The organism is Fundidesulfovibrio terrae, assembly GCF_022808915.1.
Lineage (GTDB): Bacteria > Desulfobacterota > Desulfovibrionia > Desulfovibrionales > Desulfovibrionaceae > Fundidesulfovibrio > Fundidesulfovibrio terrae.
This window is the reverse complement of the sequence record NZ_JAKZFS010000003.1, coordinates 344767-402437: the sequence shown is the minus strand read 5'-3', so window position 1 is coordinate 402437 and position 57671 is coordinate 344767. Positions and strand designations below refer to the sequence as shown.

The 57671-nt window shown below is 59.9% G+C and carries 49 protein-coding genes and 1 tRNA gene (2 of these 50 only partly in view); 13 read left to right on the top strand and 37 right to left on the bottom strand.

What is annotated here, in order from left to right:
- Positions 1–551, bottom strand: the 5' portion of a protein-coding gene (locus tag ML540_RS12595) for a ParB/RepB/Spo0J family partition protein (protein ID WP_243361596.1). 499 nt of this gene lie to the left of the window's left edge; only the first 551 of its 1050 coding nucleotides appear in the window; it begins with the start codon at positions 549–551; its stop codon lies beyond the left edge, outside the window.
- A 323-nt stretch (positions 552–874) separates the two neighbouring features.
- Here ML540_RS12595 and ML540_RS12590 point away from each other — a divergent pair, with 323 nt between their 5' ends.
- Positions 875–1519, top strand: coding sequence for a hypothetical protein (locus ML540_RS12590; protein ID WP_243361594.1), 645 nt, complete (start codon positions 875–877; stop codon positions 1517–1519).
- A gap of 125 nt (positions 1520–1644) precedes the next feature.
- On the opposite strand, the gene ML540_RS12585 is transcribed toward ML540_RS12590, so the two are convergent.
- Positions 1645–1980 (bottom strand): hypothetical protein, encoded by a 336-nt coding sequence (locus ML540_RS12585; protein ID WP_243361591.1) that lies wholly within the window; start codon positions 1978–1980, stop codon positions 1645–1647.
- Positions 1981–2199: 219 nt separating this feature from the next.
- Between ML540_RS12585 and ML540_RS12580 the strand changes: the two genes are divergently transcribed.
- Together ML540_RS12580 and ML540_RS12575 are read left to right on the top strand one after the other, a co-directional pair.
- On the top strand, positions 2200–2394 hold the full coding sequence (locus ML540_RS12580) for a hypothetical protein (RefSeq protein ID WP_243361588.1): 195 nt from the start codon (positions 2200–2202) through the stop codon (positions 2392–2394).
- A 3-nt stretch (positions 2395–2397) separates the two neighbouring features.
- Positions 2398–2679: a GIY-YIG nuclease family protein gene (locus ML540_RS12575; RefSeq protein WP_243361585.1), complete on the top strand. Its 282-nt coding sequence runs from the start codon at positions 2398–2400 to the stop codon at positions 2677–2679.
- Between the two features lie 258 nt (positions 2680–2937).
- Here ML540_RS12575 and ML540_RS12570 read toward each other — a convergent pair whose 3' ends face one another.
- A complete protein-coding gene (locus ML540_RS12570; RefSeq protein ID WP_243361584.1) occupies positions 2938–3444 on the bottom strand; it encodes a hypothetical protein in 507 nt (168 codons plus the stop codon).
- A gap of 366 nt (positions 3445–3810) precedes the next feature.
- On the opposite strand from ML540_RS12570, the gene ML540_RS12565 reads away from it, so the two are divergent.
- The 7 genes from ML540_RS12565 (at position 3811) to der (ending at position 10337) form a co-directional block, all read left to right on the top strand.
- Positions 3811–4626 (top strand): hypothetical protein, encoded by an 816-nt coding sequence (locus ML540_RS12565; protein WP_243361582.1) that lies wholly within the window; start codon positions 3811–3813, stop codon positions 4624–4626.
- A 323-nt stretch (positions 4627–4949) separates the two neighbouring features.
- Positions 4950–6065, top strand: coding sequence for a tyrosine-type recombinase/integrase (locus tag ML540_RS12560; RefSeq protein WP_243361580.1), 1116 nt, complete (start codon positions 4950–4952; stop codon positions 6063–6065).
- A 124-nt stretch (positions 6066–6189) separates the two neighbouring features.
- Positions 6190–6804, top strand: coding sequence for a sulfur carrier protein ThiS adenylyltransferase ThiF (thiF, locus tag ML540_RS12555; protein WP_243361579.1), 615 nt, complete (start codon positions 6190–6192; stop codon positions 6802–6804).
- Between the two features lie 8 nt (positions 6805–6812).
- Positions 6813–7445 (top strand): thiamine phosphate synthase, encoded by a 633-nt coding sequence (gene thiE / locus ML540_RS12550; RefSeq protein ID WP_243361751.1) that lies wholly within the window; start codon positions 6813–6815, stop codon positions 7443–7445.
- Between the two features lie 62 nt (positions 7446–7507).
- Positions 7508–7858: a cupin domain-containing protein gene (locus ML540_RS12545; protein WP_243361577.1), complete on the top strand. Its 351-nt coding sequence runs from the start codon at positions 7508–7510 to the stop codon at positions 7856–7858.
- Between the two features lie 96 nt (positions 7859–7954).
- Positions 7955–8506: a cysteine hydrolase family protein gene (locus tag ML540_RS12540; protein WP_243361575.1), complete on the top strand. Its 552-nt coding sequence runs from the start codon at positions 7955–7957 to the stop codon at positions 8504–8506.
- A 184-nt stretch (positions 8507–8690) separates the two neighbouring features.
- Complete coding sequence (gene der, locus ML540_RS12535; RefSeq protein ID WP_341482658.1) at positions 8691–10337, top strand: ribosome biogenesis GTPase Der; 1647 nt, start codon at positions 8691–8693, stop codon at positions 10335–10337.
- A gap of 90 nt (positions 10338–10427) precedes the next feature.
- Here the strand turns inward: der and ML540_RS12530 are convergent, their stop codons facing one another.
- Genes ML540_RS12530 through ML540_RS12520 form a run of 3 tightly spaced genes read right to left on the bottom strand, consistent with a single transcriptional unit; the run spans position 10428 to position 14900 of the window.
- Positions 10428–11816, bottom strand: coding sequence for an MFS transporter (locus ML540_RS12530; protein ID WP_243361573.1), 1389 nt, complete (start codon positions 11814–11816; stop codon positions 10428–10430).
- A 22-nt stretch (positions 11817–11838) separates the two neighbouring features.
- Positions 11839–13788, bottom strand: a complete 1950-nt coding sequence (metG, locus tag ML540_RS12525; RefSeq protein ID WP_243361571.1) for a methionine--tRNA ligase — start codon at positions 13786–13788, stop codon at positions 11839–11841.
- Positions 13789–13790: 2 nt separating this feature from the next.
- Positions 13791–14900 carry a PSP1 domain-containing protein gene (locus ML540_RS12520; protein ID WP_243361569.1) on the bottom strand — a complete coding sequence of 370 codons (1110 nt, stop codon included), beginning with the start codon at positions 14898–14900 and terminating at the stop codon, positions 13791–13793.
- Between the two features lie 294 nt (positions 14901–15194).
- Here ML540_RS12520 and ML540_RS12515 point away from each other — a divergent pair.
- Positions 15195–15270, top strand: a tRNA-Lys gene (locus ML540_RS12515).
- A gap of 100 nt (positions 15271–15370) precedes the next feature.
- On the opposite strand, the gene ML540_RS12510 is transcribed toward ML540_RS12515, so the two are convergent.
- The 31 genes from ML540_RS12510 to ML540_RS12360 form a co-directional block, all read right to left on the bottom strand.
- Positions 15371–16345 carry a glycosyltransferase family 2 protein gene (locus ML540_RS12510; RefSeq protein WP_243361567.1) on the bottom strand — a complete coding sequence of 325 codons (975 nt, stop codon included), beginning with the start codon at positions 16343–16345 and terminating at the stop codon, positions 15371–15373.
- Positions 16335–18161: a hypothetical protein gene (locus ML540_RS12505; protein WP_243361565.1), complete on the bottom strand. Its 1827-nt coding sequence runs from the start codon at positions 18159–18161 to the stop codon at positions 16335–16337. Before ML540_RS12505 ends, ML540_RS12510 begins: the two co-directional genes overlap by 11 nt.
- Positions 18162–18280: 119 nt before the next feature.
- Positions 18281–19654, bottom strand: a complete 1374-nt coding sequence (gene prsR, locus ML540_RS12500) for a PEP-CTERM-box response regulator transcription factor (RefSeq protein ID WP_243361563.1) — start codon at positions 19652–19654, stop codon at positions 18281–18283.
- Complete coding sequence (gene prsK, locus ML540_RS12495) at positions 19651–21732, bottom strand: XrtA/PEP-CTERM system histidine kinase PrsK (RefSeq protein ID WP_243361560.1); 2082 nt, start codon at positions 21730–21732, stop codon at positions 19651–19653. Before prsK ends, prsR begins: the two co-directional genes overlap by 4 nt.
- Before the next feature lie 8 nt (positions 21733–21740).
- Entirely contained in the window at positions 21741–22373 is a 633-nt protein-coding gene (locus tag ML540_RS12490) for an exosortase C-terminal domain/associated protein EpsI (protein WP_243361558.1), read from the bottom strand.
- Complete coding sequence (locus tag ML540_RS12485) at positions 22370–23266, bottom strand: exosortase/archaeosortase family protein (protein ID WP_243361555.1); 897 nt, start codon at positions 23264–23266, stop codon at positions 22370–22372. The genes ML540_RS12490 and ML540_RS12485 overlap by 4 nt, the downstream gene beginning before the upstream one ends.
- Before the next feature lies 1 nt (position 23267).
- Positions 23268–24263, bottom strand: coding sequence for an NAD-dependent epimerase/dehydratase family protein (locus ML540_RS12480; RefSeq protein ID WP_243361553.1), 996 nt, complete (start codon positions 24261–24263; stop codon positions 23268–23270).
- The gene (locus ML540_RS12475; protein ID WP_243361552.1) at positions 24254–25402 is read right to left on the bottom strand and encodes an NAD-dependent epimerase/dehydratase family protein; all 1149 of its coding nucleotides are present in this window, start codon (positions 25400–25402) and stop codon (positions 24254–24256) included. The genes ML540_RS12480 and ML540_RS12475 overlap by 10 nt, the downstream gene beginning before the upstream one ends.
- 35 nt (positions 25403–25437) lie before the next feature.
- Positions 25438–26520 (bottom strand): polysaccharide biosynthesis protein, encoded by a 1083-nt coding sequence (locus ML540_RS12470; RefSeq protein ID WP_243361549.1) that lies wholly within the window; start codon positions 26518–26520, stop codon positions 25438–25440.
- A complete protein-coding gene (locus ML540_RS12465; RefSeq protein ID WP_243361547.1) occupies positions 26521–27138 on the bottom strand; it encodes an acyltransferase in 618 nt (205 codons plus the stop codon).
- A complete protein-coding gene (locus ML540_RS12460) occupies positions 27135–29795 on the bottom strand; it encodes a hypothetical protein (RefSeq protein ID WP_243361545.1) in 2661 nt (886 codons plus the stop codon). The genes ML540_RS12465 and ML540_RS12460 overlap by 4 nt, the downstream gene beginning before the upstream one ends.
- Positions 29796–30000: 205 nt before the next feature.
- Positions 30001–31959 (bottom strand): asparagine synthase (glutamine-hydrolyzing), encoded by a 1959-nt coding sequence (gene asnB / locus ML540_RS12455; RefSeq protein ID WP_243361543.1) that lies wholly within the window; start codon positions 31957–31959, stop codon positions 30001–30003.
- A complete protein-coding gene (locus ML540_RS12450) occupies positions 31959–33068 on the bottom strand; it encodes a glycosyltransferase (RefSeq protein ID WP_243361540.1) in 1110 nt (369 codons plus the stop codon). Before ML540_RS12450 ends, asnB begins: the two co-directional genes overlap by 1 nt.
- A 13-nt stretch (positions 33069–33081) precedes the next feature.
- The gene (locus tag ML540_RS12445) at positions 33082–34191 is read right to left on the bottom strand and encodes a glycosyltransferase family 4 protein (RefSeq protein WP_243361538.1); all 1110 of its coding nucleotides are present in this window, start codon (positions 34189–34191) and stop codon (positions 33082–33084) included.
- On the bottom strand, positions 34188–35327 hold the full coding sequence (locus ML540_RS12440) for a glycosyltransferase family 4 protein (protein WP_243361536.1): 1140 nt from the start codon (positions 35325–35327) through the stop codon (positions 34188–34190). The genes ML540_RS12445 and ML540_RS12440 overlap by 4 nt, the downstream gene beginning before the upstream one ends.
- Positions 35324–36532, bottom strand: coding sequence for a glycosyltransferase family 4 protein (locus ML540_RS12435; RefSeq protein WP_243361534.1), 1209 nt, complete (start codon positions 36530–36532; stop codon positions 35324–35326). Before ML540_RS12435 ends, ML540_RS12440 begins: the two co-directional genes overlap by 4 nt.
- Positions 36529–37170 (bottom strand): GNAT family N-acetyltransferase, encoded by a 642-nt coding sequence (locus ML540_RS17970; protein WP_243361531.1) that lies wholly within the window; start codon positions 37168–37170, stop codon positions 36529–36531. The genes ML540_RS12435 and ML540_RS17970 overlap by 4 nt, the downstream gene beginning before the upstream one ends.
- Entirely contained in the window at positions 37148–38437 is a 1290-nt protein-coding gene (locus ML540_RS12425) for an O-antigen ligase family protein (RefSeq protein ID WP_243361530.1), read from the bottom strand. The genes ML540_RS17970 and ML540_RS12425 overlap by 23 nt, the downstream gene beginning before the upstream one ends.
- A gap of 32 nt (positions 38438–38469) precedes the next feature.
- Positions 38470–39516 (bottom strand): glycosyltransferase family 2 protein, encoded by a 1047-nt coding sequence (locus tag ML540_RS12420; protein WP_243361528.1) that lies wholly within the window; start codon positions 39514–39516, stop codon positions 38470–38472.
- Between the two features lie 39 nt (positions 39517–39555).
- Complete coding sequence (locus ML540_RS12415; RefSeq protein ID WP_243361526.1) at positions 39556–41391, bottom strand: ABC transporter ATP-binding protein; 1836 nt, start codon at positions 41389–41391, stop codon at positions 39556–39558.
- Positions 41392–41478: 87 nt separating this feature from the next.
- Positions 41479–42609: a glycosyltransferase family 2 protein gene (locus tag ML540_RS12410; protein WP_243361524.1), complete on the bottom strand. Its 1131-nt coding sequence runs from the start codon at positions 42607–42609 to the stop codon at positions 41479–41481.
- Entirely contained in the window at positions 42606–43805 is a 1200-nt protein-coding gene (locus tag ML540_RS12405) for a DegT/DnrJ/EryC1/StrS family aminotransferase (protein WP_243361522.1), read from the bottom strand. The genes ML540_RS12410 and ML540_RS12405 overlap by 4 nt, the downstream gene beginning before the upstream one ends.
- On the bottom strand, positions 43802–44857 hold the full coding sequence (locus tag ML540_RS12400) for a FemAB family XrtA/PEP-CTERM system-associated protein (RefSeq protein WP_243361520.1): 1056 nt from the start codon (positions 44855–44857) through the stop codon (positions 43802–43804). Before ML540_RS12400 ends, ML540_RS12405 begins: the two co-directional genes overlap by 4 nt.
- Positions 44854–45726 (bottom strand): XrtA system polysaccharide deacetylase, encoded by an 873-nt coding sequence (locus ML540_RS12395; RefSeq protein ID WP_243361517.1) that lies wholly within the window; start codon positions 45724–45726, stop codon positions 44854–44856. Before ML540_RS12395 ends, ML540_RS12400 begins: the two co-directional genes overlap by 4 nt.
- Before the next feature lie 11 nt (positions 45727–45737).
- A complete protein-coding gene (locus ML540_RS12390) occupies positions 45738–46952 on the bottom strand; it encodes a porin family protein (RefSeq protein ID WP_243361515.1) in 1215 nt (404 codons plus the stop codon).
- Between the two features lie 10 nt (positions 46953–46962).
- Positions 46963–48225, bottom strand: coding sequence for an XrtA/PEP-CTERM system-associated ATPase (locus ML540_RS12385; RefSeq protein ID WP_243361511.1), 1263 nt, complete (start codon positions 48223–48225; stop codon positions 46963–46965).
- A 38-nt stretch (positions 48226–48263) separates the two neighbouring features.
- Positions 48264–49082 (bottom strand): XrtA-associated tyrosine autokinase, encoded by an 819-nt coding sequence (locus tag ML540_RS12380; protein WP_243361508.1) that lies wholly within the window; start codon positions 49080–49082, stop codon positions 48264–48266.
- A 19-nt stretch (positions 49083–49101) separates the two neighbouring features.
- Positions 49102–50592, bottom strand: a complete 1491-nt coding sequence (locus ML540_RS12375; RefSeq protein WP_243361506.1) for an XrtA system polysaccharide chain length determinant — start codon at positions 50590–50592, stop codon at positions 49102–49104.
- A 22-nt stretch (positions 50593–50614) separates the two neighbouring features.
- Positions 50615–51538 (bottom strand): polysaccharide biosynthesis/export family protein, encoded by a 924-nt coding sequence (locus tag ML540_RS12370; protein WP_243361504.1) that lies wholly within the window; start codon positions 51536–51538, stop codon positions 50615–50617.
- Positions 51535–52917, bottom strand: a complete 1383-nt coding sequence (locus ML540_RS12365; RefSeq protein WP_243361502.1) for a TIGR03013 family XrtA/PEP-CTERM system glycosyltransferase — start codon at positions 52915–52917, stop codon at positions 51535–51537. The genes ML540_RS12370 and ML540_RS12365 overlap by 4 nt, the downstream gene beginning before the upstream one ends.
- A gap of 59 nt (positions 52918–52976) precedes the next feature.
- Positions 52977–55466 (bottom strand): tetratricopeptide repeat protein, encoded by a 2490-nt coding sequence (locus ML540_RS12360; RefSeq protein ID WP_243361500.1) that lies wholly within the window; start codon positions 55464–55466, stop codon positions 52977–52979.
- Positions 55467–56017: 551 nt separating this feature from the next.
- On the opposite strand from ML540_RS12360, the gene ML540_RS12355 reads away from it, so the two are divergent.
- Together ML540_RS12355 and ML540_RS12350 are read left to right on the top strand one after the other, a co-directional pair.
- On the top strand, positions 56018–57043 hold the full coding sequence (locus ML540_RS12355; RefSeq protein ID WP_243361499.1) for an SDR family oxidoreductase: 1026 nt from the start codon (positions 56018–56020) through the stop codon (positions 57041–57043).
- Between the two features lie 191 nt (positions 57044–57234).
- Positions 57235–57671: the 5' portion of a PEP-CTERM sorting domain-containing protein gene (locus ML540_RS12350; protein WP_243361497.1), read on the top strand. 328 nt of this gene lie beyond the right edge of the window; the window shows 437 of its 765 coding nt (coding positions 1–437); it begins with the start codon at positions 57235–57237; its stop codon lies off the right edge, out of view.

Genomic DNA, 57671 nt, shown 5'->3' with positions numbered 1-57671 from the left:
GTTTTGCCAATGTCTTTGAATTTTAAGCCATGTCTGTAGTATAGTTCATGAATTAACATTGCCTGCTGGTAGGGACCCCACTGCCTAACTCCGGAGACATGTCTAATCCCCTGAAGAATCCATTTTTTAAGGTCTGCATCGCCTTTGTTAGAAGATATTTTGAGGACTTCAAACTCTGTAATTGAACGCAAAACATCATCATTTGCCAAGACATCTTTCCGTTGAATATTGCCATGAATCGTTTTTATTGCAGTAACCCTGCGATTTCCTTCGACTACTATATATTTGTCTCCAACCGCTTCGACTACGACTAGGTCAACAGGGACAAAGCCGACTTCAAGTATCGAATCTACAATTTCAGATGCCGCATACTTTTTTAAGATGTACTGTCGAATAATCTCTTGGTTGCGTAGGTCAAAAATATCATCCGTTTCAATCAATTCCAGGTCGGTCTCCCCATGGAAACGCGGATTCCTGACATCGAGGAATAAATCTTCAATTTTTACAGATACTTTTTCAACATCAGAAAGACAAAAGCCAGTCGCGTTCACATTTCCTCCACGATTGCAGCGTTAGGAGTTGGCTAACCTAAAGTGCCCTTAGATTCAAGCCCTCTGTGTGACTCATTTTTAGTGACTCATGGCAAGTCTTATTCTTTTTTCGGTAATATCGGCATGTTAGCCGATTTGGCACTAGTTAATTCACTGAGCTGCCGTCGGCTGCTGCTCGTTGGAAGAAATTTTATACAATTTTGTTTATATCCGAGATGTTCCACGGCATCTATCCTTAGTCGGTCCGTTGACTGTCGGTCTTATTTGTGAGTATCATTTGAAAATTGCATTTTACTGCCCAAGGTTAGGTGGAGAATTCGGATATGGAAATTAACAAGCCTGACATTGTTTCCCCTGAAAAGAATAAGGACGAGAGATTTGAAGATTTTTTGCTGGCAGAGTACAACAACATTGCAAGCGCGCATTTCAATGCAAAGACTCAAATATCTAATTTTTTCAGATACTATCTTCTATTGATTGCATTGCCATTGCCCGTAATTGGCGCCTTTAAAGTGTTCGGCTCCGACAAATACGCTTCCAATTTAGGTGGCTTGTCTTTGGATTTTGTTCATTATGGAGGCGTTTTGAGTTTTTGCTTGTTTGCAGTTGGCTTCCTGGTTATGGTTTATATCATAAACTTGAATGTGTCTTCAATACTATATGCACGCACTGTAAATGGAATTCGCCACTATTATTATGAATTATATGCGGAAAATTTGTCAGAAATACAGGTTTTATCTGACTCAATCGACAGGCCACGTCTTTCTGGACGTCATTCCATGTACTGGATTTGTGCTACTTTTTCAATTATCGATGGCTTTTATTGCTATTTATGGCTAAAACTGATTTTTAATTGTCCTCCTGGTGCGCTTACAATTTTTATGCTTTCTTTGTTTCTTCATTTGTTTTGTTGCTATATTGTTTTTAAAAATGCTGAAATCCGCATTGATAAATCAAGGTCAAAGTGATTTAGAGCTCGGTTGCATTGAGCAAGTGATTCATTATGTCAAATGATTTTAAGGCGCTGCGGAAGTAATTAAAAGGACCGAGGCGATTAGCCCCGGCCCCGTAAGCATCGTCGTTTACCGAAATCTTAAGCCATCTTCAGCTTCAATCCATCCTCGGTCTTTTTCACCACGAACTTCTGTCCTTCCTCGAACTCGATACCTGTGAGCATATTCGCGCTGAGAACAATCCTGCCCTTCTTGTAGACAGGCGAGGTCGACCTGGTCCTAGTGCTGGCACCGGCAATTTCCAGGAATTCCTTCTTCTCGTTCATGAGTTTCATGAGGTGGTTCATGAGCGTGGGCTTCGACTTCACGTTCAAAGCCACCATGATCTCAGGAATGGTTTTGCCTTCTTTGATCAGAGCGTAAAGCTTTTCACCGTCATACTTGGCTTCGATCTTCTCACCTTTCTTCGCGGGCATATTTTGAGCCTCCATTTTGTTTAAAAACAAGAAGCCTATTCATACGATATGGCATGAATCAGTCAAGTGTTATTCCTGGGATTTCAATTGAAATATCAGCAACTATACATATGATCACATGCTGATTGTCGAGTTTGGCAAAATATTTGACTTTCAGTTATGTTTTGGTTTTCCTGAGGTCCCACTCGTATTCACCGAACAAGACTCGAAGGATGTTCCATGAGTTCTAAACCACCTGGCCTACAAAATCTTGATCGCGAAGTTGTTGGTCCTTTGCTCGCCCACTTTGCCCGCAAAGGGGAATTGGTTCGGGAGAGAACACGGATAGAACGAGAGATTTCAATGATTGATGAAAGGATCAAGGCTCTTCTTGAACATGATCAGAATAATTGTTTCAAGCTTAATAGTATTTAGCCAATGACTTGGTATGTTTACATTGTAACTTGCTCAGACGATACGCTGTATTGTGGGGTTACGAGTGACATTACGCGAAGACTGAACGAGCATAATGGGATGCTTCCTGGAGGCGCTAAATACACGCGAACTCGTCGTCCTATTCGGCTGGCAGTCAGCATTGAAGTGCAATCTAGGTCAGAAGCTTGCAAGATTGAGTGGTTGGTGAAACGCATGCCACGGGAAAAGAAGATTGAGCATTTAAGTATACTAGAGTTAGAGTATAGTAGCGCGATAATTTACTAGGCAACAAAGTGTTTAATGCAACTGTCACCGCATGATCCATCAGGGCGAGGAGAGCGTTCTGCGTTGAAGAACTGAGAGGGTGGTTCAAGCGAGGTGTCCCGATTGGCAGGTTGTGTTGTCCAAGGGCGAATAGGTCGCCCATATGCTCAGGATGCTTTCCGTGGCCACGAGGATGGGTACAATGATATTTCAACGGAAACAATTGAGCCCCGTGGCAATCTAGCCACAGGGCTCTATTTTTATGTAGGTAATGGCTTACTACTCTGCCGGGATGGGTGCACTAGCCTCGGGACCATTTTTCCCTTTGATGGCCAGTTCGGCCTTCATGGCAGCCATTTCGGCCAGCAGGGTCTTCGTGTCCGGGTTGTTGGCCTTGATTGTCTTGGCGATGCGTTTTCCCTCGGCTTTCAGGGCAGCTTTCGCATCAACCTTGGTCCCTCCATGCTCATCCATGTAGGCTGCAATAAGGGCCACCCAGAGCCCATTCGGGTCAACTTTTCCGTACTTACTGGCAACCCACTTCTTGAAGCCTTTCACCGCAGATTCGCTCTCGCCAAAGCCAGCCAGAGCGACCAAGCCTGCAATTAACACCTCGCGGCCAGTCATGCGTGGGGTGATGCCAAAGCGGGCGTTCAACGCATGTACTTGCACCATGCCGGGCTTGGAGGTGAATGCCTTCAGTTCCTCGTGGGCCTTTTTGACACCCTTTACGATCTGGAAGGCCTCGGAAATCTTCTGACTAAAATCGTCGTTTTGCGAGTTCATTTTGCCCCTCCTAGGGGTATTAGGTTTGATCTCGGTGCCTCCGTTGTTCAGGTTAGGACCCTAGGTTAGTTCTGTTTTCATCGGAGAACTCCTTGATGCCCGGCCAACGCGCGACCGGGGCAAAAGTTAGTTCGTCCTCCTTGTGTGCAAAAAGTTAATCACGCGCAGTTTGTCTGTCAACGCACAGACAAAATATTTTTTTTGACAATTTATCTTGCCAAACCTAGGTGGGGGCGTTATGTAATTTTCGGAGATTATGGTTTGCTTGCGGTCTCTGTCGTTTGAGAAGGGGAATTTAATTGCAAGTTTTTTTTCTGACTGACAAGTATTTGGTGACAAAGGGATGGGTAGCGCGCGGGTACCAATATGTCTGACGAGAGTATGCAGGATTTCTATTCAGAGAGGGGTATTAAGTATAATTTGCTTTTGGTGTTTAACAAGGTAAAAGACAAGATACCTCAAGATCAGCATGAAACTATAATTTCCAGAATAGAGAATGATAAAATTTTATATACTAAATTACGATACATTATCATGGCATATCTGTCGGATGAACCGTTTACTATGCATGACGTTGTGTCAATTAACACAGAATGTTTTGCCAGTTTAGTGGAGTTGGGTTTGCCGGTACCTATGATTTCTGGGTTGTTGAGGTCAAAAGATTTTGTGACAATATTTAGGTCTAGATTTTTAAACACTGTTAGCGGGCTTTTGAAATCAATATCGAATGAGAACGTTAATTTGCTTGAGCTGGTAAGAGTTGAATTTGACAGTGATGGCTTGCCGTTAGATGCGGTTTCTCGGTTGGGCAAGAACATGCCGGTTGTTTTGAGGGATAGGCTTCTACGTGACGGTATTTCTCCGGATATTATTGATGACATAGATCAGGGCAATGATGTGTCGATGGCTTTTGGCAATATAAATATTAAGACTCTTTCTATTCTAATCTCGATGTATCTTGATTTTGGTAAGTTTTATACTGTCAAGCAAATGTCAGAGAAATGGGAACTCGACAGGAATAATTTGTATGGAACACTTAATAGTCTGGAAAAAAGGCGAGTGTTAGTGGTTTCGAATGATCCTGATAGGCCAAAAATAAAACAATACACTTTGACGCATTATGGGAGATTGTGTCTGGGGTTTGTCTTTGAAAGGTTTGTTAGATGCACAGAATACTTATAGGGCGTCGAGGGGTATTTGTTAATATGTAGATGTTGTGGGGGGGGCGCTCACTTCGTTGTTTTATGTGTGTGTGATGCGTTAGATGTGGGTTTCCTTGTTGGCTGTCATGTGCGGCAATGTTGCTTTTGTCGGCGTAAGTGGTTGTCGCTATTTGCGCATATTAGCCTGTCAATGCGTGGTGTTGGGTGATTTTCTTAACTGCAAGGGCGGAAAGTGACTTGAGCGATTGCTTTGCTAGCTAAACAGAGTGGGTTTGTGGCTGTCGTGCTGGCTATATTGATTAAAAATGGCAATTGGTTCTTGCTGGGATGTGAGGAAGTGACATGTCTTTGTCAACAAGAACGAACGGCTACTATTGCCAGCTTTTAATCTATGGCAATAGATTTAACTTCCTGATTCACACTCAGGACGCTACGGCTGCGTCCATTGTCGAGAAGACAGTTAAGCACCATGCTAGGCAGATGCTGGAGCAAGGAGCTTCCGTCGAGTCGGTGGAGCTGTACATTAAGTCGGTAGTTGCGGAGTTCGTTAAGCCAAAGAAGATGGCTGAGCCGAAAACCGTATCCATCAAGACGAAAGGCCTCACGTTCAAAGAAGCTGCTGACAAGGCATTCAATAAGCATTTCAGTCGTCTTGGGACACCGTATCACTACCGGACTCACCTGAATTATTTGGAGGAGGCCGCGCGAAAAGTACTGAAGAATAACACACCGTATCTGAGCGATATGACTGCTCCGGTCATTAGCGACATGCGTGATCAGTTGGTCAAGGATCGCGGGATATCACAAATGACCGCCAACAGATATATGGCCACCCTTCGGAAGATGCTCAATATCATGCATAGGGAGTTGAATGCCATTTCCTCGGTGCCTTATGTAAAGATGGCTTCCGAGGTTGGTGGTAGGTTGCGTGTGATTTCCAAGGAGGAAGAGCAAGCTTTTGTTGCTCATGCTCTCAGTAAAGGTACTGAAACGTACAGGATTGTTTCAGAATTGTTTCTATTCTTGTTGGATACTGGTCTTCGTCTCGGCGAGGCCCTTTATCTCACTTACTCCGACAACATCGACTATGGTGGAAATGCGATTATTTTACGTGACCCTTCAAAAATTAAGAATAAGAAGCCTCGCAATATTCCATTGACGAAACGCGTTAGGGAAATTCTTCAAAGACGTCAGGGGGAATATCCTGACAGGCCATTTCCTCTTACACATCACCGCGCAGAAATGTATATGCGCTATATTAAGCGTGATTTAAAAATTGATGATATCGAGTTTTGCTACCATGCATGTAGGCATACCTTTGCTTCCCGCCTTGTGGATAAGGGGGTTGATCTTTACAGAATACAAAAGCTGTTGGGTCATAAGTCAATAAAGACTACCGAAAAATACGCTCACTTGAATACAGACGTGTTGCAATCTGCTGTTGATGCGTTAAACTAACCATCCGAGGCTAGCGGGATTCCACACATGGGCGGAATTCCACATTGGGTGAAATGAAAAAAAATACGTCATTTCAGCGATATGCGCTCGTGAAATGCATTGGCAGTACCTGTAGGATGGACGCATGAATCCGTTCGGACAGGGACTGTGCCGCTATCTTGGGCCGGACGACCTTGAGAGGATACGCTCGGTGCGCGTGGGCATCGCCGGGGCTGGCGGGCTTGGCTCCAACTGCGCCTGGATGCTCGTGCGCTCGGGCTTTGCCGATTTCGTCGTGGTGGACAACGACACGGTGGATGCGAGCAACCTGAACCGTCAGTTCTTCTTTGCCCGGCAGGTGGGGAGCCCCAAGGTGGAGGCGCTTCGCGAGAACCTGCTGGCCATCAACCCGGAGGCGAACGTCCGGGCGGTGCAGGCCGAGGTGACGCCGGACAACGTGCGCGAACTCTTCGAAGACCGCGACGTGGTGGTCGAAGCCTTCGACGCGGCCCACGCCAAACGCATGATCGTGGAGGCGTTTCTCGGGTCGGGCAAGTTCCTGGTGGCGGCCTCGGGCCTTGCCGGCTGCGGCGACGCGGACCGCATCAAGACCCACCGGATGAAGGACGATTTCTACGTGGTGGGCGACCTGGTCTCGCAGGTCTCCCCAACGTGTCCGCCCCTGTCGCCCTGCGTCACCATCGCGGCGGCCAAGCAGGCGGACCTTGTGCTTGAACACGCCCTCGGGAGGCGGCAGTGAACCATTCCATGCGAAATTTTCTGGCCGGAGGCATCTACGCCATCCTCTCGGAGGAGCACTCCCTGGGCCGCTCCAATCCGGATGTCTGTCGCGAACTGCTGGACGCCGGGATCAAGGTGGTCCAGTACCGCGAGAAGGACAAGAAATCCGGCGCGATGTATGGTGAATGCCAGCTCATCCGGGAGATGACCCGGCAGGCGGGCGCCACCTTCATCATAAACGACCATGTGGACCTGGCCATGATGGTGGACGCCGACGGCGTGCACATCGGCCAGGAAGACCTGCCGCCCGCGGCGGTGCGCAGGCTCCTGGGGCCGGGTAGGATCATCGGGCTCTCGACGCACGGCCCCACCCAGGCGCGCGCGGCCCAGACCTCGGGCGTGGTGGACTACTTGGGCGTGGGCCCCATCTTCGCCACCAAGACCAAAAAGGACGTGTGCGACCCGGTGGGCTTCGAATACCTCGATTACGTGGTTGAGCATATCCCCATGCCCTTCGTGGCCATCGGCGGCATCAAGGAGCACAATCTGGCCGAGGTGCGCGGGCGCGGGGCGCACATGGCCTGCCTGGTCACGGAAATCGTGGGCGCGCAGGACATCGCAGGCAAGGTGCGTTCGCTTTTGTCCATCATGAAGGGCTAGGCCCGCCGGTTTCACCTGCAACGCAGCGCCGGGTGTGAGGCCCGCCGCCATTCGGAGGACCCGTGGAGATCAAGATCGCAAGCGACGTGGAGGCCAGGCATTTCGAGAGCGACGCCGTCAAGGGTGTGGCCGGGAGGATTCTCATCGGCAAGGATGACGGTGCCCCCAACTTCTGCATGCGCATGTTCGAGATCGCGCCCGGCGGGCACACCCCCAGGCACACCCACGCCTGGGAGCACGAGATGTTCTACCACAGCGGCAAGGGCGAGGTGTTCGGCGGCGGCACGTGGAATCCGGTGGGCCCCGGCAGCGTGGTGCTGGTTGCGCCGAACGAGGAACATCAGATCAAAAACACCGGCAGCGAGCCGCTGGTGCTCATCTGCCTGGTCCCCTCCGGCGCGCCGGAACTGTAGCGGCGTTGCGCCGCGGGGCATCCCCGGTTCCGGGCAGCGCCGGGGCCGGGCTGCGGCCGTGGCCCGTGTTATTTTAGCGACAGCAGGAGTGAATGCGTGAACACCGCTCTCGTCGTCATCGACATCCAGATGGACTATTTCCCCGGCGGGGCCATGGAGCTCTCGGGCTCCGAGGCGGCCGCGGCCAAGGCCGGGCGCGCGCTCGGGTGGTTTCGCGAAAAGGGCTGGCCGGTGATCCACGTGCAGCACCTCGCGGCCCGGTCCGGAGCTGCGTTCCTCGTCCCCGGCACGCCGGGCGTGGAGTTCCATCCGTTCGTGGCCCCAAAGGATGGCGAAACGGTCATCCAGAAACATTTCCCCAATTCGTTCCGGGGCACCGCGCTCCAGGACAAACTGGACGAGTTCAACGTGAAGCGGTTGTGCATCGTGGGCATGATGACCCATATGTGCGTGGACGCCACCACGCGGGCGGCCTTCGACCTGGGCTACCAGTGCGTGGTGCTGGCCGACGCCTGCGCCACGCGCGAGCTGGAGTTCGGGCACGTGAAGGTGCATGCGGCGCACGTGCAGGCTTCGTTCATGGCCGCGCTTGCGGCCGTGTACGCGGACGTGACCGGTGTGAAGGACATGGCCGCGTCACTGGGGTAAGGGCTCATTCCGGTTGACTCTTACCCCCCCATGAGGCAAAGAACGCGTCCCCGGTAAAATCCCCCGGCGAGGGGAATCCAGAGGGCAAAGCCCTTTGCCCGCCGGAAGCTCCAAACATCCAGCGTCCTTAAGACGCGCACCGGGGGCGTAGGCACGTCCGCCGCACGCAAGAAGGCCAACCATCATGCCAGCCACCCTCGCCATCATCGGCCGCCCCAACGTGGGCAAGTCCACGCTCTTCAACCGTCTGCTGCGCAAACGCAAGGCCATCACCCACGACCGCCCCGGCGTCACCCGCGACCGCCTGGAGGGCCAGGCCGTGCTGGCGGGCGTGCCGGTGAACTTGATCGACACAGGCGGCCTCACCCTGGAAGACCCCCAGGGCCTGGAAGTGGACGTCCTCGAGCAGGCCCGGCGCGCCGTGGAGTCCGCCCATCTGGTGCTTCTGGTGGTGGACGGGCGCGAGGGCATCACCAGCGAGGACGAGCGCGTGGCGCAGCTTCTGCGCCAGTCCGGCAAGCCGGTGCTGGTGGCCGTGAACAAGGTGGACGGCGGCGAGAAGGAAGCGCTCTACACGGCGGACTTCCACTCCCTGGGCCTGGACCTGGCCCCGGTTTCGGCCGAGCATGGCTTCGGCATGCGTACCATGGTGGACGACATCATCGCCCGCTTGCCGGAAATCGAAGAACCCGAGGCCAAGCTCGAAGCGGAGCTGACCTTCTCCATGCTGGGCCGCCCCAATGCGGGCAAGAGCTCCATCATCAACTCCCTGGTGGGTGACCACCGCCTCATCGTCAGCGACGTGGCCGGAACCACCCGCGACGCCGTGGACGTGCGCTTCGAGAAGGACGGCAAGCGCTACGTGTTCGTGGACACCGCCGGAGTGAGGCGCAAGACCAGGATCGAGGACCAGCTTGAGCGCATCGCCAGCCTCACTGCGCTGGGCAGCGGCAAGCGCGCCGACGTGACCATCCTGGTGATCGACGGCCCCGGCGGACTGGCCATGCAGGACAAGCGCCTCATTGCTTATCTCGACAAGGAGAAGGTCCCCTTCCTCATCGCCATCAACAAGATCGACCTCGTTGATGCCAAGGGCCTGGCCGCCCTCAAGCAGGAGATGAGCCAGGAACTGCGCATCTGCCCCCACGTGCCGGTGCTGTTTCTCTCGGCCGAAACCGGCAAAGGGCTCAGGGACGTGCTGCCCACGGCCCAGGCCATCCGCACCGAATGCCACATCCGCGTGGGCACCGGCGCGCTCAACAGGCTCCTGCGCGAGGCCGTGGAGCGCCACCAGCCGCCCCTGGTCAAGGGCAAGCGCCCCAAATTCTACTACCTCACCCAGACCGACACGGTGCCGGCCACTTTCGTCTTTTTCGTCAACGATCCCGAAAAGATAAAGGCCAGCTACGCCCGGTTCCTGGAGAACCAGCTGCGCAAGCTCTTCGGCATCCGGCACGCGCCGGTGAAGCTCCTGTTCAGGGGCAGCCGCCAGCGGGGCGAGGATGGGGAGATCATCGAGAGGCCCAGGCCCGGATCCACCAGGCCGGGCGCCAAGCCGCGCACGCCCAGGTCGCAGATCATGAAGCCCCAGGCGGAAAAAACGCAGGCGGGCAAACCCGAGGCCGCGAAGCCCAGGACGGTCAAGCCCAAGGCCGATCAGCCCCGGTCGGACGCGCCCCAGGCCGACGCGCCGCAGACCCGCAAACCCAGGTCCGGCAAGCCTCAGTCCGACAGGCCCCGCTCCGATAAGCCTCGCTCGGACAAACCCCGGTCGTCCGGAAAGGCGCGCTCGCCCAAGCCCCGGGCCGGAAGGCCCGGCCGCAAGGGATAGCGGAACAATCCCCGCCCGCCACGGCGCATCCGTCGTGGCGGCGCTTTGCGCAATCCGGGTGGCGAGGATGTCAGTCCGCCAGGGAGCGGTTCATTGCTTGTCTGGTGCGTTTCGTCCGGCCGTGGCCCCGCGCCAGGACACCCAGGCCGCCGCGCTGCCGGTCAGCCCGGCCAGGATGAAGCACGTCCTCAGCGCCGGCAGGATCTCCGCCCCGGCCCGCGCGGCCTCCATCTGCCCCACGAACAGGGCCAGCACGATCCCCGTCACGGACAGCGACAGGCACATGCCGAACCCCCGCATGGTGGCCAGGAGCCCCGAGGCCATGCCCATGTGCGGCGCGTCCGAGCTTTGCATGATGGCGTGGATGTTAGGCGACACGAACAGTGCGAACCCGAGACCGGCCAGCCCGAGCAGCCAGGCCACCCGGGAGAGTTGCGCATCCGCACCCAGACCAGCCAGGGCGAACATCCCAAGGCACAGGACGCAAAGCCCCGTTGCGGCGACTTTTCCCGGATGGAATCTGTCCGAGAGCATTCCCGCCACGGGCGAGGCCATGGCCATGGCCAGGGGCTGCACCAGGAGCACGTATCCGGCCTCGCTCGCGGACAGTCCCATGACGCTTTGCAGCAGGAGGCTCACCAGAAAACTCGTGGAGAATCCCGCCGCGTAGCCCAGGGTGGAGGCGAGGTTCGCCAGGTCGAAGCCTGGGTGGCCGCGCAGGAAGGCGATGTCCAGAAGCGGGCGGGCAATACGGGACTCGGCCCGGTACAACGCCCTGAAGAGCGGCAGAGACAATGCCACGAGCCCAAGCCCAGCCCAGGACGGCTGCAGGCTCACGCCCAGGATGAGCGACGTAAGCGCCGGCAGGTACAGCGCTATGCCTGGCAGATCCAGTCCTGCCGGCATCTTTACCGAAGCTTCCTCGTAGCCGCGTTGGATGAGCATGAGCGCGGCCACGCCCGCCGCCGACGAGAGCAGAAAGATCACCCGCCAGGACAGATACGCCGTGAGCGCCCCGCCCATCAGCGGGCCGAGCGCCAGCCCCGCATAGACGAAGGCGATGTTCGCCCCCATGGCCCGGCCCACGCGCTCGGGCGCAACGGCCGACACCAGGATGGCCGCGCTCACTCCGAAGGTCATGGCGTCACCCACCCCCTGCAGGGCGCGCGCCGTTACCAGAAGCCACACGGTGTTCGAAGACGCCGCCAGGAGTGAACTGGCCGCGAACACAAGGCTCCCGGCCATGAATATCCGCTTGCGGCCGATGCGGTCCGAAAGACGGCCGAAGGGCAGGTTGCACGACGTGGAGAGAATCAGATGGACCATCATCACCATGGCCATCTGGCTGGGGGAGAAGTCGAACTGACGGCCCATGGTGGGCATGGCCACCGAGAGCGCGCCGTACACGAAGGGCGTCAGGAAGGAGGCGAGCCCCACGGCTGCCTGCGTGGCGAGGGCGCGGCGTCGGGCGTCGTCCATGGGGCTCACGAATTCAACGATGTTATGAAACCGCGCTCCCCGGCGCCACCGTGGCCGACGGGGCCAGCAGTTCGAGCCTGCCGTCCTGCTTCACGGCCAGGATCATGCCCTGCGACTCAACGCCGCGCAGCTTCCGGGGCTTCAGGTTGGCCACCACGACCACCTGCCTGCCCACCAGGTCCTCGGGCTTCCAGAACTCGGCGATGCCCGCCACCACCTGTCGGGGCTCGGGGTCGCCCGCGTCGAGCTTCACCAGCAGCAGCTTGTCGGCCTTGGGCACGGGCTCGGCGGAAATCACGGTGGCCACGCGCAGGTCGATTTTCTGGAAGTCCTCGAAGTCGATGGGCTCCTTGGGTCCCTGGGGCGCGGCCGGAGCCGGGGAGGGGGCCGCCTTGGCCTCCTTGGCCTTGGGGGCGGGCTCGGCCGGGACGGCGGGAGCGGGGGGCTCCACGCGCGGGAACAGATTGGAGGCCTTGGCCACCGCGGTGCCCGCCGAGAGCTGTCCCCAGCCTTCGGCCTCGGCCTGGAGGTTCAGGGTGGTGCCGCCGTCCTGGCCCAACTGGGCGAGCATGGCCGAGGCGGCCTCGGGCATGACGGGCAGCAGATGCACGGCCACTTTGCGCATGCATTCGAGCACGCTGTACATGACCGTGGCCAGGCGCGAGCCGTTGTTTTCCTTGAACAGGGCCCAGGGGGCCTGGGTGTCGATGTACTTGTTGAGCCCGCGCACCAGCTCCCACAGGGCTTCCAGGGCCTTGGCGGTCTGGAAGCGCTCGAAGAGGCGCTGGAAGTTCAGGCAGGCGTCCTTGGCCATGAGGATGAGCTCTTCCTCATCCGGGCCGCCGAGCCCTGCCTGGGGGACTCCCCCGCCGAAGTACTTGTGGGTCATGGCCAGGGCGCGGCTGAACAGGTTGCCCAGGTCGTTGGCCAGGTCGGAGTTGAACCGGCCGCACAGGGCTTCCTCGGAAAACGACGAGTCGTAACCGAAGGTCATCTCGCGCAGCAGGAAGTAGCGGAAGCCCGAGAGGCCGTACTTGTCCTTGAGCGAGAGCGGGTCCACTACGTTGCCCAGGGACTTGGACATCTTGGTGTCCTTGATGAGCCAGTAGCCGTGCACGTTCAGGTGCTGGAAGGGCTCCATGCCCATGGCCTTCAGCATGGTGGGCCAGAACACCGCGTGGGGCTTGAGGATGTCCTTGGCGATGAGGTGGTTGGCGGCGGGCCAGAATTTGGCCGTCTGCTCGCCGTCCGGCCAGCCGAGGGCGGTGAGGTAGTTGAGCAGGGCGTCGAACCAGACGTAGGCCACGTAGTCGGTGTCGAAGGGCAGCTCCACGCCCCATTCCAGGCGGGACTTAGGGCGGGAGATGCAGAGGTCCTCCAGGGCGCCGGACTCCAGGAGGGCCACCACCTCGCTCCTGTACTGCTCGGGACGGATGAATTCGGGATTGGCCTTGATGTGTTCGAGCAGCCAGTCCTGGTATTTGTTCATGCGGAAGAAGTAGTTCTTCTCGGCGATGTATTCGGGCTTGGTCTTGTGGTCCGGGCAGCAGCCGTCCACCAGTTCCTTCTCGGTGTAGAAGCGTTCGCAGCCGAAGCAGTAGTGGCCGCCGTACTCGCCGAAGTAGATGTCGCCGGAGTCGTAAACCTTCTGCAGGGCCTTCTGGACCAGGCGCTTGTGCTCGGGATCGGTGGTGCGGATGAACTGCGAATATTCGACGCCCAGGTGCGGCCAGAGGTCCTTGAAGATGGCGCTGATCTCGTCGCAGTAGGCCTGGGGAGACTTGCCCGAGGCAACGGCTGCCTTGACGATCTTGTCGCCGTGCTCGTCGGTGCCGGTGAGGAAGTGGACCTCCCGGCCCATGAGTCGGTTGAACCGGGCCATGGCGTCGGCCAGGATGGTGGTGTGGGCGTGGCCCAGGTGGGGCCGCGCGTTGACGTAGTAGATGGGCGTGGTGATGTAGAAGCGGTCCACGGCTATTCTCCGGAATCGTTCGTTGGGGCCTGAGTGCCTTCGGGGCGCCTGGACTTGGGCTTGCGCTTGCGCTTGCGCTTGGGGCGGGCCTGCTGCTGCCCTTCGGGCTGCCCCTCGGCCACCACCTCTCCGTCGTCACCGTCGGTGGAGACAGGTTCGGCGGAAGCGCCGGGAGCAGGTGCCACCACGCCTTCGGCCGGCACGTTCTGCTGGGCCGGGCGGGCCTGCTGCTGGGGCGGGGCCTGCCTGGGCGGCTGCGGTGGACGGCTCTGCGGCTGCTGCTGCGGCGTGACGTAGGGGGTCCAGGTCTCGCCCGCGATGGTGCGCCATTCGTCCAGGGTGAGTTCCTTCTCTTCGCCGCCTTCGGTGTAGACGAAAAGGGTCTCGCTGAAGAGGTTGGAGCGCAGCACCTTCATGGGGCCCTGGGTGGTCTGATATTTCTTGCCGATCTTGGGGCAGCGGCGCTGGAACTCCTCGTAGGTGCCCTGCTCGTAGGCCAGGCAGCACAGGAGCCGGCCGCACATGCCGGAAATTTTCGCGGGGTTGAGGAAGAGGTTCTGTTCCTTGGCCATCTTGATGGTCACGGGCTGGAACTTGCGGATGAAGCGCGCGCAGCAGCACATCTGGCCGCAGTTGCCGATGGCCCCGATCATCTGGGTCTCGTGGCGCACGCCGATCTGCCTGAGTTCGATGCGCGTGCGGTAGGCCTTGACCAGGTCCTTCACCAGTTCGCGGAAGTCGATGCGCCCGGGAGCGGTGAAGTAGAAGATCATCTTGGAGCGGTCCTGGAGGATTTCCACATCCACGAGCTTCATGTCCAGGTTGCGTTCGTGGATGCACTCGCGGCAATGGCGGATGGCGTCCCGGGCCAGGACGCGGTTCTCTTCGTACTGGGCCATGTCCTCGGGGAGGGCAGGCCGCAGGATGGGCTTGAGCTCGCCTGGCTCGGCGTCGGCGGGCAGGGTGTCCAGGACGGAGGCCACGCGGGCCATGGCGGTTCCCTGTTCGGTCTTGACCAGCACGTACTGCCCGGTGCGGGCCTCGTGGGAGGCTGCGTCGAAGTAGTATATCTGGCCGTTTTCCCGGAACCTGAGCCCCAGAATGGTGTTCATTGTCGTATCCGAAAGCCCGAGGCGGGCGGTTGAAGATGTCGTAAACAAGCCATTCTAGCCTAAGCCGTCCGGAACTTCAAATGCTTAGGGGATCGACGCAGCTCCGGCAGGGGGCTGGGATGGGGCTCGGGATGGGAATGTTGGCGTACGGAATAATTTGAAAAATAAATTCAGTGCATTCGAGGTGGTGCGAAGAATTTTCAAAAATTTTTTCAACCCGTGTTGACAAGGTGGGGGCAGACGCGTAAATACCGCCTTCCGCGCTGACGGGAACTTCTCCGGCAGCAACGAAGCGGGTCATTAGCTCAATTGGTAGAGCAGTGGACTCTTAATCCATTGGTTGTAGGTTCGAGTCCTACATGGCCCACCAGGAAGTTAGAAAGCCCAGGAATGAAAATTCCTGGGCTTTCTTTGTTTTGCATTTCCGGGTGTCTGTTGTTGGCCAGATTTCGTGGTAAACGTTTTTTGTATTAGACTGTTCTGGGCGAGAGACGCCGTATGAAACATCGGGAAAGTGCCTTTGCGGTGGCTTTTATGGCATTGGGTGAGTGAGACTGACGCAAAATGCGAATGCATGTCTGGACAGTTTTGCGAGTATTCCCGTCGTTGCTGTAATGCCAGAGAAGTTCAGTGTCGAGTGAAGCAGACAGATTGAGAATTTTTCTCTTTAATATTTTGTCATCCTCGATATCGTAAAGCATTTTTAGACAAATTAAGTGGTCACTCAGTATTCTTTCCATCTGGTGCGTGGCGTTGTTCTCGTGGATTCTCCTGTGCATGTATGGGGTTGAAATTATTATGTGTGACGTTTTTGATATTATTCTATAGTAAAAATGAAAGTCTTCAGCGCCAAACAATCGTGCATCAAATCTCGTTTTGTCCTCTATCATGCTCCTTCTGATCATTGCATGACAGCATCCGATGAAATTTTCTTTTAAAAGTGCAGAAAGTGATTCGTGTGAATCAAGAACAAGTTGGTTTTTTTCTTGAATTAGTTTTCTGAAGGATGGACAAAATGAATGATGGTGGCTTTTTCCGATGACTCCTTGGTTGTTGAAGTTGCAGAAGTCCGTGGTACAGATTCCGCATAAGGGGTTATCGTCGAGTGCCTTGGCTTGTATGCTTAATGATCCGGGGAGAAGGATGTCGTCTGCATCGAAAAATACGAGGTATTCTCCTGTTGAAGCGTCAATTCCCGTGTTGCGCGGGGGGCCGGCGCAACCTGAGTTGTTTTGTCGAATGTATGTGATGGAGTCCCCAAAACTTAAAGCAACGTCCTCCGTCCCGTCCGTGGAGCCGTCATTGACGACAATGCACTCGATATCGGGGTAGTCTTGGTCGAGGACGCTTTGGATCGCTTCCTGCAGAAATGGTTCGGCATTGTATGCGGGAATAATGACGGAAATTTTTTTTGGGCTCATAGAAATTCCGGGATCACGGTTCATTCTGTTTGTTTGCGAGCCTGTAGATGCATGCTCCAAATCCATTTTTCGTTTCAAATGGAGGTGCACCGAAACAGGCTTCGCACGCATATGTTTCTTTGATCCAGCTAATGATGTTTTGTGCGTAGCCTTTTCCAAAGTAATCCGTCTCGTATTCCATGTTGTCCCTGTGGAGGAGTACGATCCAGTTCGGAGGGTTTGCTGTAAACGCCTTTTCTATTCGCGTTCCACCAAACGTGAACCATTCAGGAGGAGCAAGGTTGATGAATTTAGTTGGATTGTCCATGCGCAGAAGATAGTTCAGTCCGATGCCCTCAGGCATCACTGATAACGTGTCATTATCTTTTTTGTTGCTTTTAATATAATGTAGTATTTTAATAATAACATCTGATTGCGATCTGTTTACAGATATCTCGTCTGGAGTGCTCGCAACTTGCGTGATCCAGGCTGGTGCGTTGAATATTGTCGCACTAAGTCGTGCTTTTGGATAAATAACCATGAAGAGCATGATCAAAGGTGGAGCTAAAAGGTATATCGGGAATTTCTCGGAAGGTGCTCGAAGGTGCGGAACGAGCCAGAGCGTGGTTGCTGTGAAGGTGAGCAGCCCTGGTAAGATAAGGAAGGAGGAATAGTAATCCGGAGTTGGATTTAAAATAACTTTTAACATCATCGCCAGCGAGTAAACAGTGAGCGTGTTAAGGATGATCAATTTCTGCCTCATCTGGTGGGCATTCGACCTGATGAGGCTGTGCAGCTTGAAAAATGCAATAACAAGGAACGGCGGTAGGAACGTTGTCGAAATTTTTGAGGGAAAATCAGGCTGTGCGTGTTTTGCGGCGATCGCAATGAACGGCGTCAGGTAGCACAGAAGGAGCAGTGCCTTTCGCAGGGGGCTTGAAGGTTGAATTTTTTTGGAGATCAAATGATAGACGTAATACAATAAGAATATAAGCAGGCACGATGTCGCCATCATTCCGAGTTGTTTTGCCGGGTTGGCGCTGCCGCTGATGTTTGAGAAAAACACCCTCATCGGTTCCGGAGGGGAAAACGGCAAGGTGTACATCAACGTCAATGATCGAATCGTCTCCAAAATGGGCATTTTTGAGGATAAATATATGAGGAACAACGCTGGAACGCATATGAAGCCGAGAAGGAAAGAGAATACTCCTCTAGCATGAATCCTGTGCTCGTTGGTCTGGATGGTCGCCGTCAAATAATACAGCAGGGCTGCGGCAGTGGCCAAGAAAGTTTCTGACTTCGCGATGGAAATGCACCCAAGGAAAAGCCCGATGAGGAATATGGATGTACGCAGTATGATTCGCTGGCGTGCTGTGAGGAGGAAAACTATTACGAAGCCAAGGAATAATCCGTGCATGAGTTCATGCGAGTATGGCGATATGAAGTTGTAATTTCTCAAGCTTTCATAGGTGCTGGTCCCCGTGAATAGCAAGAATACGAGCACGCATACCGAAGCTATTTTGTCGCTGGATGCAAATTTTATAGTATTAAATATTAATATGCATGTTAGTATTAGAATTACGAAGTTGAAATTCTGAATGACACGAGTTGATGTGCCGAATATTGTGAATATATTCGCGTTAATATATGATGAGAGAGGGCCGAAATAGTTCGCGACATCAAGGTAAAGCGACTTTCCTTTGCTTATTTGCCATGGAATGTACAACTCCCTGCCGTAGTCAATGATGATGTCCCCCCATTTTCCTTGGCCTCGCGCATATGCAATGGCCAGGACTACGGCGGAAACGCCTAGCAATACGTATGTAAGGATATTTTCCGGAACGATTTTTCTGGTGCTCATTGTTGTTTCTCAAGGGGCAATTTCGTCCCGTCGTTCGGCAGTATTGACGAATATGGCATAAGATCCCGAAGAATGAACCGGCCCACGGCGATCACGCACGTTTGCCGCAAAAGTCCGCGTCAGAGGGCGATGCCGTGCTTCCTGAGCAGGTCGTAGAAGGTAGGCCTGCTGATCCCGAGGGCTTCCGCCGCCTTGAGGATGTTTCCCCCCGACCGGCCCAGCGCGGCCTCCACCATCTGCTTCTCCACCAGCGACCGGGCCTCCTTGAGGGTGGCGTTGGCCGGTATGGGAGAGCCGAGGTCGCTCGGGCACTCCGGAGTGAGCCCCAGGTCGGCGGCAGAGATCGTGGTTGAGTTCGACATCACCATGGCCCGGCGCACGGTGTTCTCCAGTTCCCTGACGTTGCCCGGCCAGGAGTGGCTGGAGAGGGCGTCCAGGGCGTCCTGGGTGAAGCCCGAGACGGCGCTGCCAGTGCCCTCGTGGTGCTTGCGCAGGAAGTGCTCGGCCAGCAGGATGACGTCCTTGCCGCGCTCCCGAAGCGGCGGGAGCTTCAGCGAAACCACGCCGATCCTGTAGAAAAGGTCCTCGCGGAAGCTGCCGTTGCGCATGGCCTCCTGGATGTCGATGTTGGTGGCCGCCACCACCCGCACGTTGACCTCCAGGTTCTTGCGCCCGCCCACCCGCTGGAAGACCATCTCCTGGAGGAAGCGCAGGAGCTTCACCTGCAGGTTGGCGGGCAGTTCCCCGATCTCGTCCAGGAAGAGCAGGCCGTTGTCGGCATACTCCACCTTGCCCCGCACCGTGGATACCGCGCCGGTGAATGAGCCACGCTCGTGGCCGAAGAATTCGGACTCGATGAGGTTCTCTGGCACCGCGCCGCAGTTGATGCAGACCATGGGGCCGGATTTGCGCGGGGAGAGCTCGTGGATGGCCCTGGCGACCAGCTCTTTGCCCGTGCCGGATTCACCCTGGATGAGCACCGGCACGTCCGAAGCGGCCACCTTTTCGATGTGCGCCAGCACCTCCCGCATGGGCGTGGAATCCCCGATCATGCCGGCCGGGTGGACGGCCCTGGGGGCGGCGGACTTGCGGGCGGGCCGCTCCTGCTCGATCTCGAAGAGATGGAAGGCCCGGCGGATCATCACCTTGAGCTCGTCCAGGTCGATGGGCTTGAGGAAGAAGTCGTAGGCGCCCAGGTCCACCGCGCGGCGGGCGTACTCGCGCGAGTCGAAGCCGGTGATGACGATGATCTTGGCCGTGGGCGAGATGCGCCGCAGCTCCTCCAGACACTTGAATCCCTGCGAGGCGTCCTCGGTCCTGGGGGGCAGGCCCAGGTCCAGGGTGACGGCCTGGGGGGAGTGTTCGCGGAATTTTTCCAACGCCTCCTCGACGCCCTGGGCGAAGACCAGGGTGTAGGGCTCTGAAGACAGGCCCCATTTGAGCTGCTGGCGGACGTCCTCGTTGTCGTCCACGATCAGAAGCGTGCGATTCATGCGCCCTCCAGCTGTGTCGCGGCATCCGGAGCAGGCAGGCGCACCGTGAACTCCGACCCTACTCCCGGCGCGCTCGAAACCTCGATGGTGCCGCCATGTGCTTCGACGATCTGCTTACACTGATACAAACCGATACCCATCCCTTTGGATTTCGTGGTCTTGAATGGCTGGAAAAGACTTTCGCTGATGAAACGATCGCTCATCCCGGGGCCGTTGTCGATAACCTTGATGTACGGGGTTGTGTCGAAACCCGTCTCCACACGCACGGTTTCTCCGGCCGGGCTGGCTTCGCGGGCGTTGAGCACCAGGTTCAGGATGACCTTCTGGAGCTGCGACCGGTCCACCTCGGCCGCGACGGTGTCCCCGTCGAAGACCAGGGCGTCCAGGGAGGCGTGCTTGAAGGTCTCCTTGACCAGCTGCTTGAGGTCGGCCGTCTCCATGGACAGGTTCTCGCGCGTGGGGAGTTGTCTCAGTTGCGAGATGAGCACGTGCATCTTGGACACGGTGTTCTCCAGACCCTTGAGCATGTCCTGCTGGAAAGCGGGGTCCTGGATGTAGCGCTTGGCGTTGTCCACGATGAGCGACAGGGTGTAGACGAGGTTCTTCAGGTCGTGGACGATGAAGGTGGAAACCTTGCCCATGACCTCCATGTCCCGGGCCTGTGTGAGCAGTTCCGCCAGCCGCAGGTTCAGGATCGCCGCGTTTGCCTGGCTGCCCAGGGCTTCCATGAGGTCGAAATCCTCCTGGTTGAACTCCTCAGTCTCGTCGATGGGCTTGAGCATGAGGATCAGGCCCTCCAGGGACTCTCCCTGCAGCAGGGGCACGGCGAAACTGGCCTGGGATTCTGACAGGAAGGCCGCCGTCTGCTCGCTGGCAGAGCTGATCCCCTGGCGGATGTCCACGGCGGCGAGGCCGTCCTGGAGCCTGCGGACGAGTCCGTCCTTGGAATCCAGGCGAGGGGGGATGATGTGGTCCAGTTCCCAGACCGTGGCCGGAACCATGGCCTGGCCGCCGGGCTCCTTGAGGTAGAGCACCGCGCCGCCCATGCCGAACGTCTCGCAGAACCCGAGGAGCACGGCCTGGTAGAGTCCGTCCCGGCTGCGCACGCTGGATATCCTGTTGGTGAAGGACATCCACTGGGTGCGGTAGTCGTATTTTTCCTTGTAGAAATAGTGCTGCAGAAGCCGTGTGCACTTGCGGCGGAACCGCTCCGAGAGCATGAGCGTCAGCAGGCCCACTCCGGAGACGATCCCCAGAGCCAGGAGCAGCGCGCGGTTGCCGGCGCTGCCCGTCAGGCTCATGGCCAGGCCCAGGGCCCCGAGAAAGAGCAGGTATGCCCCGGCTCCGAAGAGCACCACGGAGGTCCGGGCCAGGCGTTTGGACACCGCCACCGGGGCCTCCCCGCCCCGGAAGAGCGACGAATACAGCAGGAATGCCGTGCCGATGGCGAATCCGGTCTGGCGGGCCGGGGCCAGGGAGGTGTCCAGGGTGTGGTAGAGAAGCCCCAGGCTCAGGGTGAAGAGATGCGACCCCAGGATGGAGAAACATCCGAGGATGGTGAACTTGATCCTCCAGCGCTGCCCGTGCACGGAGTTGACCAGCGTGGCCTCCAGGGCCGTGAGCGACATGATGAGCACCGTGAGCGTGGCGCACCGGACGAGGAATCCCGGGGCGGAGAGGAAGAACACCGGGCCGTTCTGCGCGGCGGCCCGGACGGCCAGGATTCCGGCCGGAGCGGCGCATATCCCGGCGGCGGTCCCGATGGCGGCCACCGCGAACCAGGAGAGGGCTGGGCTCAGGGACTGTTCCTTGGGCCTGGCGTAGCGCCTGCTGAAGAGCATCCAGGTGACGGCCCCGGTGAGTTCCACCGCCATGTACGGGCCGGTCCAGGCCAGGCCCGAGTCTCCCGGCAGACCCCAGACTCCCAGAGCGTCCAGGCAGAGCGAAGCGGCAACGCCGGCGATGACGTACCACCGGACGTAGCCCATGCCAGGCTTGAGGAACAGGCTGGCCGCCAGCGCCACCGAAAGCCCGGTGCACAGGAGGAGGAGAACGGTCTGGACTGGTCCGGGAGACATGGCCGTCCTTACGACTGGAGGAATTGCGCCAGCACGGGCTGCACGGTTTTCAGGAAATCCTCGGCCAGTTCCGACGCCTTGGCCTTGTCGCCCGGCATGGGCACGGAGATCCGGATGAAGCTGGCCGCCCGCCGCCCACTCCGGATGGAGTGGAGCACCTCTTGAATCTTCAGGGCGTATTCGTTGGTGATGGCGACCCCGCCCACCTCGAACCAGTACATGAAGAGTTCGGTGTCGGCCCCGTTCTGGTAGACCGCGGTGACGGTGTCCAGGGTCCTGGACGCGAGGTTCACCGGGGAAGGCTCCGTGGAGACCTCATACCAGCCGGAGCCGGGCAGGCAGTTCCTGGGCGAGTGGAGCGGCCCGGCCTTGCTGGCCCCGTCGTGGTAGCCCACGTAGAGGTCGGCCACGGCTCCGTCCTTTCTCTGGTAGCGCTTGGCCATGTAGTCGGTGGGCCTGAGTATCCGCAAGGTGTCCGGGTCGAACCGGGAGTTCTGGATCATTGTCCAGTCGCCCACCTGGGTGGGGAATTCGGCCAGGGGTTTGGCCAGCGGGCTCGGCTGGTCATGGTGGGTGGCCATGTACACGCCCGCGAAGGCCATCACGGCCACGATGGCCAGGTAGCGGAGGTATGTCTTCATCGGAACCACCTTGACAGGATGCGGTGGGAGGCCATGAGCATGGCGATGGACGTCAGGAAGATGACCAGCCCCGCGAATTCATGGAAGAAGCCCTCGGCTGCGGCCTCGCCGAAGTGCTGGGCCAGGATGCCGGTGCCGATCACCCGGACCATGTTGGCGGCCAGGGCGATGGGGAAGATGAGGGCCACGATGGCCAGCTTCTCCTTGAAGGGGCGAACGAAAAGCATCACGTAGGCCAGGCCCACCGCCAAAAGCGATGTGAGCGAGCGCAGTCCGCTGCAGGCGTTGACCACCTCAAGGGTTATGTTGGGGAAGGCCATGATGTTGCCCTCGCGCACCACCAGTATTCCCAGGGCCTTCAAAACGACCACGGACACCTTGGTGACGAAGAGCTTCAGGGGAAAGGCCAACGCGTCGTAGAGCACGGCCGGAACCGGGATCATGAGCGTCAGGTAGGCCATGGGGCCAGCCAGCACGCCCAGGACCCCCCACCCGGCCCAGTACACCACGCACCCGGTCAACACCACCAGGAGCGAGAAGCGCATGGTGAAGTATTCCGTGGCCAGCCACCCCAGGAGGAGCATGGCCGCTCCCATGGCGACGATGGCAAGCCCCATGGCGCTGGGCTTGGCCGGCTGGGCCATGAGCCGTTCCCGGCGCTGCCAGATCAGATAGGCGGAAACCACCGGGACGATGAACCCGTGGGAGCTGTTCTCGTCGTTCATCCAGTCCAGTACCATGCCGTGCACGATGGACCAGTAGGCGGCCGCCACCGAGGCCAGGGCCAGGAGCATCAACGGGTACTGGGACCTGACCAGGGCCGCGAGCGTCGCGACGGAACCTCCCTGCGGCCCCTGGGGCGGGGAGAGCTTGGGACTGAGCGTCGCGTCCATGTCAATGACCTCCTCGAGCGGCGAACCAGTCAACGGTTCTGGCTAGCCCCTCCTTGAGCCCGACCTTAGCCCTCCAGTGGAGCATCTGCTGGGCTTTTGAGGTGTCCGAGTAGTTGCGCCGCATGTCGCCCTGGCGCTCTCCGAGGTGCCTGACTGCGGCCTGAGGCAGGCCTTTGGCCGCGAGCGCCTCCACCAGCATGGCCACCAGGCTGTTCACGGTGGTTTCCTCGCCGGTTGCGATCTGGAATGTTTCGCCCGCGGCGTCCTCTCGCACTGCGGAGCTCTTGACCGCCTCGACCAGGTCGTCCACGTACAGGAAATCCCTGGTTTGAAGGCCGTCACCGAACACGTCCAGGGGCTCGCCCTTGCGGGCCGCCGAGATGAAGCTGGCAACCGCGCTGGACTTGTGGCTGGAGAGCGGACCGTAGACGTTGCTGAACCGGAGCGACACCGACGGAACTCCGAAACACTTCCAGTAGGCGCAGCAGTATCCTTCTCCGGCCATTTTGCTCGCCCCGTAAGGCGACATGGGGCGCGGAACGATGTCCTCGCGGATGGGGGGGGGCGCGTCTCCGGCCGGGGCTCCGCTGGAGGCGAAGACGAAGCGCCTGGCTCCAGCCTGGCGGGCGCCCTCCAGGCAGTTCAGCGTGCCCAGCACGTTGACCTTGCAGTCCCATCTGGGATTTTTGACGGACGGTCCCACCCCTGTGTTGGCCGCCAGGTGCACCACCACGTCAGCGCCGCCGCAGGCGCTGGCGGTGTCGTGTTCATCGAGGATGTTCGCCGGGACCAACTGGACCTCGCCAGGCCCGGGGAATCCGGCAAGAGCGGCGGGGCCGCATTCGGAAAAACGGCAGACCTCGGCAAGGCCGTCCCTGTCCCCCACGCTCAGGTCGTCCAGGATGCGGATGGCGTGCCCTCCTTCACCAAGAAGCGAGGAGACGAGGTTGCGGCCGATGAATCCGGCGCCGCCCGTGATGAGCCAGTTCATGCCCATTTGACCCCCCTGAAGATGCTCTGGGGACGGATGGACGCCTTGTGCTTGAGCACCAGCTGCAGCATGGACCGCAGGATTTCGTCCGTGAGCAGGGTCGGTTTCAGGCCCAGGTCGGCGAGCCCGGTGTAGGCCGGGTTGTAGTAGTGCTCCTCGGCCTCTTTCCTCGGATTGGGGATGTGCTGGACGCGCACGTCCAGGTTCATGGCGTTGCCGGCCTTTTGGACCATGTCCGCCAAGGTGAGGACGTCGAAGGTTTCGGTCAACTGGTTGAAGACGCGCAGCTCGCCCGGGCCGGCCGGCTTTTCCAGGGCCAGCCGGACGCAGTTCACGGTGTCGATGATGTTGAGGTATCCGCGGATCTGCTTGCCGGAACCGTAGACCGTAAGGGGGACGCCCGCCACGGCCTGCACCAGGAATCTGTTGAGCACTGTGCCGAACAGCTCGTCGTAGTTGAAGAAAGGCATCAGGCGCTCGTCGCTGCCCGATTCCTGGGTGGTGATGCCGTAGACCGGGCCCTGCATCAGGTCGGTCACGGCAAGGCCCCAGGTGCGCACGTAGAACCAGAGCATGTCCGTGTCCATGATCTTGGTGGTATGGTAGAGGCTGCTGGCCTGGCGCGGGTATAGGAAACGCTGGCGGCGCCCCTTGTGCTCCACGTCGAGCCAGCCTTCCTCGATGTCGATGTTGGGTGTGCCGTATTCGCCCATGGTGCCGAGCTTGACGATCTGGGCCTGGGGGCAAAATTCGCGAACGGCGAAGACGCAATTGGCCGTGGTTTGCAGGTTGTTGGCCAAGGTCAGGCTGGCGGCCCTTCGGCTGAGCATGGAGTAGGGAGCCGAAGGCTGCTCCGCGTAGTGGACGATGGCGTCGGGCGTGAACGCCCTGAACACCTCACTGACGAAATCCCACTGCGTCAGGTCGCCGATGAACACCTGGACGTCCTTCCCGGAGACGGACTTCCAGATCGATGCCCTTTCGGGCAGCCGGGGCGTGGGGAAAAGCGGGTCTCCATCCTCGTTGGAGCAGAGGTTGCGGCGCAGATAGTTGTCCACGCAGGCCACGTCGTGGCCCCTGGCCGAAAGGTGCATGGCGGTTGGCCATCCGAGATAACCATCGCCACCCAATATCAGTATCTTCATGGTGTTGCTCCTGGTGATCGATGCGATTGCCGCGTTTAGGGCCAATGCCTCTGCGCGGGGTGAGAGCCCTCGACAGGCTCTTCGAGCAGCTTGTTCACGTACAGGAACCGCGTGAGCTGTTCCTGGGTCATGGGCGGCTCGTTGCACGAGTTGTAGGGGTTGGTCACGACGCCGGGAACAATGTCGTCGTAGTCGTAGGCCGTTTCCCGATACAGGCCATGAAATGCTGGGAGAACGGCGAAGTAGTCCGTCAGCTCGACCGCACGCCGGGTTTCTTCGAGGCTCATGAGTTCCTCGTACATTTTCTCACCCGGTTTCGCGCCGATTTCCGTGATGGGAATGCTCGCCGGATCATGGCCGTACCGGGGGGCAATCTCCCGGATCATTACCTCGGCCAGGTCCTTGATCCTGATCACCGGCATCTTCGTGATGAAGACTTCGCCTCCTCGGGCGAGGGCGGAAGAATCCAGAACGAGGCGGGCGGCCTGCTCGATGCTCATGATGAATCGGGTCATGTCCGCGTCGGTGAGGGTGACGGGGCCTCCCGCCCGGATTTGCTCCCGGAAGATGGGAATGACCGATCCCCTGGAGCCCAGCACATTGCCGAAACGGGTGGAGGCGAACACGGTTCCGCCTTTTCTCCGGTTACTGTTGGCCGCGGTCATGAGCCGTTCGCCCATGAGTTTGGACGTCCCCATGACGTTGGTGGGGTTGACCGCCTTGTCCGAGCTCGTGAAGATCACGCGTTCGACGTGGTTTGCGATCGCTGCCTCAATGATGTTCTGCACTCCGAGGATGTTGTTTTCCACGGCTTCAGTCGGAGAGCGTTCGCATAACCCGACATGCTTGAACGCCGCTGCGTGAAATACGACGTCAACATCTTCCATCAACTGGAGCATCCTCTTGGCGTTGCGCATGTCTCCGATGAAGAAGTGCGCATGGGGGTGAGACAGCCATTCCTGTTCCATGAAGAAGGTCGCGCTCTCGTTGTTGTCGATGCAGAGCAGTTCCTTCACACCGTATTGGGTGAGTATGTGGGCGACCAGTTCCCTGCCCACGGTGCCGCAGCAGCCGGTGATCAGGACCCTCTTGCCCGCGAGCATGGCGGATGCATTCATTTACGCGCTCCTGGCCGGCGCCTGGACGGTGCCGGGATCGTTTCGTTCCTTGATCGTCCTGGCGGGGTTTCCCGCCACCACGTGGCCGGGCTCGGCGTCCTTCACCACAACCGAGCCTGCGCCCACCACACATCCGTCGCCGACGTCGGCCATGATGACCGCCTGGTTTCCGATCCAGCAGTCGTTGCCGATGCGCACCCCGTCATGCGATCCCCCTTGGAGCCGTATGGGGGTATGAGCATCCGCGAAGTGGTGCGTGGACTTGCCGCTGGTGATGCTGACGAAGCTGCCGATGATGGTGTCGCGCCCGATATGCGCCTTGGATACGATGGTGTACGGGCCGATGTAGACGTGGTCCTCGATCTCGGAGTCTGGCGTGGAGAACAGCACTCCGAAGTCGAAGGTCGCCTCCCAGGAACAGCGCGTGAGCGTCTGGACATAGAATCCGCTACGCAGCACGGACCCCAAGGTACCCGGGACGAGGCTCATGAGCTGCGAGAGGCCCCTGAACATCCGGTGTTCCCCTCCTGGTCGGTCCGCGATCCGGACCAAGGCAGCCGCCGGAAACGTCGCGACCTTGGCGACGATGTGCAGCGTTCGCTTGAGGGTCGTCTTCATTTGTTTCCACCGGCGGTATGTTGTTTCCCGGCCAGTCCCGCGCGGGCGTACTCCTGGCTCAGGTAGAACTGGCCGCCTCTCCCGACCCATCCGAGCACCTTGGGCGCTACGGGAAGCCAGGGCCAGTGGACCTGCGCCGGGTGGTCCAGCGAATACAGGAAATCGTTTTTCGATGCCTTTTCCGCTTCGAAAAAGAACATCGCATCCCTGAAGATCTTCCGGGCGAACGCGGTGTACGCCTGGGCCTTCTCCGGTTCGTTCTTCAGCAGGTTGGCCGCTGCATAACTCAGTGGGCCGGCCACCAGGACGTTGTGCCCCACTTGGCCCCCCGTGTTTTTTTCCGGATTGTCTGGAGAGGTGGAGTAGGAGAGCGAGAGCACGGCATATCTGCCGTTCTTGGTTTCGCCCCCGACGAAGGCCTTGTCCTTCAGGAAATCCAGGCTCCGGATGATGTACTTCTCCAGCGTCGACACATCCAGGCCAGCCCGGGAAGCCTCCATGTGGAATTCGCAAAGTGGTTCGAGGGGATAGGTCAGCATGGTCACGATGGCCTCCCCCTTGTAGAGTCCGTTGAACGAACCGGTTTCAGTGATGTAGCCCTTTCCGCCGCTACCGGGCATGTCAGGCAGCTGTTCCGTGTACAGGAGGCTCCCGGTGAATATGCGCATGGCCTCCGTCAGAAGCGTCTTGTCGCCCGTTATGCGGTACAGGTTGGTGAGCAGGAGGATGCTCCATCCCTGGCAGCGGGTCTGGTTCACCGCCCAGTTTCCCCCGGCGATGACCTTGGCCCAGATCCTCTTGGCTGCGCCTGCGCTGCGCGCGGCCGCTTCCTGGTAGCGGATGTCTCCCGTGAGGAAGTATCCCAGCGTGTATCCGCCGTTCCACGTATGCGAAGCCATAAAGCCCGCATTCTGGGTCGTTTTGTGATGCCAGCCGAGCGCGGGCGGACCTATCAGCTCCCAGTTCCAGATTCCTTCGGTCTGACCGCCGTGGAGTTGGTCCATGTCGATGCTGTGGTGGGTCATCTCCAAGGCCTTTTCACGGAACTTGTCATTGCCGGAGCGTATGAACTGCAGCCACATGATGTACGGCCAGTCGTACCCGAGCGACGAGAACAGACCGCTTTTGTGGGCCCAGTCCCCGTAGTTTTCCCAGCCGAACCAGCTCCGGCCGAGCGCGCGCTGTTCCCGGAGGGTGTCCAGGTCCTTGCCGACGATGGACTTGTCCACCGGCATGGTCACCATGGCCTCATACATCTCCAGGGCCTTGTTCACCGTGGAGTCTTGTGTCTTGAACCTGGCCGGGGCGAAAACGCTCCAGGCCCCGGACTGGGCGTACCAGCGCGGTTCGCAGGTCGCGAAAAGCGGCGCGGCGAAGCACGCTGCCGTCTTGGCCGGGTCGAGCTTTCCGGCCTGCGCGCTGAAGTCGTACCAGGTGGTGTCGGTCATGTGCCAGCTGCCGCTGAAGTAGTGCCTGCCGGTGGCGTAGCTGGTCAGATAGGGCGTCTTCTCATCCGGAATGGCCGGGTTATCCGGCAGGAGCCCCACCACCAGGGCCGAGTCCGAAAGCTCCAGGGCCTTGGGAAAGCGCTCCCAGAAGTTTTCCACGAAGGCGGACACTTCGCCGTTTCCGGACGAAGCCTTGACCAGGCCCGGATACTTGCCGGGATGCTCGGCGCTTTTACCCTGGACCGTCTCCATATAGTAGAAGTTCCTGGAGTCGTCCTTCGGGTCGGTGTCCCGGTGGAGTTGCAGGACGGAACCTTTCCCGGCCTGGCCCTTCTGGTCGCTAAAGCGGGCCTGCCAGTCGCCCTGGCGCAGGGGCATGGCCAGGGTGAATCCGTCCAGGAAGACGTCGTTTACCGGAAAGTAGGTATGGATGGAGTTGCCGTTGCTCTCGAGGGTCGTTTCGACCTTGACGAAACTCTTGTTCTTGAAGGCGAAGATGCGCACCGTGTAGGTCAGGGCCATGTTCTCGCTGACAGGGGCGCCGTTGGGCTGGTTGAGCTGGGGACGGGCGTCCCCGCCGGTGAACGTCTTGCCTTGGGTGTCGGCGAAGGTGCCGCGCACCCGCACCACCGCCCGCATGGGACCGTTCTCTTCCACCACGGCCTCGCCCTTGCCCAGGGCGGAGCGGTAGGCCACACCCTTGCGGATGATGGTCAGACCACCGTCGGGCCCTCCGGCCAGGGGAGCCCCGCCTCCGGACGCGCTCACGTCCTCCAGGTTCCTGAATCCCTTGCGGGACACCTTGAAGCTTACGGCCCCGGTGTCCACGGAGATGGCGTCCTTGCCTTCCTCCACGCGGACGCCCTGGGTCGAAGGGGATGCCTGTCCCGTCTTGAGAGTGTAGGCCGCCTTGCCGCGGGGCGCGACATCTGCCTGGAAGTCGCACAGGACCCACTTGATCGGCTTGCTCGCGTCGTTCAGTTCCCCCCAGCGCGCCAGAACCTTGAACTGGGCCGGAACCGGCTTGCCGCTTGCGTCCAGCAAGGCAAGTTCGCCAGTGCCCTTCACCCCCATGGCCTCGGATAACGGTACTCCCGAGGTGACGGGATAGGCTTCATACTTGGCCTGTTCCGGATTGTTCACCGTCAGTTTCACCTCTTCGGCCAGCACGGGGCTGCCCCATGCCGAAAGCAGTATTGCACCCAGCATGACCAGCTTTGCCAGAGTGCAAACGCGCCACCGTATATCTCTTGTTCTTGTCGCCATTGTCGTCACTCCTGAACGTTGGCTTGTGTGACCCTGTGTCCCTGTGCCGCAGGAACACCCAGGCGCCACTTCCCGCTGCGTGTCCTCGTGCATGCCGCCCGGCGCGAGGGGAGAGCGGCCTTTGTCAATGCTGTACCATGAAGTCACATCATGCATGTGCATTCCTCGACCGCAGGAACCGTGTCAGAACGATAAGGCCCCACAGGATTGAGCTCCTGTCGGCGCGGCGGTCCTGGTGTTCGTTCCAAAGACGTTGGACGGACTTCATGCAGAGCACGCCGGACTCTTTCGCACCCTTGTCGAAGAGTTCCGCATCCGCCCAATCGCGCAGCGCCCCCCGGAGCCATGCGGCCAGCGGAATCGTGAATCCTTTTTTGGGGCGGTCCACGATATCTTTGGGGACATGGCGGTAGAGAAGGTTCCGCAGCACGTATTTGTGGATTCCTCCGCGCAGCTTGTTTCGAAGAGGCAAGGACCAGGCGAACTCGACGACCCTGTGGTCCAGGAAGGGAACCCGAGCCTCCAATGCGACAGCCATGCTTGCCCTGTCCACCTTGACCAGTATGTCGTCGGGGAGGAAGGTCGTCGTATCATGGAACATCATGCTTGAAATTGGAGAAAGACCGGACGGCGGCTCCAGCCCCGCAGGCGGGAGCCGCCTTGGGGACTTCGCCGAGAGCAGGTCTTCGTATCGCTTATAGGGCGTGATCGCATTGTCATAGAACTCATGAGGACTGCGCGCATCCAGGAGCGCGATTAACGTGTCGATTTTTTCCGATCCCATGTTTGTTGGTGATTTGAAAAATTTCGAAAGCAATTTTGTGTTGTCGAAAACGTTGTCTGGAACGCGGCGCAGTATGGATCCAAGCATTGTTTTAAGGTCATGAGACAAGTGGCTGGCCATTTCCCAGCGCGATCCGCAGGTTGCATAGCTCGGGTATCCGCAGAAGAGTTCATCGCCCCCGTCTCCGGAGAGAATGACGGTCACGTGCTCGCGGGCGAGTCTGGAGACGGCGTACGTCGGGATTTGAGACGAATCGGCAAAGGGTTCGTCAAACGATTCGACCAGTGTTTGGGTCGACTCCAGGAGATCCTTTTGTGTGACGAGCAATTCGGTATGCTCGGTGCCGAGGTGGTTCGCCACGGCGCGGGCGTGTTGCGATTCGTCGTGCGCCGCGTCGTCAAAGCGGATCGTGAACGTCCTAATTTTATGGGGCGTGAATTGGCGCATGAGCGACACAATGCAGGAGGAGTCTATGCCTCCGGACAAAAAGGCCCCGATTGGAACGTCGGAGATCATGCACATGCCTGTCGAGTCGCTCAGCAGAGCGCTCAGGCAGTCCTCGGCGTCTTCATCGCTTCCGGTGAACGGGGAGAGCATTCCTTGCCTGGCGCAATCCTGCAGGGACCAGAAGCGAGTCTTGACCTGGTTCGTCAGCCGGCCGTCCGGGGTGAAGTCGCAGCACAACAGGCCGCCCTGGGGGAGCTTCTTTATGCTTGTATAGATCGAGCGCGGTGCCGGGACGTATCCATATTTCAGAAACAAGGCGGTCGACTGCATGTCGATCGACAAGCGTTCATCCTCCATGAACACGAGTCCCTTGATTTCGGACGCGAAGGCGATCCGGTCCCCGTCTATGAAGTAGTAGAGCGGCTTGATCCCCATGGGATCCCTGGCCAGCCACAAACGGTGTTCGACGCGGTCCCAGACTCCAAACGCGAACATTCCGATGAATTTCCGGACGGATTCCGCGACGCCCCAGGCGTCAAAGCAGGCCAACATGACCTCGGTATCCGAACCTCCGCGGAATTCGGGCGCATGGCCTTCGTCGCGCAGTTGTTTTCTCAATCGCTCGAAATTGTACACCTCGCCGTTGAACACCATGCAGTATCGGCCGGATGCGGACAGCATGGGCTGCCGGCCGTGCTCGCTGAGGTCGAGAATGGCCAGGCGCCTATGGGTCAGGCTCAGCCCGTGCTCGTCGTCGTGCCATTCGCCGGAGTCGTCGGGTCCCCGGTGCTTGAGGATTTCGTTCGAGCGTTTCGCCATCTCCATGCGCAGCGACACCGCAAGGCTCTTGTCTTTCAATCCCCAGATGCCGCACATTACATGACCCTCGATTTGGAGTTTCCGTCCGCGTAGAGGCCAATATAACGGTCGAGCGCTCGGCTCGCGTTGTAGTCCTTGGTAACGGTTTGTTGTCCTTCCAGGCCGTATCGCTCACGCAGGGAGTCGTCGGTCAGCAGCGTTATGATCGCCCTGGCCATGTCCGTTTCGCTCCCGGGTTGGACGAGCAGGCCGGTATGTCCGTCGCGCACGACGTCGGGGATCCCGCCAACCCGGGTGGCCACCACGGGCTTACCGGCCGCCATCGCTTCGAGGATGCACAGCGGCAGCCCTTCCGCCTTGGATGACAAGACCGCGACGTCCAAGGATTTCATGAGCTCGGGAATGTCTCTGCGCACGCCGAGGAAGTGCACGTTGTCTTGGATACCGAGGCTTTCGGCCAACGATTCGAGGCCGCGCCGCAAGGATCCTTCACCGATCACGAGAAGCTGCGCGTCAGGCACAGCCGCGACAACAAGGGCGAACGCCCTCAAAAGCATGTGATGGTCCTTTTCGCTCTCAAGCCTCGCCACAATGCCGACCACAGGTTTATCCGCGTCCAATCCCAAAGACTCGCGCACCTCTTCAGCGTTGCTGATCCGCTTCACATCAACGCCGTTGCGGATCAGCGCGATGCGTTTTTTGGGAATGCGGACCTTGGTCAGTAGGAAGTTTTCCACGTCTTCGTTGACAACTGTCACCATGCTGCACAGGGCGGCAAGCACACGCAGCATCACCCGTTTGTGAATGGGCTCCAGCGAGAAGCGTTCATGCTCGGTATGGATGATCTTGGCTCCGGAAACGACCGCGCCGGGCCAGGCGTAGAAAAGCTCATAAAGATGATGGGTGTGGACGATGTCCGGCTTCACTGTCCGGATGATCCGAAAAACCTCGAGCATCGTTTTCCAGACCCCTCCGGTGCGGCCGGATACGAACGTTTTGATGTGGGCGTTCTCCAATTCGTGCCGCAACGCTCCATCCTGCTCCAGGGCGCACACTGCGTTTTCCCAGCCAAGTTGCGTCAGGCCCAGCGCGATGTCGCGGGCCACCATTTCGGAGCCGCCGACACCCAATGAGTATACCACCTGAAGAATACGTTTTCTGGCCACGTCCGCGCTCCGCTCAGTCCAGGGATTTCAGGAACTGGTGGTAGGTGTTCGCATAGTTGTCCGGCGAAAAGTGCGCCTGCGCGCGGGTGAGCCCGGCCTCGCCCATTTGCCCGCACCGTTCGGGATCATCGAGCAGGATGCGCATCTTCGCGGCCAGGTCCGCGTCGTTCTCGGACTCGAACAGGAGCCCCGTCGTCCCGTCCTCGATCACTTCAGGAATGCCGCCAGCCCGTGAACCGATGACCGCCTTGCCGCAGGACATGGCTTCGATGACCACTCGAGGAATGCCCTCGGTCCTTGATGCGGAAACATAGAAGCGGCACCCCTCGAATTCGGCGATGATGTCCTTGTAGACCATGCCCTTGTTGAAGATGACGTTGGGGTTGCCTTGAGCCAGCTCCTGATAGGGGCCTAAATCCGGGCAATGGCCGATGATCTTGAGCTTGAGGTCCGGGTAGTCGGGGCTTATGCGCCGGAACGCCTTGAGCATCACGTCGACGCCCTTGATGTCGAAGGGGTGGCCCACCAGGAGGATGTACCCGCCGTCGGACCTGGATTCCCGGAACGCCTGGGTGGCGATGTAGGAGAAGAATGTGGCCTGCTTCGGCCCTCCTCCGTTCAAACCGAAGACCTTCCGGTAGTTTTGGGCGATGGGCTGGTTGATGAACTTGATCGCGTCGGCTCTGGGCAGGCTCAGGCGCATGAGGGCGAGTTTGATCTTTTCGGCCACGTGCCTGAACAGCCCGACGGTTGCGTCCTTGGGAGTGTAAAGATGATCCGTGTTCACCTCCACCACGAGCTTGCCGCCGGCGATGAGTCTCGCCAGCAGGCCTATGAAGCCGCAGATGCCCGGATCGTAGGCCACGATGTAGTCCAGGGGGCGCATCTTCCAGGCCGTTTTCAGGCAGTAAAGCAGGTAGCCGGCCTGCCTTGCCAGGATATTCGCGCGATAGCGGTATGACGTGAACAGGAAGTTGCCGGCCTTCTGCTCCCCGGTGGAGGAGGAAAGGTGCAGCATCCTGCCCGTATACCAGCGCGAGAAGAGTTCGTACTTGAACTTGAAGTTGGGGCTCTCGGGAGACCAGATGAGATAGTTGATGAACATCACTTTCTTCGCGCTCATGCCGTCCCTCCATGTCTTCGCGCTGCCTCGGAGTAGATCGATTCCATGCGCGCGGCCCGGGCGTCGGGGGAGAATAGCTCCCGCACCCTGGCCAATCCCGCCTCTCCCCACGCCCGCGCTGTTTCCGGGTCATCCACCGTCTCGATGATCGCTTCGGCCAGGGCCCTGGGGTCTCCGGGGGGCACGAGCCTGCCCGTGACGCGGTCGGGGACCGTCTCCGGCACCCCTCCCACTGCAGAGGCCACCACGGGCAGGCCGCAGGCCATGGCTTCCAGGGCCACGTTGGGCATGCCTTCGCTGAACGAGGGGATGACCAGTACGTCCATCAGCCGGTAGAAAGGGGCTATCTCCGGCTGGTATCCCGCGAAGACCACCCGGCCGGACAGGCCGTTGGTCTCGCAGAAACGCTTGAGCGCCGCCTCTTCCTGGCCGTCGCCAACCAGGATGGCCTTGAGGCCGTCGCGCCCCTTCAGAAGATTCATGGCCTCGAGAAACACGCCGTGCCCCTTTTCCGGGCTGAACCTGCCCACCACGCCGAGCACGGTGTCGCGCGCCGAGAGCCCGAAATCCTCCCGGTTCACGGTGGAGGCCTCGGCAGGCCCTGAAACGGGAGCGGCGGAGGCCACGGCGTTGGGCACGGCCACAGTGCGGTCACCGGGGAATCCCGCTTCCACCAGCTTGCCGCGCATGACGCCGCTGACGGCAACGATCCTGTCCGCGTGGCGGGCGAAGAGGCGCTCCAGCCTGAAATAGAAGCGGATCTTGGCGTTTTCGTTCGTGTTGCCGTGGATAAAGGACACCCATGGGCTGCCCGTGGCCTTGGAGAGGATGAGGCCCATGACGTTGGGCTTGTAGCCGTGAGTCTGCAGCACGTGCGCGCCGGTCTCCCGGATCAGCCTGGACGCCTGGCACAAGAGCAGCGGGTCCACGGCCGCACGCTGGGCCAGGACGTGCACCTCGTGCCCCTGGCCTCGCAGGTCCTGGAAGAGCGGGGGCTCGGGGAGCCCCTTGGGCCATGTGCAGGCGAAGACGATCCTGTGCGAGCCGCGCTCTCTGAGCTTCGACGCCAGTTGGACGAGCTGCTTCACAGGACCGGTGGCCCGGTCGGCGGCGATGGCGGCCAAGACCGTCTTCATGCCCGCTCCTCCCGGATCTTTTCCCGTTGGGCGTCGCCAATGCAGCGATTCAGGGCTGAGCCGATGATGCCCCAGTCGTAGTTTTCGGCCACGAACCGTCTGGCAGCGTCTCCGATGCGGCGTCTGGCGTCGCCGTCGGAGAGGAGCCGGACCATCGCTTGGGCGAAATCCTCTGCCGAATCGGCCAGGACGATCTGCGTTCCCTCGGCCGCCGCGATCCCTTCCGCCCCGACCCGGGTGGACACAACGGCCTTGTTGCAAGCCATGGCCTCCAGAATCTTCAGGCGGGTTCCGCCGCCCACCAGGAGCGGCACCACCGCCAGGCTTGCCCGCGCGAGGAAGGGGGCCACGTCCGGCACGTCCGCGAACACGGACACGTTCGGGCCTTCCAGGGCGCGCACGGCCGGGACGGGGTTCTTGCCCACCAGGCTCAGGTGCAGCCCGGGGAGGACTTCGAGCAGGCGCGGCAGGACCTCCCGCACCAGGAACCGCGCCCCGGAGATGTTGGCGTGGTAGTCCATGCGCCCGATGAAGACGGCCTCCTGCGCGTCCCTGCCGGCCGGGCTGGGCTGGTAGGCGTCGCACCACACTCCGTTGGGGATGACCTCCACCTTGGTGCGCACGCCCATGGATTCGAGCAGCGCCTTGTCCTCGCCGGAACACACCGTCACCAGGTCGAAACTCCTGGAGACGTCGCGCTCGTACCGCTTGAGCTTCCGGGCGGTGAGCCGGGCGTAGAGGGCCTTGGCCGGGGACTCTTCCTGTTGCGCGAAGCGGCGCATGAGGCTCGACTCCACGTTGTGCATGTCCAGGATCTTGAGCGGGATGGACGCGTTCACGGCGTACTGGGCCATGGACACGTCCTCCACCTGCACGGCGTCGTAGCGGCGGATCTGGGTGAGCTCGCGCATGGCCAGTCCGAAGTCTTCCTGGTGGCAGTTGTGCACCGAAAACGGTTCGCGCATGACCAAGCCCCGGAGCAGGTCGGTCGGGGCGTATGACTTGGCGCGCTCCACGGTCACGATTTCGCGCAGGCATTCCCTCTGCCCGTTCATGGACGTCTCGACGTCCTCGCCGTTCAGGTAAGTGAGCAGGTCCACCTCATGGCCGTGCGCGGCTAGCGAACGGATCAGGGCGGAGGTGCGCATCTTCCAGCCATCGTCGGCCGGGAAGGGAAGCCTGGCGCTCACGACAAGAATCTTCATCGGCCCACCCCTTCCCTGTCCGCCCCCGGGCGGACTCTCCTGTTGAAAGGTCCGAGCGTGTGGACGACCCTCAGCCTTGTCATGCCCGCATTGGACAACGCCTTGAGGGATGCGGCGTTTTCGGAATGCACCACGCTGTACACGCGCTCGCATCCCTCGCGGAAAAGCTGCGCGAGCGTCTGCCTGATGGACTGGCTGCACAGCCCCTGCCCACGGTATTCCGGCAGGGTGACGATATGGCTGATTTCCGCTTCACCATCGCCGAGAATAAGAAACCTTCCGGCCACGCCTTTGCCGTGGACCCAGTGTATGTGGCACGGCGTGCCGTCCATCGTTACGGCGAAGCAACGCATCGACCCGTCCTGCTTGTCGAAGTAGTATTCACGAGGGAGATGCTTTCCGTCTCTGAATTCAGAAAGTGTTTTCTGCTGTATTTCGATGCACGGATGCCGATATTCCTCTGCTTGTTTTTCATTGAAATCGTTCTTTGATGCAAACATTATGACAAACTTGTTTATGCTAAGAATGCTGTAGTATATGAACTTGCAATACTTGATTGGTCCACTTCCGTAGTGGGCCTCAAGCGTCTCGGGCAAAGATTTGAGGCTGAGCAGTCTATTTCTCACGACGTGTACCACTGGCCTTTCTGTTCATGATGTTGATCCTGGAGAGAATCATGGTGCATACGACGAGGTATAGGAAGACAGACGAGTATGCCTGAGAAAGAAACATCGCCGTTATGACGTATGCGTGGAACGAGGCCTCAAGGCCGATGCTGAAGGTTTTTACTTTTTCTTGTAGGAAGCTGTCCTTCCTCATGAAGGAATAAAGTTCTTTGTAGCTTGTGTAAATGAGTGCAAGAAACAGCACGAGTCCTCCGGTTCCGAGCTCGGCCGCGATTTGGATGAGGAAGTTGTGGGCTGTCTTCCAGGCCCCGTATTGGTGTTGCGTTCCGTCGGCGTTGACGAATCCATCAAAGCCGATTCCAAGTATCGGATTCTCGAGGTATATATTCATCCCGCGCTTCCATATCTCGATGCGCCCGCCTCCGCTGGTGTAGTTGTAGTCCTCAGTCGGCTCGAGGATGGTCGAGAACCGTTCCATCTGGCTTTCGGAGACGAAAGCGAAGAATAATACGACGATGACTCCGATCATGGCCAGGGCTTTTACTTTTCCAAGGGTCTTGTCCCTGAGCAGTGTGTATGGCGCAACAATGCAGATGCTTATGAACGCTCCGCGCGAAACTGTTGATACGATGCCGATAACAATTAGAACCGTGCAGATCGTCGAGGAAATTTTAGAAATGCCTGTCGATATTCGGGAGAGATAATACGACAAGGGAAAGACGGAACAGAAGATAAGGCCAAGGTCGTTCGCGTCGTATGTGCTGCCAACGTTGAATCGTTTCCCCGTGGTGAAGAATGAAAGCACCGCAACCAGTGAAACGGAATAGACGAGAACGCGGTTCAGGAGGATGAAGTCCTCCTCTTTCTGAACGACTCGCAGCATGGCGTAGAAGAGCAGGCATTTTATCGGGACCCCCGTCATGAAGGACCTGAAGCTGGCTCCGGGCCATACCGCGCCGGGAATGGAAAGAAGCGCGATGGCGATGAGCATGATGTAGATCTTGGTCTGGGTGAAGGCCATGATCGGCTTGAGGGTCTTGTCGGGTTTGGCTGCGAAGATGGCCAAGAGCGAGATAAGGCCGGTGATGGCCCCGAGGTGCAGCCCCGCCAGGATCGGGTGGAGCTCCTGGATCCTGGCGACATTGATGACGAGAAGCAGCCCGGGCCCCAGGAGCACGCAATAGTTCAGCAGTGCCTCGGGGGCATTGCTCTTGAGGCGGCGGGTGCGAGAGCGTCGCGATGTGATGGAGGCCGGGGCGGCCGGTGCGATCTGTGGCATGTTTCCTTCCTTGGGCGTGCCCGGGGTGGGCGTCAAACCGGATTTTTCCGGGCCCCCGGGAGCAGCCCTGCCGATCCGAGCAGGCATTTGAGCCGCAGGCGCAGTCGCCCGCGCAGGCCGTTCCGTTCGTGGCGGCTGAACCTGGAGCCACGGTAGGCCGTCCAGGTGGCGGCTCCATCCCTGGCCGAGCGGTGGCAGAGATTGATCCACCGGTCCGCCAGGAACTCCTCGAAAACGTCCACGGGGTAGAGCTCCCTGGCGCGGTTGGCGGCGGCAATCCTTTCCAGCCAGGAGCCTGCCTGGGGCAGCATCCGGGCCTCGGCCGCGTCGTGGGTGTTCATGATGGTGTTGTGCAGGGCCAAGGTCTCTTCGGAAACATTGCCCAGGAGGCGGTCGAGCTGTCTTTTGCGCACCGCCCCGGTCATGGAGTCGAGGTTCTGCCTCTGCACCTGGGTGATCTGGCCCGGGTGCACGCGGTAGCGCACGCCCACTTCGGGGATGTTGGCCATGGGGAAGAAGGCCGAGGCGCGCTCCCAGACGTCATAGTCCTCGGCCGTGACGAAGCCGGGGTCGTAGCGTAAGCCGCGCTGCCTGAACCATTGCGTGCGCAGCATCGCCGTCGACGTGGCGATGGGGGAATAGCCGAAGAGGAAACACCGCACGGTATCGGGATGCCCCGGGAAAGGGACGGGGCGGGAGCCGGCAGCGGGGAACCTTTCGATCCACATGCCGCACACCCCGAGCGCGGGATTGTTTTCCATGAAAGACACCTGCCGGGCGAGCCGTCCTGGCAGGCTGATGTCGTCGGAGTCCAGGTACGCCGTGAATTCGCCCCGGGCTTCCTCGAGTCCCCGGTTGCGGCTGAAGGCGATGCCCCGGTTGCCGCCGTTCGAGAGAACGCGCACCCTGGCGTCCCCGAAGGATCGGGCGATGTCGGCGGTCCGGTCCTTGGAGCCGTCGTCGATGACCAGCAGTTCGAGGTCCTGGAGGGATTGTTCCAGGATGCTGGCTATGGAATCGGCGATGGTCTGTCCGGCGTTGTAGGCCGGCATTATCACCGTGACCCGAGGCGTGTTCATTCGTGTGTTCCCGATGCCAGTTTCTTCAGATTGACGGGGTCATCCGGCCGCGTAGTCGCTGTGTTTCGCCGCCGGGACCTGCTGGAGCATCTGCTTGAAGGCGTGGCTCTCCCGGGCCAGTTCTTCGTATGTTCCGGAGGACGCCACCCGGCCCTGCTTCAGGACGAAGATGGTGTCGCAAGGCTTGAGCGTGCTCAGGCGGTGGGCGATCATGATGATCGTTTTCTTGCGCGCCAGACGGTTGATCGTCTCCATGACCGCGGCTTCGGTGGCTCCGTCCAGGGCGCTGGTGGCTTCGTCCAGCACCAGCACCTCCGGGTCGCGGTAGAGGGCCCGGGCGATGCCGATGCGCTGACGCTGCCCGCCGGAGAGGCGGATGCCCCCCTCGCCGATGGGCGTGTCGTAGCCCTGCGGGAGTTCCTGGGTGATGAAGTCGTGGATGTGGGCGATGCTGGCCGCGTTCTCCACGGCCTGCATGTCGATGTCCTCGTCGGGCACGCCGAAGGCGATGTTGCGGGTGATGGTGTCGTCGCTCAGAAAGATGGTCTGCGGCACGTACCCGATGTTGGCCTGCCACGAGGCCACGCTCTCCCGGGTCAAGGGGGCGCCGTCCACCAGGATGGCCCCCGAGTCCGGTTCGATGAGGCCCAGGAGGATGTCGATGAGGGTGGTCTTTCCCGCGCCCGTGGACCCGGCCAGCCCTATGATGGCGTTCTTGGGAATGGACAAGGTGAGTCCGCGCAGCACCGGGGGGGAGTCCTTGTAGGAGAAGTTGACGTCCTCGATCCGGAATTCGTCCTGGAATGCCATGCGACGGACGTCCCCGTGCTCGAACTCCTTGGAGCCGGGGGGCGGGCCGTAGGCGCGTATGTCCTGGTGCAGCAGGTCCAGGGAGGACTGGTAGAAGCGCAGGTTGGTGATGCCGTTGAAGATCTGCTGCATGGCCGGCATGAGCCTGAACCCGGCGAAGGCGTACACCCCGATGAGGGGCAGGACGTTCTCGATCTTGTTGCCCCCGATGGACAGGCTGTAGAGCACGATGACCAGAATCCCGCCGAAAGCCACCGTTTCCATGACGAAGCGGGGCACCTGGCCGATGACCATGGTAAACGCGGTCACCACTGCGGAACGGTGGGACGCCCGGGCGAACCGTTCGAGGAAATAGCTTTGGCGTCCGAGAATTTTGATGTCCTTGATTCCCCTGAGCGCCTCCGCGGCGGTCTTGTGCCGCTCCTGCGCCGCATGGGTGCGTTCCTGGCCCGTGGTGCCGAGCTTCTTGCGCACCAGCCCGAAAATAGCCCAGTAGATGCTCCCGATGAGCACCACGATGCACACGGCCAGTACCGGGTCCAGCATGATGAGCAGCGCGGCCAGGAACACCACCACCACCATGCGGGAGGCGATCTCCACGAAGGGAGTGAGCACGCCTGTCACCACGACGGCCGTCTCCTCCAGGATGTTCTTGCCCATGTCGTTGGTGGCGCGCTCCAGGAAGAATGCGTAGGGCTGGCTCATGTACCCGCGCAGCAAGCGATGGGCGATGGCGTGGTTGCGCAGGTGTATGAACCGCATCAGCAGCCAGGTTGTGAAGATCTTGTAGGCGTTCCCCACCACCAAGAGGGCCAGGCAGCAAAGGCCCATGGTCAACATGAAGACGTTGGCGCTCTCGAAGCCCCCCCAGGCGTAGGCCATGGCCAGCCAGTGGTTGGTCTTGATGGCCTCGGGATTGGCGGCCAGGGCCAGAAACGGCATGATCGAGGCCACACCGAACATGTCCAGCAAGGCCATGCCCATGACCACCAGCATGATCAGGAACAGCTTCCTGCGTTCGGCCGGGGTCAGGATCAGGAGTATCTTGGACACGGCGTCACGCATGGCTGCCTCCGCCCCTGGGAGCGCCAGGGCGCGCAATCGCGCCGCATGCCGCTTCGCGGGCAAGTCCGTACATCGTCTCGCGCGTGTTCATGACGCCCTCGGCTCCCAGGTGACGAACCGGTCTCCGCGCGCGAAGCGCAAAAGTCCGTTCAACGCCGCCAGGTGGAGCAGCATGAACAGGAACGCGATGCGCGGAGCGCCCGTGCGTATCCTGCCCCCGGCCAGGGCCAGGCCGATGAAGCCCAACTGAGCGGCGGACGCCAGCATGTAGAAGGTCCCCTCAGTGGAAAGCGCCAGTCCCGCCAGGGTGGAGGCGGTCAGCATGGGGACGGACAGCCAGCGTAGCGCCTTGTGCGATACGAGCTGCCAGCAGTACCCGTACCGCCCGGCCGCCATGAGTCCGAATATCTGCGAGAAGAAGATGTCCCAGGACTGGGACATGATCCTGGTCTGCCTGCGGAATTCTTCCGCGCCCCTGTCTTCGGCCGGTTCGACGCAGATGGCCTGTGGGCCGCTCACGGCCTTGTACCCGTCGATGACGGCCTGCATGGGGTGCAGGAAGTCATTGATGTGCCGGGGGGCGAGGGGGCTGTAGATGGAGGCGCGCAGGGCGTAGATGGCTCCATCGGCTCCGACGATGGAATAGAGGGCGCTTTCGCATTCCCGGATGAACTGTTCGTAGCGCAGGTAAAGCCCCCCGAAGGATTCCTGCCCCTGGGGCAGCTGATACCGGGTACGCCCGCTGACCAGCCCCACGGACGGGTCGGCGAAGTGTGCGGCCAGGCGGCGCGCGGCGTCCGGCAGGAACATGGAGTTGGCATCGGTGAATACGAGGATGTCCCCCGTGGCTTCGGCTGCGGCCATGTTGAGGGCGGCGGTCTTGCCCAGCCGGCCTTCCTGGCGCAGGAATCGGATATTCCCCTTCGCCGCATCCTTGAGGATGGCGTCGGTCGAATCCGTGCTGCCGTCCGAGACCACGATCAGCTCGATCATGCCTGAGGGATAGTCGAGCGCCAGGAAGTTCTCGATCTTCCGGGCCATGACCGCTTCTTCGTTGTACACGGAAAGCAGGATGCTGATGCGCGGACAGTATTCGTCCTGGGAGGACTGCGCGGAACGTCCCTTCGCTTTCGCGGCGCACAGCCGGAGGATCGCCGGATAGCCGAAGTACACGTAAGCCAGCAGGATGGCGCAGGACCAGAACAGGAACATGCTCATGCCGGACGCCTCCCTTGGCCGCCTGCGAGCCCGCTGGCGATGGCGTCCATGTCCTCGCCGGTGAGATACGAGTGGGTGGGCACGGTGACGAGTTCGGCGGCCAGGCGCCGCGCACCGGGGCAGTCGCTCGCCGACGCCAGGTGCCCCCGCAAAGGCTCGAGCCGGTCCAGCGAATCGGGATAGGAGCGTGAAACCCCGTGCCCGCCCAGGCGGTCGGCATGGCCGTCCCCTGCCAGGAGAGGCAGGCGGGGGTACACGGGGCTGCAGTCCCCGGGGACGGGCACCGCGAGTTCGTCCTGCATGTCTCCAAGGCGGGAAAGCATGGCCCGCGCCTGGTCCCTGCGCCGGGAGTTGCTCTCGTCAAGGCCGGCCAGCATGCGCCGTCCCAGGGCGGCCTGGAACGAGCCCAGGCCGAGGACCGGAAAGTTCGGGTCGAACTGGGACTTTCCAAGCCCCATGAACGGGAGCGACTGGGGTATCCAGTACAGGCGCGGGCGCAGAAGGACGTTCATGGCCAGGGCCACGGCGCAGGCGCGCAGGTCGTCCATCCTGGTGGCTTCCGGGACGGCAACGGCGGAGATGGCCTGCGCGAGCCGGTCGTCGTCCGTCGCCAGTACCCCTCCGCTCACGCAGGTGATGGCCTTCCCCCTGCCGAGGCTGAAGAGGCCGATGTCGCCCATGGTCCCGGCCAGGCCGCCCTTGCGGGACGCGCCCATGGCCTGGGCCGCGTCGTCCAGCACGGGGACGCCGTGGGCCCGGCAGACGGCCCGGAAAGCCTCCATGTCGCAGGGGATGCCGAAGAGATGGCAGGCCACGGCGCACAGGGTCTTGCCGGTGACGGCCCGTTCCAGGCTGGCCAGATCGGGCGCGAGGGTCTTGGCGTCCAGGTCGTACAGGGAAACCTTGAACCCCGCGTTCACCACCGCCGAGGGTACCGAATAGGAGGTGAACGCCGGGATGAGCACCTCGTCGCGCTCCGGAGCCAGGCTCCCCAGAGCCTGCAGGGCCACGCTCAGGGCCGCCTTGCCGGACGAGTAGAGGAATGCGTGGCGCACCCCGAATGCCCGCTGCACCGCGTCCTGGAAGCTCTTGGCTCCGTCCCGCGCCAGCAGGCACTCCCGGAGCGAACCCAGGATGTCCTTGAGGGGGATGTGCATGCCCGCCGGGGGGACCGACCGGGGGAGAAGGGGGTTCATGGGATGTTCCTCACAATATGGGGCCCGATGAGCCTAGTGACGGGCATGGGGAGGCATTGCCAGATGCGTATGGCCAGGGCGTACCGGCTGTTTTGGGGATTGTGCTCCGGGATCCCGCCTGCGCCGTCCAGGCAATATTCCCAGTTCAGGGGAATTTCCTTGGTTCCCCACTGCTTCTTGTATGCGTATGGGCCGGAGCCGGGGGTGGACCGCCCGAAGTCGAACTCAGTGAAGCCGTTCTCGGCAGCGTGACGCATGGTCTCCCAGGAAAGAAGATAGTTGGGGCAGCTCACACGCCATTCCTTCAATGACGAGGCCCAGGGCACCTCGAAGAAGCCCCGGAACCAGACAGCCAGACCCGAAGCCACAGGCTTGCCCTCGTGCGCCACGGTGAAGACGCGGGTGTTCTCCGGGAAAGCGCGCAGGATGTTGTGGAAGAAACCCTTGGAATACACAGGAGTTCCCAGGTCGCGCATGTTGCGGGCGAACACGTCGTAGAAGCCGTCCAGCAGTTCCTCGCGGCCGGAAGACACTGTGAGGCCGCTCTTCTGCGCCTTTCTGATCTTTGTGCGAGCGTTGGAGGCCACCGACTTCCAGAGCGCGGCGGTGTCCGTCGAGAGGGGCACGGTCATGGTGACCTTGTGCGATCTGGTCCTGTCGCCAAGTCCGTGGCCTTTCACGTGGCGTAGCTCCACGAACGAACAACCGAGCTTTTTCATGAGCCCTCGGGCCTCTTCGTTCAGGGTGGCGGCAGCGGCCGGGGTTGTAGCCAGGACGCCTCCGTAATTGAGAAAGGGAAGGGAGATGAGGGCGTTGGAGAATATCCGGCTGCGGATGTGCACCAGAGGAAGAATGCCAAGTATCCGGCCGTCCCCGTCCGTGGTGGCCAAGGGGTGGACGTCGTGGCTGAAGCTGTCGCGGATGACGCGGAGCCAGTCCATCTTGTGGTAGAACGAGGCGGATTCCATGCTTTCCACGAATGCGTCCCAGCGCGACGCTTCCTCGGGATTGCCCGGATCCACGGTCCGCACGGCCATGGTGCCTGGTGTCATACGCGCCACCGTCCTTGCTTCAAAACCTGGCGCATGGGGCCGAAGGGGAGGTCGGAGATGAGCTTTCGCACCTTGGCTTCCGTTTTGTGCAGATTGACCGTGTGCCGGAATCTCGACTTGAGGCCGGCCTTGATGCGCGGCTGCCCGGTGTCCAGTTCCCAGGGATGGAAGTAGAGCACCGCCGGGCGGGATTCACGCCTGTTGATGGACCTGATGGCCCCGCGCAGGGCGCGGACCGGGAAGAGCCGCAGATATCCGCCGCCCGCCACCGGCAGGCGCATCCGCATGCCGAAAGCCCGCAGTTCGAAGGTGCTGGCCGGGAATTCGAGCAGGGAACCGCTTGGGCGCTCGATGACGTGGGGAAACCTCGGGGCGTCCGGGATTCCGTAAGTGTCGTGGATCACAGGAAAGATGCTCGAGTCGTACTCGAAGCCGCACTCGATCAGGATGTCCAGGGCCCAGAGGCTTTGGGCGGTGATGGAATAGCTCGGCGCGCGATAGCCGGTCACGCTCTCCCCGGTGATGTCCTCCAGCAGGGCCTTGGCCCGGCCGACGTCCTCCCGGAAGGCGTCAGGGCCGATGCGGTAGATCAGCTGATGGCCGTAGCCGTGGCAGGCCACCTCGTGGCCGTCCTCGGCGATGCGGCGGACCAGCCCCGGGCGTCGCTCGGCTTCCCATCCGAGGACGAAGAAGGTGGCTTTCAAGTCGTGCTCGGCCAGCATGTCCAGCACGCGCCGGGTGTTGTTCTCCACGCGCGACTCGAAGGAGTCCCACGTGTGCGGGGGTATGACCCCCGCGAATGCCTGGACATGGAAATAATCCTCCACATCCACGGTCAGCGCATTGAGGATGGCTTTGCCGTGAGTCATGACTGCTACGCTCAGAAGGTGCGTTTGAAGCGCAGACCCACGATGTTGACGTTGTAGTTGTCGATGCCGCCCCTGTTGGAGCCCGAGAGCTTCCATTTGTAGTAGCCTTCCACGGTGAACCTGTCCGATATCTCATAGTTCAGGCTTCCGTTGGCGTACCAGCGCACGAGGTCGTCGCCGCTGGTCAGGCTGCTCTCCCGGCTGCCGCCGGCCTTGAGAACCAGGCGGGGCAGCAGTTCGTAGCTGCCCGTGAGGGAGAGCGAGACCTGTTTGGAACTGCTCTGGGCTTGGCCGCTGAGGGATGAGAACCTGGCTCCAGCCGCGAGGCCCACTCGGTCCTGCTTCCATTCCGCGCCACCGCCCACCGTGACGGTCTTGGTGGTGAATCTGTTAGAGGGGTTTTCCCCGTAGATGGAGCTCGTGTCGGCGGATAACTTCAGCTTGCCGAAGCTGTGGACGAGCTTGGCGTTCCAGTACGGGTCCACGATGAAGTCGCCGACATTGTAGCGGGTGAAGCGCGGACCGACCATTGCCAGGATGTTGCCGTCGGAGGAGTAGTCCCATCTGAAGCCGCCGCTCACGACGACCCGGTCGTATCCTCCGGCAAACGGCTCCTGGCGTTTGCCTTCGGCGTTCAGGATCAGCTGCAGCTGGGTGGTCAGGGCGTAGCCAGCCTCCCCGAACACTGCGTAGATTTGCTTGTTGAGCTCGGTGGAGTTGTAGATGATGGCGTTGATTTCGGCCCCGAGCTTCAACGTGAGCCGGTCGGCAACCCTGGGCATGATCAAGAACCGGCCGGTGACGGTGTTCTGGTTGGTCATGTCGGAGGTGGAGTCTGTCGAGTTGGTCGCGCCCCTGTTCAGGTTCTTGTAGACCTGCTGGAACGAGTCCTCGGCCTCCAGGAACACCGTGTCCGGCATTACGGCCAGAGACGCCTTCACCTTGCCGTGGCCTTTGAATTCGTTCTCCCGGTTGCCCAGGGCGTACAGGTTGTAGCTGCCGTCGATGGCTCCATTCACGGTGAGTCGCGAAGCCTCGTATTTGACCGTACCGACGGCCGAAGCGATGCTGGCCCAGTCGGCCTGGGCATGGGGCGTTTCATTGACGTTGGAGTTGTACTCCTCGCCGAGCCCGAGGGTGATGTCGTTGTCGAACGTGCCGCTGATGGCGCGGGGAGGCATGAGCAGTGTTCCCATGAGCAGGGCGAGCAGGAAGTGGAGTCGCATGGTAGTGCCCCTATGACGTCTTGAAGATGAGGCGTTTCAGCCAGCCGGATTTTTCGATGGCCGGCACGGAAGCGATCTCGGGGATGTCTTCGGGAATGTCGTCGGGAACCTCGGCAGGAGGTGGGACGGCCTCCTCGATGGGCGGCTCGACATCCACCCGCAGCTTCAGGGAGTGGACTTCCTCGGCGATGGTTTCGATGGCCCGCCACATGTCGTCCATGCGGCCCTGGAGGCCCTCCTGGAAGGAGCTCAGCTGCTTGGACAGCCCAGAGTTGTCCTGGGCGGGGGGGATGCGGATCTGTTCCAGGCGCGGCAGGACGTCCTCGAGGCTCTTGAGCCGTCCGTTGAGATTCTTCAGCAGCGAGGTGATCTTGGCGGACGCCCGGGCACTGGCAAGGGGCACCGTCTTGGACTGGCATCCCGGGATGTCGTCCTCCTGGGGCGGGGCCGGGGGATTCCAGTACTGGTTGTCGAAATTGAGGTCGCCGGCCACCTCGTGCACTGAGGCCGCCGTGATGGTGCGCGTCTCGTTGGCGAACGCGTCCAACAGGAGGTAGTCGCACAGGATGTTGATCAGCCTGGGCACGCCCCGGGTATAGTGGTGGATGGCCTCGAACGCGCCGGGATCGAAGGTCGCCGCGTTGCGGTTGCCCGCGAATTCCAGGCGGTGGGTGATGTAGTCCTCGATCTCGTTCTCGGGCAGAGGGGGGATGTGGCAGCTGACCTGGATGCGCTGGCGCAACTGCAGGAGCTCGGGCGCGGCGAGCAACGCCTTGAGTTCGGGCTGCCCCACCAGGATGATGCGCAGAAGCTTCTGCTGGTCGTTTTCGAGGTTGGAGAGCATGCGCACTTCCTCGAGAACCTCACGCGACAGGTTCTGGGCCTCGTCGATAATGAGCACGCACTGGCGCCCCCGCGAAAACTGCTCGATCAGGAAGTCGTTGAGTTCACGCAGGAGCGAGGGTTTATCCTTTCCTGACGGGCGCACCCCGAAGTCTTCCAGGATCATCTCGATGAGCTGTTGTGATTCAACCTTGGTGTTGAATATCTTGGACAGCGTCACGTCGTTGAGCTGGCTCTTGATGAGGCTTCGGATGATGGTGGTCTTCCCTGTGCCGACCTCTCCGGTCAGCAGGATGAAGCCGCTTTGCTGGCGTATGCCGTACGTCAGGTAGTTGAGCGCCTTGCGGTGCGCGGCGCTCAAATAGAGAAACCGTGGGTTCGGAATAAGCTCAAAAGGCTTATGTTCCAAACTGAAGAAAGATTCGTACACGGCATTCTCCGGATGAGAGGCACGCGGAGGCGAATTCCTCACTGTCCGGCCTCCTCGGGCTGGGAGTATGCGTAGTAGTGATATTGAGACGCCTTGGAGAAGGGGTTTTCCCTCGCGCCGTTGTAGACGATGCCGATAACCCTGTTGTCCAGGGCGGCGGCTGTTTCGGCGATTTCATCAAGGGAGGATTCGCCCTCGCGCACCACCATGACGGATGCATCGGCCATGGACGCGAGGAAGCGCGTCTCGGCGAAGAATTTGGCCGGAGGGGAGTCGATGAGAATGAAACGATCAGGGTACCGGTGTTTGAGCTCGGTGATGAGGTTGCGCATCTTGCTCGACGAGATCAGCTCCACGGGGTTGGCCACGGGCTTGCCGGCCGGGAAAAGGACCAGCCGGCCGATGCCCGTGCGGACGAGCACGTCGGTGCACGGGGTGTCGTTCTCAAGGCAGTCGGACAGGCCCTTTTCCGACTCGATGCCGAGGTACTTGTTGCAGGCCGGAGCCCGCAGGTCCGCGTCCACGAGCAGGACGGTGTAGTCGAACTCGTGGGCAAGGCTGACGGCGAGATTGAGGGTGGTGACGGTCTTGCCTTCCCCCGGATTGACGCTCGTCACCAGAAGCACGTTGTTGAACCCCTCCCGCCCGGTCTCCTTGATGATGGCTTCCTTGAGCTTGCGATATTCCTCGGCGGCCGGGGAATTGGGAGTGGTGAGGGTGAGCAGCATGTGGTCGTTGGGAACCACCACCGCGTCCCCCTCGGTGTTCGGAGGAGGGGCGGAAGCCCGCGCCGCGCGCGGCTGCTGGACCTGGTTGATCTCGATGGCTTTGTTCAGTGCTTCTTCGATCCTGCTCATGTGTGGTCCTTGGTCGCGCTTAATTGTTCACGACGTGTGAAATCTTGCTCTTGATGGCGTTCCCGGCCCTGAGGACGTTGTCCTGCAGGCTGAGAGCGTCCGCCGTGGCGATAAGCATGATGATCAGGAAGAATCCGGCTGCGAAGCTCAGGAAGATGCGGTCCTTTCTGCGCGCGTTCATCTCTTCGAGAACGTCAGGCACGTACGGGATGACGGCGAAGACAGGGATGTCGAGTTCCTTCAGGGCGGCAGGCGACTTGATCCCTCCCTTGAGGGTATCCATCAGGTAGATGAAGCCGAAGCCCATGCCCAGTCCCAGGGCCACGGAGCCCAGGATGACGTAAAGCTTGTTGGGAAACACCGGGGTGATGGGCGTGACCGCCGGATCGAGAACGCGGAAGGTGACGGACTTGTCCTGGAGCTCCATCTGCTTGGAGACCTCCGACTGGCCATACCGCGCCACGAGCTGCTGGTAGACCACGCCCTCGTTATCCTTCTTCCGGACCAGTTCCGCAAGGGAGGCCCGGACGCCGGGGATATCCCGCAGGAGCGCCTTGCTGTTCTCGATGATGCGCTTCTGCCGGTCTTCCATTTCCTTGACGGCGTCGATTTCCACCTGCACCATCTGGAGGCTGTCCTTGATGGCGCTCGCCGTGCGGGTTTTGGCCGCATCGCCGCGCCCGCTACGCAGCCTGGACACCTCCGCCTGGGCAGCCGCGACCTTTGGATTCTCGGGGGTGTAGCGGGAGAGCAGTTCCGCCAGGCGCGCTTCGGCCTCGGCAAGCCTGCCCGGCTCGGGACCCCTCTCCTGGTAGATGCGCTTTTTGGCTTCCAGTTCGTTGCGCTTGATGGTCAGATCCTCGAGTCTTTTCTCCGCGTTGGCGATTTCGCCGCGCAGATAGACGTCGTCCGTGGCCAGGATGAGGCCCTTCTCGCTCTTGAAGCGGTTGATGGCCTCGTCGGCGGCGTCGATGCGCTTCTTGAAGGTCTCGATCTGTTCGGCCAGGAACTTGGTGGCGTCCAGGGATTCCTCGCGCTTCGAGGACGTGTTCTCGTCGATGTACTTGCGCGTGAGGGTGTTGACGAAGGCGCTGGCGAAGCGCGGGTCGCTGTCGCGCAAGGTGATTCTGAACACGCCTTGCCTTTCCATGTAGGAAATGGTGATGCGCTTGGTGAGGTCTCCCAGGTACTCCTCCATCTCCATGTCGTTCTTGAGCTGCAGGTCCTTGTTCATTTCGTTCAGGACCTTGAGTATCATGGAACGGCTGAGGAGCGAAACGGAGAGCATCTTGAGCTTGGATTCCACGGGCGGGCTGATGGCAATGCCCTTCACCAGGTCGGTGATGACGTTCTGCTCCAGGAATACGGTGCTCTGCGCCTCGTATTTCTTGGGCAGCGTGTAGGCCAGGATGACGCCCAGGGTCATCACCGCCAGCGCGACAAGCACGAACGGCCGCTTGTTGCGCAAGAACAGGTTCACATAATAGTCGTAGCTGCTTGATCTGGTCATGACGTCTCCGTGTCCGCAGGGGCTAGAACATCCCTTCCTCAACGATGACCATGTCGCCGCGCTGCAGGAGGTAGTTCTGGCTGGAATCGCCCTTGTCCATGAGGCGTTTGGCCTTCACTTTGATGACTTCTTCCTTCTCTCCGGCGCGGCGAACGATCTTCGTGCCGTTGGGGCTGGCGAACTTCGAGAAGCCCTCAGCCTCCATGATGGCATCGAGAACGGTCATTCCTTCGCGGAAGGACAGGGTCCTGGGCTTGTTGACGGCACCGGAAACGTAGACGAAGCGGTCCTTGAGCACAGGCAGGATGATGACGTCACCGGCGTGAAGCTCCTGGTTCAGGGAGATGTCGCCATCCTCGTAGAGTTGCCGGAACCCCTTGAGCACGACCTTGTTTTCCCGGACGAGCGACGCCTGGTCGAGATCGGCGACGGTCATGTCGTCGATGCTGGCGAGCAACTGCAGCAGGTCTTTGTGGGTGGAGAGCTCGAAAAAGGTGTGCTTCACGCCGCCCCCGACCACGTAGACCTTGTCGTTCTTGCCTTCCACGACGGTCACGGAGACGATTGGCTTGCGCACGATATGTTTAAGTCCGGCGGCCAGTTTGTCCGACAGTTGGGTGGGCGTCAGACCCGCCGCCTGGACCTCGCCGATGTTGGGGTAGGTGATCTTTCCGTCTGGGCGAACCGTGGCGCCGATGCTCAAGTCCGCTTCGCCCTGGACCATGATCGCCAGTTTGTCCCCCACCACGATTCCGTAATCGGCGGCACGGGTGGTGGTTGCACCGATCAACACCGCTAGAAGCACGAAAGCAAGGATCATCCTCACGGTTGTCATCCCTCCTGAATGGTGGCTGCCGTTGATTGGATCCATGGCGGCCGGACACTGGCCGGACATGGGCATGTCCCGCGGGGCGGTGCGCGTGGCGGCGTGCGTCACGGCGTTCATCTCCCGCCCCTGCAGAAGAGCATCACGTTGATGGTTTTGAGTATGATCTTGAAATCCAACAGGATGGAAATGTTCTTGATGTAGTAGAGGTCGTAGCGGAGCTTCTCCACGGCGTCCTCCACGGACGCGCCGTACGGATAACGGACCTGCGCCCAACCCGAGACGCCCGGTTTTACGAAGTGGCGCTCCGAGTAGTAGGGGATGCGCTCCTTGAGGGTCTGGACGAACTCGGGGCGCTCGGGGCGCGGCCCCACCAGGCTCATTTCTCCCTTGAGCACGTTTATGAGCTGCGGAATCTCGTCGATGCGGGACTTGCGCAGGAAGCGCCCCAGCCGCGTGACCCTGTCATCGTTCTTCTGGGCCCAGACCGCGCCGGTGTTCTTCTCGGCGTCCTGGCGCATGGATCTGAATTTGATCAGCTCGAAGTTTTTGTCGCCCTGGCCTACGCGGGTCTGCCTGAAGAAGATGGGGCCGGGAGAATCGAGCTTGAGGGCCAGCGCCACGATGGGCACAAACGGGGCGAAGACCGCCAGCCCGAACAGGGACAGGGCCACGTCGATGCCGCGCTTGATGGCCTTCAGCCCGGGAGTGACCCTGAAGCCATGGCAGAAGATGAACCAGCTGGGGGTGATGTTCTCGATGAGCAGCTTGCCGGTCAGGCATTCGAACATGGATGGGGAGTCGAGAACCTCGATGCCGGAGAGCTTGCAGCTGAGCATGTCCTGGAGCGGGAAGACCCCCCGGCGCTCGGTCAGCGAGATGACCACCTTGTTGGCTCCCAGGCGCTTGGCCGTCTCGAAGATGTCCTGGACTTCCTCGGCCCTGGCCTGGCCCGGGGCTGCCGGATACTCCACTCGGCCCACCAGTTCGTAGTCATCGGACGCCTGCCGGATCATGTCCTCCATCTGCTGGGCCATGGCGCCATTGCCCACGAGCAACACGCGACCGCCGCCGTTGGCCGGGAACCAGGTCTTCACATGCCCCAACACCTCGCAGCCCAGGCTCAGCACGGCGAACACGGACAGGCCCCAGAGGATCTCGGCCTGGCCGAGACGGCCAGGCAGGCGGGTTTCCTCCATGGCCAGGAACAGGACGTACGAGACCAGGATGGAGATTGCCGTCTTGGTGAGGTGGACCACCATGCCATGGCTCTTGGCCGCGTAGGCCAGGATGATTCCGATCAGCATGGACGGGAACGCGGCGATGACCAGGAAATGCACGGCCTGCCCGGATTCCAGCACGGATGCGTTCAGGCTTTTGAGCCCGAAATATGGCAGCATCATGGTCAGCTGCAAGGCTGTGAGCGCGACCAGGACGTCCAGCGCGCAGTGTCTGAGCGTACGCTTTCTGATTCGTTGACCGTCGATGTCGGTATGCATGCGGCTACCCTCCGGAAAACGCCTGGCCCGGCGAAACGCCGCCTGGGCCTGGGGAATCGTCATTTCTTCGTGTTATCGAGTTCGCGAGCCATGTTCAGGTGGTTGGTTATGTCGGCATTGCCGGGAAGCATCTTCTGGGCCTGCTCGAGCGCGGCCACGGCTTCCTTGGTCCGGTCGTTCTTGAGGAGCGCATAACCCAGGGTGTCCAGGACCATGGGATTGCCCGAGTCCATGGCGTAGGCCCTGATGGCCAGTTCGAGGGCGGCCGGGGCGGAGCCATCATTGTCGGCGTAGATCATCGCCAGGTTGTTGAGCGTCATGGGCTGGCGGCTCTGGATACGCAGGGCCTTTTCGTATTGCTGTTGGGCGCCCTTGATGTCGCCCTTGTGCTGGAGAATCTGGCCTTTCGCGGAGTAGCCTTGCGAGGGGTCCATGCCCGCGGCGATGGCCTTGTCCAGCAGGGCGAGCGCTTCATCGGGCTTGTCCGCCCCGGACTCGATCCGCGCCATGGCGGCGAAAACCTTGTAATTGCTGGGATCATCGCGCAAGGCGGACTGCAGCGTGGCCCTGGCGTCATCCCTGCGTCCGGCGATCTCCTGGATTTCCGCGAGGGGCAGGGCATAGTCTCCCGAGCGCGGATTCATTTCCCGGAATTTTGCGGCGGTCTCGATGGCCTTGTCCGGATTCTGGCGCGACAGGTAGTACCGCGCTTTTTCCATGTACCCCTGGCCCAGGTTGATGGTCTCGAGCCTGGCCAGGGCGGCCAGCGCTTTTTCCTGATCCCCCATGAGGGCATGCAGGCGGCTTTTCATCATCCACGTCTGAACCTCCTTGGGGAAGGAGGCCAGGGAATCATCCAAGATGGCCAGAGCCTTGGCCTTGTCGTCGCGACGGATGAAGAACCCGGCCAGGGCCAGGGACGCACGCGGATTCTTGTTCTTGGCGGCACGCTCCAAAAGCGCCTGGGTCTTGGCCATGTCCCCCAACGCCTCAAAGCATCCGGCGGCTCCGGCCAGCGCGCTCTGGTCATCCGGGCTGATGGCCAGGGCCGCTTCGAATTCGGCCGCCGCCTTGGCCGTCTCACCGGCCGCTATGCGCAGGGCCGCCAGGTTGTAGTACGTCACCAGGACCGAAGGATCCGCGCGTTTGGCGCTCTCGAGCAGTTCGACCGCCTTCGCCCTGTCGTTCTGGCGGAGGTAGAGCTTGGCCTTGGCGTTGAAGGACAGCGCCGCCTCGGGCCCCTCGGTGGCTCCCGTGTCCAGGGCCGTGATGGCCTCGTTGACGCGTTTTTTCCCGGCCAGGAACGAGGACAGGTAGATACGGGGCTCCAGGCTGTTGCCGCCCAGTTCCACGGCCTTGCGCAGATCGGCTTCGGCCGCCGCGTCGTCGCCCTTCATGGACAGGAGCATCCCTCTCTTCAGCAGGACGGCGGGGCTTCCGTCTTTTTCGGCGAGCTGGGAGAACATTTCCAGGCTCTTGCCGTATTCGTGCTTGCCGATCAGGGCTTCGGCCATGATGCGTTGGCCGGCCGTGTCGTCAGGGGCGTTGTCGAACAGTTTCTGGGTTTCGGCGATGGCCTCGTCCAGCCTGTTCTGCTTCAGGTAGATGGCGGCCAGCATGCGCCGGGGCAACTCCATGGAGGAGTTTATGGACAGTGCCGTCTGGAGATGGGTGATGGCGGTCTCGAAATTGCCCAGGCTCGAATAGGCTTGGGCCAGATAGATAAGGGTGTCGATCTCGGTGCGGATTTTCAGGGTCTGGAGCAACGTATCAATGGCCCCTTTGGGGTCCTTGTTGGCCAGGGCGACGAGACCCTGGAGCTTCATCCTCTCCACTGTGTTCTTGGAACTGTCTTCTTTGTTGAAGCTGTCGACGACGCTTTGGGCGAACTGGATGTCATTTTTGCTCAGGAGGCGGAAATACGCTTCCCTGTAGCGGGCCTTGATGTCCTGAGGGTAGAGTTGCGCGAGCTTTGAGTACGTCTCGATGGCGGCGTCGACGTCGTTGTTCTGAATATGGACCTGCGCCAGCATGTGCAGGCCGGTCTGGTTCTTGGGGTCGATCTTGAGCAGGGCAAGCAGGTCCTGCTGCGCTTGGTCGTACTGGTGTTGCAGGAGATGGCATTCGGCCAGGCCGAACCGCGCGCTGACCAGATCGCCGGAGAGGGCCAACGCTTTTTCGTAGTATTGTTGCGCCAGGGGCAGGTCGCCTTTCATTGCGGTCGCGTGCCCCGCCTGCTCCCACGCTTCGGCCGGTGCATCAGGGGACTCCAGGACGGGCTTGAGAATCTCCAGCGCCTGATCCAACTTCTTCTGCGGCAAACCGGCCTTGGCGGTCAGCACGGCAATCCTGACGTTGCCGGGGGCCAGCTTGGCGATCTGGACAAGCTGCGCTTCAGCCTGCTGGTACTTCCCCACGTGGATGAGCGCGTCCGTCAAGGCAAAGGACGCTTCAAGATCGTTGGGATACTTTTCAAGAAGGTTCTTGAAGACGACGATGGCACCTTTGAAGTTGCCTTGTTCAGTCAGGTTCTTGCCCTGAAGCATCATCTCGTCGCGTGAGCGAGGACCGCACGAAATCACGATGCAGGCGAGGAGCATCAAACTAAGGATTGTTCTCAGGCTCATTAGCGATCCCTTTGAAAAGATTCTGTATGCGGCCATATGCCCCATCAAAGAGAGGCAGAAGGGATAAGCCAAGATCATGCCAAGAAAGTTTGTTGTAAATTATCTGTTATATTATAGTAAGTTATGTCTATTGTGTGGGTGGTTTTCTCTTGAGGGTAAATGGAAAAAGTCCAATTTTGTTGGATTGTCCAAAAAATATGGACTCCTAGGCTTTTATGAATATTGCATTGTTATTGTTGAATTAAGTTTAGAATTAATCCGAATAGAAATACTCGGAATCCTACCCGGCAGCTATGTGAGATTATGCCCATATGATGCTGAGCGTGATATTTATCCTAAAGAAGGTAGGGTAACAGGTAGGGTATGATTTTGTCTGGGAAAATTGGATTCCTGGGTGTCTGGAATCCCTATTTCCCATACAAGTATGGTTCTTGCTGGGAAGACTTCTTTGAATTTGAACAAGGAGGAGTTTTGTGTTCCAGCAAGCCACAAACGAATTGAGACAAACCCCGCAACGGTGGTTGGTGACAGGCGCGGCAGGTTTCATTGGCTCCAATCTTGTGGGAAAGCTGCTCGAACTGGGGCAACACGTCACGGGGATGGACAACTTCGCAACCGGGTACCGGGAGAATCTGGAGTCGGTGCGCGAAGACGTGGGGCAGGACGCCTGGGAACGCTTCCGGTTTGTGGAAGCCGACATAACGGACATCGACGGTTGCCGCGAATGTTGCTCCGGCGTGCGCTACGTGCTGCACCAGGCGGCGCTCGGCAGCGTGCCTCGGTCCATCGAGGACCCCATCACCGCCAACACGGTCAACATCGGGGGCTTCGTGAACATGCTCGAAGCCGCCAAGGCCGCCGGAGTTGAGCGGTTCGTCTACGCCTCCTCCAGTTCCGTTTACGGCGACCATCCCGAGCTGCCCAAGCACGAGGACCGGATCGGCAGGCAGCTTTCCCCTTACGCCGTCACCAAGCGAGCCAACGAGCTGTATTCCGATGTGTTCGGCGGCTGCTATGGCATGCAGACCGTGGGGTTGCGCTATTTCAACATCTTCGGGCCCCGGCAGGATCCCGAAGGAGCCTATGCGGCGGTGATACCCAAGTGGTTTTCGGCGCTCCTGTCGGGGGAGACCGTCTACATCAACGGCGACGGTGAGACCTCCCGCGACTTCTGTTACGTTGAAAACGCAGTCTGGGCCAACATCCTGGCCGCGTTCTCGAAGCATCCCGAAGCACCGGGCAGGTACTACAACATCGCCTGCGGCCGGCGCACCTCTCTGAATGAACTCTTCGGGCTTATCCGTGACTTGGTAGCACGCCGCAAACCCGAAGCCGCCGGAGCCCGCCCCATCCATAGGGAAGAGCGCCTTGGCGACGTGCGGCATTCCCTGGCGGACGTGACCCTGGCCAAGGAGTTTCTGGGCTTCGAGGCGGGGATATCGATCAGTGAAGGGTTGGAGAAGGCCGCCGGATGGTATTGCCGCGCCGCAACGGAGTGACGGCCAGGTTCATTCCATCCATGGCCCTCTCTCGAACCGGTTTTAATCCTGTAAAGAATGTCAACAACCAACGGGGAATATTTTTACAATCACTCATCCCGGATACCTCTTTGTGTTGATAATTTCTTATATTTAGGATGGTTACGCGTTGGCATGAGGGTTGCTCTAGAGGGGGAAAAGGAGGGCTGATCATGAAAACAACGAGAATAATCTTGGCGGCCTTGATGGTGTTCTTCGCAACTCAGGCTCATGCGATTGTGTACGATTTCTCGAGCTTTGGCGGCGGAACCTACGACGCAAGGCTCTTAACCTTCGGCGGCTTGGTTGACATCACTCAAAGCCTTGGAGCGGACAACGTCCTGAGCGCTGGCGATCCTTTCACGATTACCAGCCTGTCCATGCAGGCCACGCAGTACCGGGACACCGCCACCAACAACAAGTTGACCATCGCTAACAGCGATGTGCTCACCATCGTGGGCACCGCAACCGGGCACCTCATCAGTGTTGCTCCTGGCGATGTTCCTTATGTGTATGATTCTATCGATCTTAGCCTTTTTTACGATAACACGCTCGACGTTAATCCGGCAGTGAAGATCGCTGACGCTAAGGTTCTGCAGCCGCCCAATGG

What these genes read in the sequence shown, in the direction of transcription:
- ML540_RS12505 (WP_243361565.1), bottom strand. Translation starts at nt 18,161, where the DNA reads ATGAGCACCAGAAAAATCGTTCCGGAAAATATCCTTACATACGTATTG.
- ML540_RS12520 (WP_243361569.1), bottom strand. Translation starts at nt 14,900, where the DNA reads ATGAACACCATTCTGGGGCTCAGGTTCCGGGAAAACGGCCAGATATAC.
- ML540_RS12585 (WP_243361591.1), bottom strand. Translation starts at nt 1,980, where the DNA reads ATGCCCGCGAAGAAAGGTGAGAAGATCGAAGCCAAGTATGACGGTGAA.
- prsK (WP_243361560.1), bottom strand. Translation starts at nt 21,732, where the DNA reads ATGTCTCCCGGACCAGTCCAGACCGTTCTCCTCCTCCTGTGCACCGGG.
- thiE (WP_243361751.1), top strand. Translation starts at nt 6,813, where the DNA reads ATGCGAAATTTTCTGGCCGGAGGCATCTACGCCATCCTCTCGGAGGAG.
- ML540_RS12580 (WP_243361588.1), top strand. Translation starts at nt 2,200, where the DNA reads ATGAGTTCTAAACCACCTGGCCTACAAAATCTTGATCGCGAAGTTGTT.
- ML540_RS12370 (WP_243361504.1), bottom strand. Translation starts at nt 51,538, where the DNA reads ATGAACGCCGTGACGCACGCCGCCACGCGCACCGCCCCGCGGGACATG.
- ML540_RS12375 (WP_243361506.1), bottom strand. Translation starts at nt 50,592, where the DNA reads ATGACCAGATCAAGCAGCTACGACTATTATGTGAACCTGTTCTTGCGC.
- ML540_RS12570 (WP_243361584.1), bottom strand. Translation starts at nt 3,444, where the DNA reads ATGAACTCGCAAAACGACGATTTTAGTCAGAAGATTTCCGAGGCCTTC.
- ML540_RS12435 (WP_243361534.1), bottom strand. Translation starts at nt 36,532, where the DNA reads ATGAAGATTCTTGTCGTGAGCGCCAGGCTTCCCTTCCCGGCCGACGAT.
- ML540_RS12465 (WP_243361547.1), bottom strand. Translation starts at nt 27,138, where the DNA reads ATGAAGACGACCCTCAAGCGAACGCTGCACATCGTCGCCAAGGTCGCG.
- ML540_RS12445 (WP_243361538.1), bottom strand. Translation starts at nt 34,191, where the DNA reads ATGAGCGCGAAGAAAGTGATGTTCATCAACTATCTCATCTGGTCTCCC.
- ML540_RS12460 (WP_243361545.1), bottom strand. Translation starts at nt 29,795, where the DNA reads ATGCTGGGTGCAATACTGCTTTCGGCATGGGGCAGCCCCGTGCTGGCC.
- asnB (WP_243361543.1), bottom strand. Translation starts at nt 31,959, where the DNA reads ATGTGCGGCATCTGGGGATTGAAAGACAAGAGCCTTGCGGTGTCGCTG.
- ML540_RS12510 (WP_243361567.1), bottom strand. Translation starts at nt 16,345, where the DNA reads ATGAACCGTGATCCCGGAATTTCTATGAGCCCAAAAAAAATTTCCGTC.
- ML540_RS12405 (WP_243361522.1), bottom strand. Translation starts at nt 43,805, where the DNA reads ATGAACCCCCTTCTCCCCCGGTCGGTCCCCCCGGCGGGCATGCACATC.
- thiF (WP_243361579.1), top strand. Translation starts at nt 6,190, where the DNA reads ATGAATCCGTTCGGACAGGGACTGTGCCGCTATCTTGGGCCGGACGAC.
- ML540_RS12365 (WP_243361502.1), bottom strand. Translation starts at nt 52,917, where the DNA reads ATGCATACCGACATCGACGGTCAACGAATCAGAAAGCGTACGCTCAGA.
- ML540_RS12410 (WP_243361524.1), bottom strand. Translation starts at nt 42,609, where the DNA reads ATGAGCATGTTCCTGTTCTGGTCCTGCGCCATCCTGCTGGCTTACGTG.
- ML540_RS12400 (WP_243361520.1), bottom strand. Translation starts at nt 44,857, where the DNA reads ATGACACCAGGCACCATGGCCGTGCGGACCGTGGATCCGGGCAATCCC.
- ML540_RS12560 (WP_243361580.1), top strand. Translation starts at nt 4,950, where the DNA reads ATGTCTTTGTCAACAAGAACGAACGGCTACTATTGCCAGCTTTTAATC.
- ML540_RS12565 (WP_243361582.1), top strand. Translation starts at nt 3,811, where the DNA reads ATGTCTGACGAGAGTATGCAGGATTTCTATTCAGAGAGGGGTATTAAG.
- ML540_RS12390 (WP_243361515.1), bottom strand. Translation starts at nt 46,952, where the DNA reads ATGCGACTCCACTTCCTGCTCGCCCTGCTCATGGGAACACTGCTCATG.
- ML540_RS12395 (WP_243361517.1), bottom strand. Translation starts at nt 45,726, where the DNA reads ATGACTCACGGCAAAGCCATCCTCAATGCGCTGACCGTGGATGTGGAG.
- ML540_RS12420 (WP_243361528.1), bottom strand. Translation starts at nt 39,516, where the DNA reads ATGAACACGCCTCGGGTCACGGTGATAATGCCGGCCTACAACGCCGGA.
- ML540_RS12415 (WP_243361526.1), bottom strand. Translation starts at nt 41,391, where the DNA reads ATGCGTGACGCCGTGTCCAAGATACTCCTGATCCTGACCCCGGCCGAA.
- ML540_RS12470 (WP_243361549.1), bottom strand. Translation starts at nt 26,520, where the DNA reads ATGAATGCATCCGCCATGCTCGCGGGCAAGAGGGTCCTGATCACCGGC.
- ML540_RS12530 (WP_243361573.1), bottom strand. Translation starts at nt 11,816, where the DNA reads ATGGACGACGCCCGACGCCGCGCCCTCGCCACGCAGGCAGCCGTGGGG.
- ML540_RS12475 (WP_243361552.1), bottom strand. Translation starts at nt 25,402, where the DNA reads ATGAAGATACTGATATTGGGTGGCGATGGTTATCTCGGATGGCCAACC.
- ML540_RS12575 (WP_243361585.1), top strand. Translation starts at nt 2,398, where the DNA reads ATGACTTGGTATGTTTACATTGTAACTTGCTCAGACGATACGCTGTAT.
- ML540_RS12360 (WP_243361500.1), bottom strand. Translation starts at nt 55,466, where the DNA reads ATGATGCTTCAGGGCAAGAACCTGACTGAACAAGGCAACTTCAAAGGT.
- prsR (WP_243361563.1), bottom strand. Translation starts at nt 19,654, where the DNA reads ATGAATCGCACGCTTCTGATCGTGGACGACAACGAGGACGTCCGCCAG.
- ML540_RS12440 (WP_243361536.1), bottom strand. Translation starts at nt 35,327, where the DNA reads ATGAAGACGGTCTTGGCCGCCATCGCCGCCGACCGGGCCACCGGTCCT.
- ML540_RS12425 (WP_243361530.1), bottom strand. Translation starts at nt 38,437, where the DNA reads ATGCCACAGATCGCACCGGCCGCCCCGGCCTCCATCACATCGCGACGC.
- ML540_RS12485 (WP_243361555.1), bottom strand. Translation starts at nt 23,266, where the DNA reads ATGGACGCGACGCTCAGTCCCAAGCTCTCCCCGCCCCAGGGGCCGCAG.
- ML540_RS12590 (WP_243361594.1), top strand. Translation starts at nt 875, where the DNA reads ATGGAAATTAACAAGCCTGACATTGTTTCCCCTGAAAAGAATAAGGAC.
- ML540_RS12380 (WP_243361508.1), bottom strand. Translation starts at nt 49,082, where the DNA reads ATGAGCAGGATCGAAGAAGCACTGAACAAAGCCATCGAGATCAACCAG.
- der (WP_341482658.1), top strand. Translation starts at nt 8,691, where the DNA reads ATGCCAGCCACCCTCGCCATCATCGGCCGCCCCAACGTGGGCAAGTCC.
- ML540_RS12480 (WP_243361553.1), bottom strand. Translation starts at nt 24,263, where the DNA reads ATGGGCATGAACTGGCTCATCACGGGCGGCGCCGGATTCATCGGCCGC.
- ML540_RS12490 (WP_243361558.1), bottom strand. Translation starts at nt 22,373, where the DNA reads ATGAAGACATACCTCCGCTACCTGGCCATCGTGGCCGTGATGGCCTTC.